Genomic DNA, 57,523 nt, shown 5'->3' on the forward strand with positions numbered 1-57,523 from the left:
GCCGCCTGAAAACCGGTACGCCTCCACGCATTGATGCGCGAACCATCGATTTCAGCGTACTGGCACAGCAACACGGTGATAACCCAATGCCGGTCTTCTCGTTTATGGGCAATGCTGCGCAGCATCCGCAACAGGTGCCGTGCTACATCACGCATACCAACGAGAAAACCCATGACGTGATCCGCAATAACCTCGATCGCAGCCCAATGTATGCGGGTGTGATCGAAGGGATCGGCCCACGTTACTGCCCGTCGATCGAAGACAAAGTGATGCGCTTTGCCGATCGTAACCAGCACCAGATCTTCCTTGAGCCGGAAGGACTGACGTCTAATGAAATTTACCCGAACGGTATCTCCACCAGCCTGCCGTTTGATGTGCAGATGCAAATTGTTCGCTCAATGCAGGGTATGGAGAACGCGAAAATCGTTCGTCCTGGCTACGCTATTGAGTACGATTTCTTCGACCCACGTGACCTGAAGCCGACTCTGGAGAGCAAATTCATCCACGGTCTGTTCTTCGCGGGCCAGATTAACGGCACCACCGGCTACGAAGAAGCCGCAGCACAGGGACTGCTTGCAGGTCTGAATGCCGCACGCTTCTCCGCTGAGAAAGAGGGCTGGGCACCGGGTCGCTCTCAGGCCTATCTGGGCGTGCTGGTTGACGATCTCTGCACGCTGGGAACCAAAGAACCGTACCGCATGTTCACTTCACGTGCGGAATACCGCCTGATGCTGCGCGAAGACAACGCCGACCTGCGCCTGACCGAAAAGGGCCGCGAGCTGGGTCTGGTGGATGACGAACGCTGGGCGCGTTTCAACGAAAAGCTGGAACGCATTGAACAGGAACGTCAGCGCCTGAAAACAACGTGGGTGAACCCACAGGCGGAAACCGCTGCGGAAGTGAACGCTCACTTAACAGCGCCGCTTTCACGCGAAGCCAGTGGTGAAGATTTACTGCGTCGTCCTGAAGTGACCTATGAGAACCTGGTTAAACTGACCGCGTTTGCGCCGGGCCTTGAAGACGATGAAGCGGCTGAGCAGGTCGAAATTCAGGTGAAATACGAAGGTTACATTGCACGTCAGCAAGACGAGATCGAAAAACAGCAACGCAACGAAAATACATTGTTGCCGGAAATGCTGGACTATCGCCAGGTGACGGGCCTTTCTAACGAAGTGATCGCCAAGCTGAACGATCACAAGCCTGTGTCGATCGGCCAGGCTTCCCGTATCTCCGGCGTCACACCTGCCGCTATCTCAATTCTGCTGGTGTGGCTGAAAAAACAAGGCATGCTGCGCCGCAGCGCGTAGTGTTTGAAAATCGCCCGGTGGCGCTGTGCTTACCGGGCCTACTGAACTCCGTAGGGCGGGTAAGCGAAGCTCCACCCGCCATTAAGCGTCTCAACAGGTATTTACCGTGCTCAATAAACTCTCTCGTCTGCTGGAAGAAGCAGGTATTTCGCTCACCGATCACCAGAAAAACCAGCTGGTGGCGTATGTCGAAATGCTGCATAAATGGAACAAAGCGTACAATCTGACCTCCGTACGCGATCCCAACGAGATGCTGATTCGCCATATTCTCGATAGCATCGTGGTGGCACCTTATTTGAACGGCGAGCGCTTTATTGACGTCGGCACAGGCCCAGGCCTGCCGGGAATCCCTTTGTCGATTGTCCGCCCTGAAAGCCATTTCACGCTGCTGGATAGTCTCGGGAAACGTGTCCGCTTCTTACGCCAGGTGCAGCATGAACTGAAGCTGGAAAACATCACTCCCGTCCAGAGCAGGGTAGAGGCGTTCCCGGCAGAGCCGCCGTTTGATGGCGTCATTAGCCGCGCATTCGCCTCACTCAACGACATGGTGAGCTGGTGCAAGCACTTGCCGGCAGAAGATGGCCGTTTTTACGCCCTGAAAGGGCAGGTTCCTGAAGACGAAATTGAACAGTTACCGGAAGGTTTTTCCGTCGAATCTATTGAGAAATTACAGATTCCTCATCTCGACGGTGAGCGTCACCTGGTGATTATTAAGCCAAAAAATTTTTAAATAATTAATAAAAAATGTGGAATTTGTGCTGTTCTTGTTGTGTTAAAAATGAGCACACATGGAGAGATTTCACTGAAGCAAATTTAACCGGATTGTTACCAGGGGTTTTCTTACGGTTAACGTTACTAAAATTGTTCATCAGCAAGATAGTCAAGCACGGAAATATCAGTCTGCTAAATATAGAAACCTGCAACAAGAACGCAGTGTTAAATTTTTATTAAGAATGTCAATGAAAGGTTTTTGTTGTATACAGGGCTGTTTTGAAAATAGTTGCGATATTTTGTCTTTAATTTCATAAAGATGAAATTAATCGATTTACGTCTTTGATAAATACATCCTTATCGTAAATGTGTATTTTGTGATCTCGTGCACGCTTTATCGCCAACGTTTTCGCGTGGTTTGCAGTTTTGCCTGAAGGTGGACGCTTTCGACAAAAGTTAAAAAACAGCGACGGGGAAAAATATTTAAACATTTATTCACCTTTTCGCTACTTAATGTTTGAAATCACGGGTACGCACCGTATAATTTGACCGCTTTTTGATGCTTGACTCTGAGCCTTAAAGGACGTTTTATACGACACGCGGCATACCTCGAAGGGAGCAGGAGTAAAAACGTGATGTCTGTGTCGCTCTTGAGTGGAAACGTTGCTCGTAAACTTCTGTTCATTCAGTTTCTGGCCGTGATAGCAAGTGGACTGCTGTTTAGCCTCAAAGACCCCTTCTGGGGCATCTCCGCCGTATGCGGGGGTTTGGCGGTTGTTCTGCCAAACGTGTTGTTTATGATTTTTGCCTGGCGTCATCAGGCGCATACACCTGCTAAAGGCCGCGTGGCCTGGTCCTTCGCTCTTGGTGAAGTGTGTAAGGTGTTGCTGACCTTTGCTCTACTGGTGATGGCGCTGGCGGTTTTGAAAGTGGTCTTTATGCCACTGATAGCAACGTGGGTTTTGGTGCTGGTGGTACAAGTTCTGGCTCCAGCTGTAATCAATAACAAAGGGTAAAAGGCATCATGGCTTCAGAAAATATGACGCCGCAGGATTACATAGGTCACCATCTGAATAACCTTCAGTTGGACCTGCGTACATTCTCGCTGGTGGATCCACATAACCCCCCGGCCACCTTCTGGACGATCAACATCGACTCCATGTTCTTCTCGGTGGTTTTGGGTCTTCTGTTCCTGGCCATGTTCCGCGGTGTTGCTAAAAGGGCGACCAGCGGTGTTCCAGGGAAATTCCAGACGTTCGTCGAAATGATCATCGGTTTCGTACATGGCAGCGTTAAGGACATGTACCATGGCAAGAGCAAGCTGATTGCTCCGCTGGCCCTGACCGTGTTCGTTTGGGTCTTCCTGATGAACCTGATGGACCTGCTGCCAATTGACCTGCTGCCGTTCATCGGCGAGCACATCTTCGGCCTGCCAGCACTGCGTGTTGTACCGTCTGCGGACGTGAACATCACCCTGTCGATGGCGCTGGGCGTGTTTATCCTGATTCTTTTCTACAGCATCAAAATGAAAGGCGTAAGCGGCTTTGTGAAAGAGCTTACCTTGCAGCCGTTCAACCACTGGGCGTTTATTCCGGTCAACCTGATCCTGGAAGGCGTGAGCCTGCTGTCCAAACCTGTTTCACTGGGTCTGCGACTGTTCGGCAACATGTATGCGGGTGAGCTGATTTTCATTCTGATCGCGGGTCTTCTGCCGTGGTGGTCACAGTGGATTCTGAATGTGCCATGGGCCATTTTCCACATCCTGATCATTACGCTGCAAGCCTTTATCTTCATGGTTCTGACGATCGTCTATCTGTCGATGGCGTCTGAAGAGCACTGATTTTTTACCAACACTACTACGTTTTAATTGAAACAAACTGGAGACTGTCATGGAAAACCTGAATATGGATCTGCTGTACATGGCTGCCGCTGTGATGATGGGTCTGGCGGCTATCGGTGCTGCGATCGGTATCGGCATCCTCGGAGGTAAATTCCTGGAAGGCGCAGCGCGTCAACCGGATCTGATTCCTCTGCTGCGTACTCAGTTCTTTATCGTTATGGGTCTGGTGGATGCAATCCCAATGATCGCTGTAGGTCTGGGTCTGTACGTGATGTTTGCTGTCGCGTAGTAGTAGTTTTAAAACCCTAAGCCACAGATATTTAAGAGGTATTGTGCTGTGAACATGAACGCAACAATCCTCGGCCAGGCCATCGCGTTTATTCTCTTTGTCTGGTTCTGCATGAAGTATGTATGGCCGCCTTTAATGGCTGCCATCGAAAAACGTCAGAAAGAAATTGCTGACGGTCTGGCTTCTGCAGAACGCGCTAAGAAAGATTTGGACCTTGCACAGGCCAACGCGACAGACCAGCTGAAAAAAGCGAAAGCGGAAGCTCAGGTAATCATTGAACAGGCTAACAAACGCCGTTCTCAGATCCTGGACGAAGCCAAAGCTGAAGCAGAACAGGAACGTACTAAGATCGTGACACAGGCTCAGGCTGAAATTGAAGCTGAGCGTAAACGTGCTCGTGAAGAACTGCGTAAGCAGGTTGCGATTCTGGCTGTTGCTGGCGCCGAGAAGATCATCGAACGTTCCGTGGATGAAGCTGCTAACAGCGACATCGTGGACAAACTTGTCGCTGAACTGTAAGGAGGGAGGGGCTGATGTCTGAATTTGTTACGGTAGCTCGCCCCTACGCCAAAGCAGCTTTTGACTTTGCTGTCGAACACCAAAATGTCGATCGCTGGCAGAATATGCTGGCGTTTGCCGCTGAGGTGACGAAAAACGAACAAATGGCCGAGTTGCTTTCCGGTGCGTTAGCACCTGAAACCCTCGCCGCGTCGTTTATCGCCGTGTGCGGAGAGCAACTGGATGCCAACGGCCAGAACCTGATTAAGGTGATGGCAGAAAATGGTCGTCTCCGTGTGCTCCCGGATGTTCTCGAGCAGTTTGAGCACTTACGTGCCCTCAGTGAAGCTACTGCCGAAGTCGAAGTGACTTCCGCAACTGAACTGAGTGAAGAACAGCTTGCGAAAATCACCGCCGCGATGGAAAAACGTCTGTCACGCAAAGTTAAGCTGAATTGCAAAATCGATAAGTCTGTAATGGCAGGCGTAATCATCCGCTCGGGTGATATGGTCATTGATGGCAGCGTACGCGGCCGTCTTGAGCGCCTTGCAGACGTCTTGCAGTCTTAAGGGGACTGGAGCATGCAACTGAATTCCACCGAAATCAGCGAACTGATCAAGCAGCGCATTGCTCAGTTCAATGTTGTGAGTGAAGCTCACAACGAAGGTACTATTGTTTCTGTAAGTGACGGTGTTATCCGCATTCACGGCCTGGCCGATTGTATGCAGGGTGAGATGATTTCCCTGCCGGGTAACCGTTACGCCATCGCACTGAACCTGGAGCGCGACTCCGTGGGTGCCGTTGTGATGGGTCCATACGCTGACCTCGCCGAAGGCATGAAGGTTAAGTGTACTGGCCGTATTCTGGAAGTGCCGGTTGGCCGTGGCCTGCTGGGTCGCGTTGTTAACACCCTGGGTGCGCCAATCGACGGTAAAGGTCCGGTTGAGCACGATGGCTTCTCCCCAATCGAAGTTATCGCACCAGGCGTTATCGACCGTCAGTCCGTAGATCAGCCTGTTCAGACAGGTTATAAGTCCGTTGATGCCATGATCCCAATCGGTCGTGGTCAGCGTGAACTGATCATCGGTGACCGTCAGACCGGTAAAACCGCGATGGCAATCGACGCCATCATCAACCAGCGTGACTCCGGCATCAAATGTGTGTACGTGGCTATCGGCCAGAAAGCGTCCACCATTTCTAACGTGGTTCGTAAACTGGAAGAGCACGGCGCGCTGTCTAACACCATCGTTGTGGTGGCGACTGCGTCTGAATCTGCTGCACTGCAATACCTGGCACCATACGCCGGTTGCGCAATGGGCGAATACTTCCGTGACCGCGGTGAAGATGCACTGATCGTATACGATGACCTGTCTAAACAGGCTGTTGCTTATCGTCAGGTTTCCCTGCTGCTCCGTCGTCCACCTGGACGTGAAGCGTTCCCTGGCGACGTATTCTACCTCCACTCTCGTCTGCTGGAGCGTGCTTCCCGCGTTAACGCGGAATACGTCGAGAACTTCACCAAAGGTGAAGTGAAGGGTAAAACGGGCTCTCTGACGGCTCTGCCGATCATTGAAACCCAGGCGGGTGACGTTTCTGCGTTCGTTCCGACCAACGTAATTTCCATTACCGATGGTCAGATCTTCCTGGAAACCAACCTGTTTAACTCCGGTATTCGTCCGGCAGTTAACCCTGGTATCTCCGTATCCCGTGTGGGTGGTGCTGCTCAGACCAAGATCATCAAGAAACTGTCCGGTGGTATCCGTACCGCGCTGGCACAGTATCGTGAACTGGCTGCGTTCTCTCAGTTCGCATCCGATCTGGACGAAGCAACCCGTAAACAGCTGAGCCACGGTCAGAAAGTGACCGAGCTGCTGAAGCAGAAACAGTACGCTCCAATGACTGTTGCTCAGCAGGGTCTGGTGCTGTTCGCGGCTGAACGCGGTTACCTCGAAGATGTGGAACTGGCGAAAATCGGTAGCTTCGAAGCCGCTCTGCTGGCTTACGTCGACCGTGATCACGCTCCGCTGATGCAAGAGATCAACCAGACCGGTGGCTATAACGACGAAATCGAAGGCAAGCTGAAAGCTATCCTCGATTCCTTCAAAGCAACCCAATCCTGGTAATCGTCCGGCGGCTTGTCTCAGGACAGGCCGCCAGGCATTGAGGAGAAGCTCATGGCCGGCGCAAAAGAGATACGTAGTAAGATCGCAAGCGTCCAGAACACGCAGAAGATCACTAAAGCGATGGAGATGGTCGCCGCTTCCAAAATGCGTAAATCGCAGGATCGCATGGCGGCCAGCCGTCCTTATGCAGATACCATGCGCAAAGTGATTGGTCACCTTGCAAACGGTAATCTGGAATATAAGCACCCTTACCTGGAAGAACGCGACGTTAAGCGCGTGGGCTACCTGGTGGTGTCGACCGACCGTGGTCTGTGTGGCGGCTTGAACATTAACCTGTTCAAAAAACTGCTGACGGATATGAAAGCATGGTCCGAAAAAGGCGTTCAGTGCGATCTGGCACTGATTGGCTCTAAGGGCGTTTCTTTCTTTAACTCCGTGGGTGGCAACATTGTCGCTCAGGTGACCGGTATGGGTGATAACCCGTCCCTGTCCGAACTGATCGGCCCGGTTAAAGTGATGTTGCAGGCCTATGATGAAGGCCGTCTGGACAGACTGTACGTTGTCAGCAACAAATTTATTAACACCATGTCTCAGGTCCCAACGCTCACTCAACTGCTGCCTTTACCGGCATCAGAAGATGAAGAGCTGAAGCAAAAAGCCTGGGATTACCTGTATGAACCCGATCCGAAACCGCTGTTGGATACTCTGCTGCGTCGTTATGTCGAATCTCAGGTTTATCAGGGCGTTGTAGAAAACCTGGCCAGCGAGCAAGCCGCACGAATGGTGGCGATGAAAGCCGCGACTGATAATGGCGGCAGCCTGATTAAAGAGCTGCAGTTGGTATACAACAAAGCTCGTCAGGCCAGCATTACTCAGGAACTCACCGAGATCGTCTCGGGGGCCGCCGCGGTTTAACCAGGTTTACGAATTACGTAGAGGATTCAAGATGGCTACTGGAAAGATTGTCCAGGTAATCGGCGCCGTGGTGGACGTCGAGTTCCCTCAGGACGCCGTACCACGCGTGTACGACGCGCTTGAGGTACAGAATGGTAACGAGAGCCTGGTGCTGGAAGTACAGCAGCAGCTCGGCGGCGGTATCGTGCGTACCATCGCCATGGGTTCTTCCGACGGTCTGCGTCGTGGTCTGGAAGTGAAAGACCTCGAGCACCCGATCGAAGTGCCTGTAGGTAAAGCAACACTGGGTCGTATCATGAACGTATTGGGTCAACCAATCGACATGAAAGGCGACATCGGTGAAGAAGAGCGTTGGGCTATCCACCGCGCAGCACCGTCCTACGAAGAGCTGTCCAGCTCTCAGGAACTGCTGGAAACCGGGATCAAAGTTATCGACCTGATGTGTCCGTTTGCGAAGGGCGGTAAAGTTGGTCTGTTCGGTGGTGCGGGTGTAGGTAAAACCGTAAACATGATGGAGCTGATCCGTAACATCGCGATCGAGCACTCCGGTTACTCCGTGTTTGCGGGCGTAGGTGAACGTACTCGTGAGGGTAACGACTTCTACCACGAAATGACCGACTCCAACGTTCTGGACAAAGTATCCCTGGTTTACGGCCAGATGAACGAGCCACCAGGAAACCGTCTGCGCGTGGCGCTGACTGGCCTGACGATGGCTGAGAAGTTCCGTGACGAAGGCCGTGACGTTCTGCTGTTCGTTGATAACATCTACCGTTACACCCTGGCCGGTACGGAAGTATCTGCGCTGCTGGGTCGTATGCCTTCAGCGGTAGGTTATCAGCCTACGCTGGCGGAAGAGATGGGTGTTCTTCAGGAACGTATCACCTCAACCAAAACCGGTTCTATCACCTCCGTTCAGGCGGTATACGTACCTGCGGATGACTTGACTGACCCATCACCAGCCACCACCTTTGCTCACTTAGATGCAACCGTGGTACTGAGCCGTCAGATCGCGTCTCTGGGTATCTACCCGGCCGTTGACCCGCTGGACTCCACCAGCCGTCAGCTGGACCCACTGGTTGTTGGTCAGGAACACTACGACACCGCGCGTGGCGTACAGTCCCTGTTGCAGCGTTACCAGGAACTGAAAGACATCATCGCCATCCTGGGTATGGATGAACTGTCTGAAGAAGATAAACTGGTGGTAGCACGTGCGCGTAAGATCCAGCGCTTCCTGTCCCAGCCGTTCTTCGTTGCGGAAGTATTCACCGGTTCTCCGGGTAAATACGTTTCCCTGAAAGACACCATCCGTGGCTTTAAAGGCATCATGGAAGGCGAATACGATCACCTGCCAGAGCAGGCGTTCTACATGGTTGGTTCCATCGAAGAAGCCGTGGAAAAAGCCAAAAAACTTTAACGCCTTAATCGGAGGGTGATATGGCAATGACTTACCACCTGGACGTCGTCAGTGCAGAGCAACAAATGTTCTCTGGTCTGGTCGAGAAAATCCAGGTAACGGGTAGTGAAGGTGAACTGGGTATCTTCCCTGGTCACGCGCCGCTGCTCACCGCCATTAAGCCTGGTATGATCCGCATCGTTAAACAGTTCGGTCATGAAGAGTTTATCTATCTGTCCGGCGGCATTCTCGAAGTGCAGCCAGGCAGTGTGACCGTTCTGGCCGATACCGCTATTCGTGGCCAGGATCTCGACGAAGCGCGAGCCCTGGAATCGAAGCGTAAGGCTGAAGAGCACATTAACAGCTCTCATGGTGACGTGGATTACGCTCAGGCGTCTGCGGAACTGGCCAAAGCGATCGCCAAACTGCGCGTTATCGAGTTGACCAAAAAAGCGATGTAACACCGGCTTGAAAAGCATAAAGCCAGTCTGGTTTCAGACTGGCTTTTTTTATGGTTTCGTTTCATGAAAAATGAAACTGAAAAGCTGTTTTATTATTTTGTGATTTTCATCACAAAAATATTGATCGGTTAAAAAATGAGGCGTAGACTCTTTTTTGTGAAGTGTGTCACAAAATAAACCTCAATAAATCAGGATGCCATCATGAAACTGGTCAATAAAATCATCGCTCTCTTCAGCAACATGAACGTCTCTTTCGGTACGTTCAACCACTAATCCGCTGAATACTGCGTGGCGCTGAGCTTACCGTTGTGAGATAAGCGAAGCGCCATCTGGCAGTATCTCCCCGCTGTCGTTCACGCTTTTCCCTTTCACGATAAAATAGTTCGACTCATCAATATTCCCCGTTACGGCATCGTCATACTTTCCGGGGGTTGTGCGCACCGATTTATTACCGGTAAATACACCTTGTGTGGTTGTTTCACCATACGGGCTGGGCCGGAAGATAAAGTTAAAGCGCAGGTTATCTATCGCGATATTATTCGCCACCACCAGCGCGCCTGGGTTGAAGTTATCGGTAAAACCATCCAGATGATTGCCGATTGCTTTACTGTTGCGGATTTCATGTGCGACAGGCTGGCCCTCCCCGCCGAGTTTGAAACCGTTGCTGGTATTGTTACGGGCAATTGAATTCTCGATCACCACAACGCCATTAGCACCGTCCTCAATCTTGTTGAACAGGTCAAAGCCATCATCGATGTTGTCATGGGAATAGCAATTTTCCAGGCGATTGCCCTCGCCGACGCGCATTTTGACCGCAAAGCCGTCGGCATTTATTTTGCCCGGATCTTCATTGGCATACGATTCAGAGTTGATTACCCGGTTGTCGCGGGCCCACAGTGGTCGGCCAATATTATCCGGGGAGGAGATCTGGATGCCAGTATCGTCGTTGCGATAAGCGGTGACGTTCTCAATAACGTTATGGCTCCCCTGTACGCGCAGACTTTTATCTGTTACCTCAATATCTTTGAGATGCCAGTAATTTGCATCCACCAGCAAACCGTGGATTACCGCTTTGCCTTCAGCCTGTAACGTCGTCATTTTTCCCGCACTGCCGCTGGCCGTCAGAGGAATTTCGCTCCGTGGATAATCACCCGCACTCAGGATAATCTTTCCGTCCGGCGCAACCAGACCGATCGCGGTGGCTAAATCCACAGGAGATTCTTGCGTACCTCTTCCATCCGCTTTACCCACCGGTGAAACGTGAAGCGTTGTTGTATCAATACCGTTCACCTTATCGACGGTAAACGTCTGATGAACGGCTTCACCGCTGGTGGGGGTGAATGTCAGACTAAACGCATTACTCTCCGTTAGCGTCGCGGGAACGACGTACATTTCTCCCGCTTTGACCGGTTTATCACTCCCGATCACCACTTCGTTTTGCCGAACGCTGAATACCCCGTCGTAGTTCGCTCGGGCCTGAACCAGATAGTGGTCAGTCAGGCTTTTGCTCGCAGAAGCAAGTTGAACAACAACGGGAACAGGTTTTGCCTGCCAGGGTTGAGACACCACGGTGTTCGCTGCTGAAGTGGTCAGCATCGCGTCGGATACGGTGATTTTGGCATTACGCGAGGCGAAAAAGCCCACGTAGTAATGATCTTTGTTCTGTACAGAAATGAGATCGGCGCGTGGCACACTTTTACTCACCCATGCGTCACTGCCTGCGGGAGCCCACGCGGTGATAAACCCATCGTTGGTGCGTTCCAGCTTTAAACGAAACGCTGGCGTCTTGCTAATATCCACCTCTTCCTGGTAGCTCTGCTTTTTAATTGCCGCCCCGGCATCACCCCACGGATGAGAAATCCCTTCGCGGGTTATGGCCTGCAGTTTTATCCGATGATGGTCTTTTTTATCCTGCGTCATAATGGCATTCATCACCAGATTCGATGCCGCCGGGAACTCCTCATAACCCTCTTTCAACGGCTGCTGGCGTGGTACGCCGAGGATGTCGCGCACCAACAGACCAGCCCCTTCCTGGGCGGCGGGTTTCGCCCCGTTTTCCGGGCCAAATTGATCTACCCGAACAGTGGCCTGTAAAACGAAGTTCTCCTTTGCTGGTAGCTCGGTATAGAAAAACGTTAACCCGTCATGTGAGTTGGCGATCTTACCGCCACGACTTTCAAGGGTGACGGGTTTAGACAGGTTGGCTGTATCCTGTGCAGAGAGTTTTTTCCCGTCGATAGTGACATCGTTAACGCCGATTTTTTCCGGCAGTACGTTCGACGAAAAATTCAGATCGGTTGACTGTCCAAAAGCAATGGCTTTCCAGACTGGCTGATCCGCAGCTGTTGCAGTAAAGGCGCTACACACCATTAAGGACAGAGGTATTTTATAGTTCATCTTATTCTCCTGATTGATAATTGAGCGCCATTATCATCAAGATGAAACGCTGTTTCTTTTTCAAACGTCACACTATTGAAGAATTAAAACAGTGTTTTGCTTTAAAGGGATCTTTATTCATGATCCAAAAAAATAGCTAACCTATTGTGTGGGTTAGCGACTTACCACAAGAATGCTATTTTCCAGAGAAAAAGTGATTTACTCTGCCCCTGAAACTAGCCTCAAATAGCCGTTAACGGCAGATGTTGAACGTTTTCGCACCACTCCATTTTATGGCGCAAAATATGTAGAATTTTCAACGTCAAAGGGTTTTACTTCTCACTCAAATTACAGTCAGGACGCGTATGTTGAACAATACGATGAGCGTGGTCATTCTTGCCGCAGGCAAAGGCACCCGCATGTATTCCGATCTTCCGAAGGTGCTGCACACCCTGGCGGGAAAGCCAATGGTGCAGCATGTCATTGATGCAGCGAATGAACTGGGTGCACGCCAGGTACACCTGGTCTACGGCCACGGCGGCGATCTGCTGAAACAAACGCTGAGCGATGACAAGCTCAACTGGGTGCTTCAGGCTGAACAGTTGGGCACCGGCCATGCGATGCAGCAGGCCGCTCCGTATTTTGCGGATGACGAAGATATCCTGATGCTCTACGGCGATGTCCCGCTGATCTCCGTTGAAACACTGACTCGCCTGCGTGAAGCCAAACCGCAGGGCGGCATCGGTTTGTTAACCGTGGTGCTGGACGACCCGAGCGGCTATGGCCGTATCACCCGTGAAAACGGTAACGTCACGGGGATTGTCGAGCACAAAGATGCGAGCGAAGAACAGCGCCTGATTCAGGAGATCAACACCGGTATCCTGATTGCCAACGGTGCAGATATGAAACGCTGGTTGTCGAAGCTCAACAATAACAATGCACAGGGTGAATACTACATCACCGATATCATTGCGATGGCGTATCAGGAAGGGCGTGAAATTGCTGCCGTTCATCCGGCACGCATTAGCGAAACGGATGGTGTGAATAACCGCCTGCAGCTTTCTCGCCTTGAGCGTATTTACCAGGCTGAGCAGGCTGAAAAACTGCTGCTGGCAGGTGTGATGCTGCGCGATCCGGCGCGCTTTGATCTGCGCGGAACGTTGTCCCACGGGCGCGACGTCGAAATTGATACTAACGTTATCCTTGAAGGTAACGTCACGTTAGGTAACCGCGTCAAAATTGGCGCTGGCTGTGTAATTAAAAACAGCGTCATCGGTGACGACTGCGAAATCAGCCCATACAGCGTGGTGGAAGATGCCCGTCTGGACACGGCATGTACTATTGGCCCGTTTGCGCGGCTGCGTCCGGGGGCTGAGCTGCTGGAAGGCTCACATGTTGGTAACTTCGTAGAGATGAAAAAAGCGCGTCTGGGGAAAGGTTCCAAAGCCGGTCATTTGACCTACCTGGGCGATGCGGAAATTGGCGACAATGTAAATATCGGTGCAGGCACTATCACCTGCAACTATGACGGGGCCAATAAATTCAAAACCATTATCGGCGATGACGTGTTTGTCGGTTCCGATACGCAGCTGGTGGCACCTGTGACCATCGGCAACGGTGTGACCATTGCCGCCGGGACAACCGTGACGCGCGATGTGGCGGACAACGAACTGGTATTAAGCCGTGTGCCACAGGTTCACAAGCAGGGCTGGAAACGCCCGGTGAAGAAGAAGTAACAACAATAGTCACCCCTCACCCTGACCCTCTTCCCCCAGGGGAGAGGGGAACTGAACGGTGCGGTGTTTTTCTCCCTCGCCCCTTTGGGGAGAGGGCCGGGGTGAGGGGATAATATAATCCTCCCCCCACAAGCAGTACCCATAAAAATAACCCCACTCTCTACAAGGCTCGGGGGGCCCGGAAAGGGCAAATACAGGTCAGCGACAACGCATGGCATAACGCCATAATCAGGAAATCTAACTATGTGTGGAATTGTTGGCGCAGTTGCGCAGCGTGATATTGCTGAAATCCTTCTCGAAGGCTTACGTCGTCTGGAATACCGTGGTTACGACTCTGCCGGTCTGGCTGTCGTGGATGCAGAAGGTCATATGACCCGTCTGCGCCGTCTCGGTAAAGTGCAAATGCTGGCTCAGGCCGCGGAAGAACATCCGCTGCATGGTGGCACTGGTATTGCGCATACCCGCTGGGCGACCCACGGCGAACCGTCTGAAGGCAATGCGCACCCGCATGTGTCTGAACACATTGTGGTGGTGCATAACGGCATTATCGAAAACCACGAACCACTGCGCGAAGAGCTGAAAGCGCAAGGCTATACCTTCGTCTCTGAAACTGACACCGAAGTGATTGCTCACCTGGTGCACCGGGAGCTGGAGCAGGGCGGCACGCTGCGTGACGCGGTGCTGCGTGCTATTCCTCAGCTGCGCGGTGCCTATGGTACGGTGATCATGGATTCCCGCGACCCGTCCACGCTGCTGGCCGCGCGTTCCGGTAGCCCGATGGTTATCGGCCTGGGCATGGGGGAAAACTTTATCGCCTCCGATCAGCTGGCGCTGCTGCCGGTCACCCGCCGCTTTATCTTCCTGGAAGAGGGCGATATTGCGGAAGTGACGCGTCGCAGCGTGACGGTGTTCAACACCAAAGGCGAGCAGGTGAAGCGCCAGGAGATCGAATCTAACCTGCAGTACGACGCGGGTGACAAAGGCGCTTACCGTCACTACATGCAGAAAGAGATTTACGAGCAGCCGAATGCCATCAAAAACACCCTGACCGGGCGTATCAGCCACGGTGAAGTTGATTTGAGCGAACTGGGCGCAAACGCGAACGAACTGCTGGGCAAGGTTGAGCACATTCAGATCGTGGCCTGTGGCACCTCTTACAACTCCGGTATGGTTTCTCGCTACTGGTTTGAATCCCTGGCAGGTGTGCCGTGTGATGTCGAAATCGCCTCTGAATTCCGCTACCGCAAATCCGCGGTGCGTCGTAACAGCCTGATGATTACCCTTTCTCAGTCAGGCGAAACGGCGGATACCCTGGCGGCACTGCGTCTCTCTAAAGAGCTGGGTTACCTGGGTTCGCTGGCGATTTGTAACGTGCCGGGCTCCTCGCTGGTACGTGAGTCCGATCTGGCGCTGATGACCAATGCGGGCACTGAAATCGGCGTAGCATCGACCAAAGCGTTCACCACGCAGCTGACCGTTCTGCTGATGCTGGTGGCGAAGCTGGCGCGCCTGAAAGGTGAAGATGCTTCCGTTGAGCACGACATCGTTCATGGTCTGCAGGCGCTGCCGAGCCGCATTGAGCAGATGCTGTCTCAGGACAAACGCATTGAAGCGCTGGCAGAAGATTTCTCTGACAAACATCACGCGCTGTTCCTGGGCCGTGGCGATCAGTATCCGATCGCGCTGGAAGGCGCGCTAAAGCTGAAAGAGATCTCTTACATTCACGCTGAAGCCTACGCGGCAGGCGAGCTGAAACACGGCCCGCTGGCGCTGATTGATGCGGATATGCCGGTTATCGTTGTGGCACCAAACAACGAACTGCTGGAAAAACTGAAATCCAACATCGAAGAAGTGCGCGCCCGCGGCGGTGTACTGTACGTCTTTGCGGATAAAGATGCCGGTTTCGCCAGCAGCGATAACATGCACATCATTGAGATGCCGCATGTGGAAGAGATGATTGCACCTATCTTCTACACCGTTCCGCTGCAGTTACTGGCTTACCACGTTGCGCTGATCAAAGGCACCGACGTTGACCAGCCGCGTAACCTGGCGAAATCCGTAACCGTCGAATAATCTCTCCAGGCTCCACCTTCTGGTGGAGCTTTTTACCCTGCCTGGTTTGTTTTTAATCAATTCTTTCTCGTTTTTATTTATGACAATCTGTCATCTTCAGCTACTTTTTTCAGTGTCACATAAAGAAAATATAACTGAAAACGTACTGTCATGTTTGCGGCTAACATAATGATAATTAAGAATAGTTTTGCTGATTTTTAAGTGAAACTTTCATTGTCATAAAACTGTCATAATTCGTACATTTATCTGTCACCTGTTTGTCCTATTTTGCTCATCGTAGCCACTAAACAACGATTTACGAAATCCTTGCAGGAGACATTATGAAAGTTATGCGTACCACTGTCGCAACTGTTGTCGCCGCGACCTTATCTCTGAGCGCTTTCTCTGTATTCGCAGCAGCAAGCCTGACTGGCGCTGGTGCAACCTTCCCTGCGCCGGTGTATGCCAAATGGGCAGATACCTACCAGAAAGAAACCGGTAACAAGGTTAACTATCAGGGTATCGGCTCCTCCGGTGGCGTAAAACAAATTACCGCTAACACCGTTGATTTCGGCGCATCAGATGCACCTCTGTCTGATGACAAACTGGCTCAGGAAGGCCTGTTCCAGTTCCCGACCGTTATCGGTGGTGTCGTTCTGGCGATCAACCTGCCTGGCGTGAAGTCGGGTGAGCTGGTGCTGGACGGCAAAACCCTGGGTGATATCTACCTGGGTAAAATCAAAAAATGGGATGACGAAGCGATCGCGAAACTCAACCCAGGCCTGAAGCTGCCTTCTCAGAACATCGCTGTGGTTCGTCGCGCTGACGGTTCTGGCACCTCCTTCGTCTTCACCAGCTACCTGGCGAAAGTGAACGAAGAGTGGAAATCTAAAGTCGGCTCTGGCTCTACCGTTAACTGGCCAACCGGTCTGGGCGGTAAAGGGAATGACGGTATCGCCGCGTTTGTACAGCGTCTGCCAGGCTCTATCGGTTACGTAGAATACGCTTACGCCAAACAGAACAACCTGGCTTACACGAAGCTGGTTTCTGCTGACGGCAAACCGGTTAGCCCGACCGAAGAGAACTTTGCTAACGCCGCGAAAGGCGCTGACTGGAGCAAATCCTTCGCTCAGGATCTGACTAACCAGAAAGGCGACGACGCCTGGCCAATCACCTCTACCACCTTCATTCTGGTTCACAAAGATCAGAAGAAACCTGAGCAGGGTGCTGAAGTGCTGAAGTTCTTCGACTGGGCATACAAAAATGGTGGCAAACAGGCTAATGACCTGGATTACGCCAGCCTGCCAGACAGCGTGGTTGAGCAGATTCGTGCTGCATGGAAAACCAACGTGAAAGACAGCAGCGGTAAGGCATTGTATTAATTTAGCATTCTGACGAAAATGGCGGGTGGCGCTTGCGCTTCCCGCCCTACGGTTCCGACTGTAGGCCGGGTAAGCGCAAGCGCCACCCGGCGATTTCGTAAACGCGTTTAACAGAAGAGTAATTTATGGCTGCAACCAAGCCTGCATTTAACCCTCCGGGTAAAAAAGGTGACATGATTTTCAGCGCACTGGTCAAACTGGCTGCGCTGATTGTGCTATTGCTGCTCGGCGGCATTATCGTGTCTCTGATTTTCTCCTCCTGGCCGAGCATCCAGAAATTCGGTTTCTCCTTCCTGTGGACCAAAGAGTGGGATGCACCGAACGATATCTACGGTGCGCTGGTGCCGATTTACGGCACGCTGGTCACCTCGTTCATCGCCCTGCTGATTGCGGTTCCGGTGAGCTTTGGTATCGCCCTGTTCCTGACGGAGCTGGCACCAGGCTGGCTGCGACGTCCGCTCGGTATCGCCATTGAACTGCTGGCGGCCATTCCAAGTATCGTTTACGGCATGTGGGGCCTGTTTATCTTTGCGCCGCTGTTTGCGACGTACTTCCAGGAGCCGGTGGGTAATGTTCTCTCCGCCATTCCGTTTGTGGGGGCACTCTTTTCTGGCCCGGCATTTGGTATTGGTATCCTGGCGGCAGGCGTGATCCTCGCCATTATGATCATTCCGTACATTGCGGCGGTTATGCGCGATGTCTTCGAACAAACCCCGGTGATGATGAAAGAGTCGGCCTACGGTATCGGCTGCACCACCTGGGAAGTTATCTGGCGCATCGTGCTCCCGTTCACCAAAAATGGGGTTATCGGGGGCATCATGCTGGGCTTAGGTCGCGCGCTGGGTGAAACCATGGCGGTGACCTTTATCATCGGTAACACCTACCAGCTCGACAGCGCCTCGCTCTACATGCCGGGTAACAGTATTACGTCCGCGCTGGCGAACGAATTCGCTGAAGCGGAATCCGGGCTGCACGTTGCGGCACTGATGGAACTGGGCCTGATCCTGTTTGTTATCACCTTCATTGTACTGGCGATTTCCAAGCTGATGATTATGCGCCTCGCTAAAAATGAGGGGGCACGCTAATGGCGACTCTCGAAATGCAAAATACAGCCCAGCTGGCGGAATCCCGTCGCAAAATGCAGGCGAAGCGCCGCACGAAAAACCGTATCGCACTGACGCTCTCAATGGCGACGATGGCGTTCGGTCTGTTCTGGCTGGTCTGGATACTCTTCTCCACCATTGTGCGCGGTGTCGATGGCATGTCCCTTGCGCTGTTCACCGAAATGACGCCGCCACCAAACACCGCGGGTGGCGGTCTGGCGAATGCCCTGGCCGGCAGCGGGCTGCTGATCCTGTGGGCGACGGTATTCGGTACACCGCTTGGCATCATGGCGGGTATCTACCTGGCGGAATACGGGCGTAAATCCTGGCTGGCGGAAGTGATTCGCTTTATTAACGACATCTTGCTTTCCGCACCGTCAATCGTGGTGGGTCTCTTTGTTTACACCGTCGTGGTGGCGCAAATGGAGCACTTCTCCGGCTGGGCAGGTGTGATTGCACTGGCGCTGCTGCAGGTACCAATCGTCATTCGAACCACCGAGAACATGCTGAAACTGGTGCCGGATAGCCTGCGTGAAGCGGCTTACGCGCTGGGAACGCCAAAATGGAAAATGATCTCCGCGATTACGCTGAAAGCGTCCGTCTCCGGGATCATGACCGGTATCCTGCTGGCGGTTGCGCGTATTGCCGGTGAGACGGCACCGCTGCTGTTTACGTCCCTCTCCAACCAGTTCTGGAGCACGGACATGATGCAGCCGATCGCCAACCTGCCGGTAACGATCTTTAAATTTGCGATGAGCCCATTCGCGGAATGGCAGCAACTGGCCTGGGCCGGGGTGCTGATCATTACCCTTTGCGTACTGTTGCTGAACATTCTGGCGCGCGTCATTTTCGCGAAGCAGAAACACGGTTAATTTTTACGGCGCGGCACATCGCGGCGTCGAATGAGGAAATAAGTCAATGAGTATGGTTGATACTGCCCCAGGTAAGATTCAGGTTCGTGATTTGAACTTCTACTACGGCAAATTCCATGCCCTGAAGAATATCAACCTGGATATCGCGAAGAACCAGGTTACGGCATTCATTGGTCCGTCTGGCTGTGGTAAATCCACGCTGCTGCGTACCTTTAACAAAATGTATTCGCTCTATCCGGAACAGCGTGCAGAAGGCGAGATCCTGCTGGATGGCGACAACATCCTGACCAATACCCAGGATATCGCCCTGCTGCGTGCGAAAGTCGGCATGGTGTTCCAGAAACCGACGCCGTTCCCGATGTCGATTTACGACAACATCGCGTTTGGCGTGCGCCTGTTCGAGAAGCTCTCCCGCGCGGATATGGACGAGCGCGTGCAGTGGGCCTTGACCAAAGCCGCATTATGGAACGAAACCAAAGATAAGTTGCACCAGAGCGGGTACTCTCTCTCCGGTGGTCAGCAGCAGCGTCTGTGTATTGCGCGTGGTATCGCCATTCGCCCGGAAGTATTGCTGCTGGATGAGCCCTGTTCAGCGCTGGACCCAATCTCAACCGGGCGTATCGAAGAGCTGATCACTGAGCTGAAGCAGGATTACACTGTGGTGATCGTGACCCACAACATGCAGCAGGCTGCGCGTTGTTCCGACCACACGGCGTTTATGTACCTGGGCGAGCTCATTGAGTTCAGTAACACGGACGATCTGTTCACTAAGCCCGCGAAGAAACAAACGGAAGATTACATCACCGGCCGTTACGGCTGATTAGGAGTGCGCTATGGATAATCTCAACCTTAATAAACATATTTCTGGACAGTTCAACGCTGAACTGGAAAGCATCCGCACTCAGGTGATGACCATGGGCGGTATGGTGGAGCAGCAGCTTTCTGATGCGATTACCGCCATGCATAACCAGGACAGCGAACTGGCGAAGCGCGTTATCGAAGGTGACAAAAACGTCAATATGATGGAAGTCGCTATCGACGAAGCCTGTGTGCGCATTATCGCGAAGCGTCAGCCGACGGCGAGCGACCTGCGTCTGGTGATGGCGATCATCAAAACTATCGCTGAACTGGAGCGTATTGGTGATGTTGCGGACAAAATTTGCCGTACTGCGCTGGAGAAATTCTCTCAGCAGCACCAGCCGCTACTGGTAAGCCTGGAGTCGCTGGGCCGCCACACCGTGCAGATGCTGCACGACGTGCTGGATGCCTTCGCGCGTATGGATCTGGACGAAGCCATTCGTATCTACCGTGAAGACAAGAAAGTCGACCAGGAGTACGAAGGCATTGTGCGTCAGCTGATGACCTACATGATGGAAGATTCACGAACCATTCCAAGCGTTCTGACCGCGCTGTTCTGCGCGCGCTCAATCGAGCGTATCGGTGACCGTTGCCAGAACATTTGCGAATACATCTTCTATTTCGTGAAGGGGCAGGATTTCCGTCACGTGGGCGGTGATGAGCTGGACAAGCTGCTGGCGGGGAAAGATCCGAAAGAGTGATCCGCGTAAATATGCCCGGTGGCGCTGCGCTTACCGGGCCTACGAGCCCTGTAGGCCGGATAAGCGTTAGCGCCATCCGGCTTTGTTTTTTTAACGAGTAATATTCCACCCGCGCGCCTTCCACAGCTCCGGCAACTGCGCCAGATCGGTAAAGGTCGTCACTTTTGGATGATCGATCGGCTTGTTGTGCGGATCGGCACAGAAGTAAAACACCTCCATGCCCGCATCAATTCCCGACTGCGCGCCCGCAGACGAGTCATCGACCAGAATACAATTCTCTACGTTGACGTTCATTGCCTTCGCCGCATGGAACATCAGGGCCGGATCGGGTTTCCAGCGCTGGATATCGTAGCCGCTGAACAGTTTTTCCGGGAAATGATGCAACATTTCCAGCTTACCCAGCGAATGCTGCATTTTGCTGACCGGGCCGTTAGAGACCACGCAGATTGGCACCGTCATCGCGTCCAGCAGCGCGTTAGCACCAGCGATAACTTCCAGTTCTGAGTCGAAAAGGCGTGCGACCTCGGCGCGGTACACCGGTTCCAGATCGGCTTTTGCCAGATCTACCCCGTGCTCTTCGTTAATGATGTCGATAATCTCGTAGAGTTTCACGCCCTTAAAGCGTTTGAACACCTCTTCGAGATCGAGCGTAATGCCAAATTCCTGGAACATGGCGACATACGCGCGGGAACAAATGACCTCACTGTCGACCAGCGTACCGTCGCAGTCGAAAAATACCGCTTCAATTTCGGACATGCCTTTCCCTTTTAACAAGTTTAACGTTTACGTACTGCAGTTTAACGAGACGCAATCGTTGCCGTATAAGCAAAATCAATGAAAAAAAGTATCTCGTAACCGCCCTTATTGTCGCATTTTGGTATAGGATAGCGACGAATTTTCCCTCCTTGTTCGGAAATTGATGATGAGTCAACAACACACTACCCAGACATCTGGTCAGGGTTTGCTTGAGCGCGTGTTCAAACTGCGCGAGCACGGCACCACGGCACGCACCGAAGTGATCGCCGGTTTCACCACCTTCCTGACGATGGTCTATATCGTTTTTGTTAACCCACAAATTCTGGGCGTGGCTGGCATGGATACCAGCGCCGTCTTCGTTACTACCTGTCTGATCGCGGCGCTTGGCAGCATTCTTATGGGTGTATTTGCCAACCTTCCGGTTGCGCTGGCTCCGGCAATGGGCCTGAATGCGTTCTTCGCGTTCGTGGTGGTTCAGGCGATGGGCCTGCCGTGGCAAGTCGGGATGGGGGCTATCTTCTGGGGCGCGATTGGCCTGCTGTTGCTGACCATTTTCCGCGTGCGTTACTGGATGATTGCCAATATCCCCGTAAGCCTGCGCGTGGGCATCACCAGCGGTATCGGTCTGTTCATTGGTATGATGGGCCTGAAAAACGCGGGTGTGATTGTTGCGAACCCGGAAACGCTGGTGAGTATCGGTAACCTGACTTCTCACAGCGTGCTGCTGGGGGTGCTGGGCTTCTTTATCATCGCGATTCTGGCTTCCCGTAATATTCACGCGGCAGTGCTGGTCTCTATTGTCGTGACCACCCTGCTGGGCTGGATGCTGGGCGATGTGCATTACAGCGGTATCGTCTCTGCACCACCGAGCGTTTCAAGCGTGATTGGCCACGTAGACCTGGCGGGTTCCCTGAACCTGGGCCTGGCGGGGGTGATTTTCTCCTTCATGCTGGTGAACCTGTTTGACTCGTCCGGTACGCTGATCGGCGTGACCGATAAAGCAGGCCTGGCGGATGAGAAAGGCAAATTCCCGCGTATGAAGCAGGCGCTGTTTGTTGACAGTGTTTCCTCTGTTACCGGCGCGTTTATCGGCACCTCTTCTGTTACCGCTTACATTGAATCTTCTTCCGGCGTGTCCGTGGGTGGTCGTACCGGCCTGACGGCGGTTGTCGTGGGTATCCTGTTCCTGCTGGTGATCTTCCTTTCGCCGCTGGCGGGCATGGTTCCACCGTATGCGGCAGCCGGTGCGCTGATTTATGTCGGTGTACTCATGACGTCGAGCCTGGCGCGTGTGAAGTGGGAAGATTTGACCGAAGCGGTTCCGGCGTTTATTACCGCGGTGATGATGCCGTTCAGCTTCTCGATCACCGAAGGTATCGCGCTGGGCTTTATCTCTTACTGCGTGATGAAAGTCGGGACCGGTCGCTTCCGCGAACTTAGCCCATGCGTGATTGTGGTGGCGCTGCTGTTTGTGCTGAAGATTGTGTTTATTGACGCGCACTAAGGTGCGGTTTGTGGTGTCAGGTGGCGCTTCGCTTACCTGACCTACTGACGAGTGTAGGCCCGGTAAGCGTTAGCGCCACCGGGCTTTTTTATCAGGCTTTCACCCGCTTAATGTAATCCCCAAACGCCGTCAACTGGCCAGACAGATGCTCACGCGTGCTCTGATCCACCACTTCACCCGTTTGCGGGTCGACCTTATTCTGAATCACACCGCCCATAAATTCCGGCTTGTTCATCACCATCGCATCCAGGAACACAAGGATCTGGCGCAGGTGATACTGACAGCGCGCGCCGCCAATCGCCCCCATCGAGCTGGTCTGGATCAACACGGGTTTACCCGATAGCGGCTGCTCCGGTAAACGGGATAACCAGTCGATGGCGTTCTTCAGGCCACCCGGAACCGAATAGTTGTATTCTGGCGTGACGATGACCACGCCATCGGCCTGACGGATTTGCTCCGCCAGCGCTTCAACGCTTTGCGGAAACCCTTCTTCCTGCTGCACATCCGCATCATAAAGCGGGATTTCACCAATGGAAGGCAGGGCGGCGATCTCCATGCCTGCTGGTGCCAGCTGTGGCAGCGTGCGGGCAACCATCCCGTTAAATGAACCTTTGCGCAGGCTTCCCAGTAACGTAACGACTTTCAACGTATCAGACATGATTACTCCTGTTTCATCATGATGACCCTGAACGGATCAGCTAAGGGTGAATGCTTTTTCTGCCGGTAAACTGGTTAATCGCATCAGGCGCGCGGCGGGTTCGTTGGCGCGCTCGGGCACATCAGGAAGGCTACGCCATCCACGTTTGCTGTCAAATTCCCAGATTTTCAGTCGCTCGATGGCGGGAGTGACGGCTACAGACCAGATCAATACGTCCTCTGCGTCGCTGAGTGCTTCCACCAGCGCTGCTTTAGCGGCGCGCAGGCGTCCGGAGCCAGGAAGCAGCTGTAACAGGCTGGCGTCGTCTGACGCGCAGCCACAGAGTTTGCGAATGCTTTGGCGCAGGGTGATGAGCTGGGCTCTGGCCTCAATGGGATCGTTCTGGTTGCGCACCCACAGTTTTTCATTGCTGGAGAGCGGGTAATCATCGTGCGGGTTTGCGCCGAGGAAACCATGCGTGGCGCGCTGAAGTTCCAGATCCAGCCCGCAGTCGCCTTCGGTGGTAAGCGCAACGCCAACAATATTGCCGGTATAGGCGATGGAAAAGCGTGGAAGCTCCGGGTCCGCAAAGACCGGGCGACCTTCCGGCTGGGTGATGATATCCGGCAATTCACTGGTGCCATAGAGCATAAACATCAGTTCTGCGAGGAGCGCTCGGGAAGCCAAAAACCGCGTCCTGCGATGTTCCGGCAGCTTGAGCGCTTCACTGTGACAGGCCGAAGACATTCTGGCCGATACGAGACGCCCTTCTGTCAGCATCCCTCGTGCAAAGTGCGTAGCCATTTGTCGCTCCTTGATAATGGTCGTTGTTAGTTAAACGGTTACATTATTATCGCTCAACTTAGCTCCTGTTTTAATCAGTAAATGGCCGTAAGAGAAGCCTGAGGACCGAACTTTACATTTTCTTAGGCAAAAACAGGACCTGAAGCAGCGTACAGCGCCTTAATCGTCTCGCGCAGCCAGACGATTTTAGGATTGTGGCTGTTCCGTTTATGCCAGATCAGCGTAAAGGGTACGGTCAGCTTCTCTGCCTGCGCTTCATCGATGGGAATGGGGAGGGTGATCAACTTCCGCTGGTGGAGTTGATTATAGTGATGGCAGTAGTGCGGTGCGGTAGCAATGTAATTATGGCCGGGCTGCGCTGCCATAAACATCGACTGCTCGAAACCAGGCAGGCTCATGGCAATATTTCGCTCACGCCCCATCTCTTTTAGCACCTCATCAAGCGCCCAGGTGTCGCTGCGCTCCCAGAAGATGCTGATATGCGGGTAGCGCAGAAACGTCTCCAGATCCCACTCCTCCTGAAGAGCCGGATGGTCTTCGCGCAGGTAGACGCACGGGCGGTCACTAAACAGGATTTCGTAGTCGATAAACCACGGCATCAGCTTCAGCAACTCGCGTGAGCGCGGGTGTGTTTCACGCCCGGTAAAGCCGAGATCCACTTCCCCGCGCGTAATGGCGTCCAGCGAGTCATAGTCCCAGTGGCGCATCTTCACCGTGGCCTGCGGGTAGCGCTGGTTTACCTTTTCCAGCAGATCGTTAAACCGGATCAGCATCAGCGGTGTTTCCGCTGCCAGCTCAAACTTTAGTCCGCCAGGTGAGTCGTGATGGAATTTATCGAGGATCTGGTTGCCAATCTGCATCCAGTCTGCCAGATCCTGCTCCAGGCTTACCGTCAGCGGCGTTGGCAATAACCCTAACGGCGTTTTCACAAACAGCGGGTCGTCGAACCAGTCACGCAGTTTGGCCAGCGATTTACTCACCGCAGACGGCGTCACGTTCATCCGTTTCGCGGCTTTGGTAACGCTGCGCTCCTGCAGCAAAAGCTGCAGGCAAAGCAAAAGGTTAAGATCGAGACTGCTGATGGGCTTCTTCATAATGCGCTGCGGGATGGATGACCATAAGTAAGGTGATGCAGACCATGCTACAGCCAATCAGTATCCCGATCAGCATATTCAGCGCGTTAAGGCCGATTACCGCTGCCAGCCAAATCCACAGCGACGAACCGCAGACCTGTGCGATGCCCAGTACCGAACTTGCCACGCCCGCGCGCAGCGAGAACGGACCAAGTGCCTGGCTCATTGCTACGCCAAACCCAACTGAGAACCCGGCGCAGATCAGCGTGATACCGACCAGCATAATCGCGTGTGAGCTGGCGGTTGCCAGAATCACACCCGCGGCCAGGAACAGCGCCTGCGAGGTGAGCATCAGCGTGCGCTGGCGAAAGATATTCAGTGCAAACGGTGTTGAGAAAGAGACGGCCATACTGACCATTGCGGTTAACGCCATCACCGTCGAATACTCACCGCGATCAAAACCCATCGTTTCCATCAGCAGAACTGGGGAAACGTTTACATAGGTCAGGATCACCGCCACGCTCAACGTGGTGACAGCCAGACGGCTGAGGAAAAAGCGGTTCAGGAGCTTTTCTGTCGGGTGAATCGTTGCGGTATGTCCCGTTTTCTGTGCGCCGGGATGGGTCTCTTTCAACACCGAAATCGACAGGATAAAGACCAGTGCGCCCATGGCCGCCATGGTCCAGAAAAGGCTTTGCCACGGGAATTTCAACATGATCAGGTAACCGATAACCGGTGCCAGCACCGGAATAATGCAGGTGATACCGTTCAGCATGGAGAGCACTTTAGCGCGGCGCTGGGCGCTTAAGGTGTCGCGCAGAATCGCGAAGGCGACGACGTAACAGCCACCGGCACCAATACCCTGGATAAAACGCCCCGCCAGGAACAGGGTGCTGTCCTGTGCCTGCGAGCACAGTACAGAAGCCAGCGCAAAGATAATGGCACCGGTAATGGCGACGGGCTGACGACCGGCTTTGTCGGCGACTTTCCCGGCAAAGACCATCGACGATGCCATCCCCGCGAGGTAGGCCGAAAACGCGATATGCAGCTGCGCTTCGCTGGCACCCAGATCGCGGGCGATGTGCGGTAATCCCACCAGATACATATCAATGCCCGACGGATAAAGCAGAACCAGCGCAAAACTACAAAACAGAAAACGAGCCATAAACCCCCCATAGATGCAGGCATGCAGAATAGGGGGATAAAAGGGATTAAGCGAGTTGCCGTTTGGACAATGGTGATTTCCTGGGAGGAAATCACCACGGGTTAGCGAGGGTTACTTACCAATACAGAAGCTCGAGAAAATCCGTCCCAGCAGATCGTCCGACGTAAACTCCCCGGTGATCTCGCTCAGATTCTGCTGCGCCAGGCGCAATTCTTCCGCCAGCAGTTCCCCCGCCCACGCGCCAATCAGCTGTGCTTTACCCTGGTCGAGATGGCGAGCCGCTTCTTCCAGCGCCTGCAAATGGCGACGACGCGCCAGGAAGCCACCTTCCATGCTGGTATCAAAGCCCATGCTCTGCTTCAGATGGTTACGCAGATCGTCCACGCCTTCACCGGTACGCGCCGACAGGCGAATGAGTGAGTGACCATTCACATCGCTGATGCCCAGCGTTTCGCCGGTAACGTCCGCTTTGTTACGCACCACGGTAATCGGCAATTTGGCGGGCAGACGGGCGATAAAGTCCGGCCAGATCTCTGCCGGGTCAACGGCATTAGTCGTGGTGCCGTCCACCATAAACAGCACGCGGTCAGCCTGCTCGATCTCCTGCCAGGCACGTTCGATACCGATGCGTTCCACTTCGTCGCTGGCATCGCGCAGGCCAGCGGTGTCGATGATGTGCAGCGGCATCCCGTCGATATGAATATGTTCGCGCAATACATCGCGGGTGGTTCCGGCTATATCAGTCACGATCGCCGCTTCACGTCCCGCCAGGGCGTTCAGCAGGCTCGATTTCCCGGCATTAGGACGTCCGGCAATGACTACCTTCATCCCTTCACGCAGCAGGCTGCCCTGACGCGCTTCGGCGCGAACGGCGTCGAGATCGTTCATCACCTGGTTGAGCTGAGCTTCGATTTTGCCGTCAGAGAGGAAATCGATCTCCTCATCCGGGAAGTCGATAGCGGCTTCCACGTAGATGCGCAGGTGAGTGAGTGCTTCCACAAGATGATTCACGCGCGCGGAAAATGCCCCCTGCAGCGAGTTCAGCGCAGAGCGGGCCGCCTGTTCAGAACTGGCGTCGATCAGGTCAGCAATCGCCTCGGCTTGCGCCAGGTCGAGCTTATCGTTCAGAAATGCACGCTCGGAGAATTCACCCGGCTTTGCTATACGCAGGCCAGGTAATGTCAGAATACGTTTTAACAGCAGGTCGAGGATAACCGGCCCGCCGTGGCCCTGAAGTTCCAGCACATCTTCACCAGTAAAGGAGTTCGGGCCGGGGAACCACAGCGCAATGCCCTGGTCCAGCGGGGTGCCGTCGGCATCTTTAAACGGCAGGTAATCAGCGTAGCGCGGCTTTGGCAGTTTACCCAGCACCGCTTCAGCCACCTCGCGCGCCTTCAGGCCGGAAATACGCAGAATGCCTACACCACCGCGTCCCGGTGGGGTTGCCTGGGCGACGATAGTGTCGTTATGGCTCATGGTTGCTCTCGTTCAATACAAATAAAAAAGGCGGTCAATCGACCGCCCTTATTTTAGCGTTAACTTACCGAATCAGGACTTTTTCTTTTCGCGGCTATGCAGGCCACGTTTTTCCAGACCACGGTAAATCAGCTGCTGCTGGATGATGGTCACCAGGTTGCTGACGATATAGTACAGCACCAGACCTGACGGGAACCACAGGAAGAACACGGTGAAGATGACCGGCATAAAGGTCATGATCTTCTGCTGCATCGGGTCGGTCACGGTGGTCGGAGACATCTTCTGGATGAAGAACATCGTCACGCCCATCAGGATCGGCAGGATGTAGTACGGGTCCTGTGCAGACAAGTCATGGATCCACAGCGCGAACGGCGCATGGCGCAGCTCAACGGAGCCCATCAGCATGTAGTACAGCGCAAGGAAGATTGGCATCTGGATAATCAGAGGGAAGCAACCGCCCAGTGGGTTCACTTTCTCTGCTTTATACAGGGCCATCATCTCCTGGCTCTGACGCTGCTTGTCATCGCCCAGACGCTCACGCATTGCCGCAATCTTCGGCTGCAGCATACGCATCTTCGCCATGGAGGTGTACTGCGCTTTAGTCAGCGGGTACATGATGCCACGAACGATAAAGGTGATAACGATGATGGAGAAGCCCCAGTTACCCAGGAAGCTGTGGATGAACTTCAGCAGCTTAAACAGCGGCTGAGAGATGAACCACAACCAGCCGTAATCTACGGTCAGGTCCAGGTGTGGTGCCACGGCAGCCATTTTGTCCTGGATTTCCGGGCCGACCCACAGGGTGCTTGCCAGCTTACCGGTTTCACCCGGCTGAACCAGAACCGGCTGAGATTTGTAGCCGATGGCTGCAATACCGTTGCCCAGGTTCGCGGTGTAGAAGTTATTTGTTCCGTCGTTATTCGGCACCCATGCCGTCGCGAAATACTGTTGCAGCATCGCCACCCAACCGCCTTTAGCGCTGACGTTCAGGTTTTCGTTATCGGCAATGGTGTCGAATTTGTATTTCTCGTATTTCGCATCAGGCGTGGAGTACGCCGCGCCACGGAAGGTATGCAGCGCAAAGTTGCTGCTTCCGGTGTCACGGTGAGACGGCAGGTTGATGGACTGCTTAAGCTGACCGAAGGTCGACACTTCCAGCGGTTTCGCACCGGCGTTTTGTACGCTGTAGCCCACGTTCACCGCATACTCACCGCGCTTCAGGGTGAAGGTTTTGGTGAAGGTGTTGCCCGCGGCGTCAGTGTAGGTCATCGGGATCGCGAGTTCGTTCTGGCCATCAGCCAGTACAAAGGTATCGCTCTCGACGTTATACAGTGGACGCGCACCGTTAGCCGGGTTATCCGGGCCATCACGACCGGTCAGGCCGCTCTGCGCCTGGTAGATAAACTCAGGCGTGGTTTCCAGTAACTGGAACGGTTCGGTAGACTTCAGCTCTTTCGGGTAGGTCAACAGCAGCGCCTGCTCAACATCACCACCACGGGTGTTGATAGTCAGCTCAAGCACATCGGTCTTAACCGTAATCTGTTTCCCCTGGCCACTGGCCGGTACGCCCTGGTCGGCGGCGCTACCCGCTGCGGTGGTCGTGGTCTGCGTGGTCTGCTGCTGGGGTTGAGGATTTTTATCCTGTTCCCATGCCTGCCAGATCATGAAAGACACGAACAACAAAGCGATGATAAGAAGATTGCGTTGCGAATCCATCGTTAGTGTTCTCTGGTATCAAAGGGTCCGGGGGGGACGGGATCGTCTCCACCTGGGTGTAAAGGGTGGCATTTTAATACGCGTTTCACCGTCAACCAACTGCCTTTTATCACTCCAAACCTGCGCAATGCCTCAATTCCGTAGCTTGAGCACGTTGGCGTGAAACGGCAATGTGGCCCGAGTAGCGGACTAATCAGGCGTTGATAGACCCTGATAAGGGCTATCAGGACCCGCGAGCCAGGCGACAGTGGCGGCGCCATAATTTTTCCAACGCTTCCGAGAGAGCACGGTTATCGAGGTCGGCAACCCCTTTTTTAGCCACCACCACGAAATCCATTGAAGGCAGTTCGTGCTGACGTAAACGGAAACTTTCACGCGTCAGACGTTTAATCCGGTTGCGTTCATGCGCACGCTTAACGTTTTTCTTGGCGACTGTGAGACCGATGCGGGGATGCCCCAGCGAATTCAGGCGGCCGAGGATGGTGATTTGCGGCGTGCCAGCCCGTTGTGGCTGCTGGAAGACGAAAGTGAAATGAGTGGGAGTTAACAAACGTAACTCCCTGGGAAATGCGAGCTTAACCACTCAGGGGTTAGCTTTATTACTTGGAAACGGTCAGACGAGCGCGGCCTTTAGCACGACGACGTGCCAGAACCTGACGACCATTTTTAGTAGCCATACGAGCACGGAAGCCGTGAGAACGGTTGCGCTTCAGTACAGACGGTTGAAAAGTGCGTTTCATGGCGATTTCTACCTAAACTTGAAAAAATTCATGACTTTTGCGGATGCCCGACCGAGTTTCGAATGACGGACGCCGAAGCCGTGGGTGATTAAAGAGGCCGGATTGTAATAATTGTACACTCCGGAGTCAATTCTCTTTCCTTAAATCCCTGCGTATTTCCGCACGTTTTCGCGTGAAAAATGAGCAACGGACGACGCAGGAAGATGAGCATCACGCGCCGGGTCGAGGATTATACGGCCTCCCCTACAAAGCGCAAGGATCGTCCCGGATCTTCGTTAGATCATTTAAGCAAAAAATTGTCTGTGCTCATTAATTTTTCCAATATGCGGCCTAAATCGTGGGGCACTTGCGCCAGGATCGTTTACACTTACCCGGTTTCGGATCTTCCTGTGGATAAATCGGGAAGAATCTGTGAGAAACAGAAGATCTCTGGCTCAGTTTAGGCTATGATCCGCGGTCCCGATCGGGATCTCAGGAACCTGGTCAGGATAAAATTGCAGATAGCAATTCGCACGTCACCCTTTTGCACAGGGTCATGTCGATGTGCGCCAACAATCATGAATATTCAATAGTTTTCTTTTATTGTTCGAGTGGAGTCCGCCGTGTCACTTTCGCTTTGGCAGCAGTGTCTTGCCCGATTGCAGGATGAGTTACCAGCCACAGAATTCAGTATGTGGATCCGCCCGTTGCAGGCGGAACTGAGCGATAACACGCTGGCTTTGTATGCGCCAAACCGTTTTGTGCTCGATTGGGTAAGGGACAAGTACCTTAATAATATCAATGGACTGCTGAACGATTTCTGCGGGACGGATGCCCCGCAACTGCGCTTTGAAGTGGGAACAAAGCCGGTCACCCAAACTGTTCGTGAAACCGTGAATGTGGCGACGCCTGCTCAGGCGGCACCCGCTCCGGCCCCTCGCGTCGCACCTGCCCGTCAGGGCTGGGATAACGTTCCTGCACCCGCCGAGCCAACCTACCGCTCTAACGTTAACGTTAAACACACGTTCGATAACTTCGTTGAAGGTAAATCGAACCAGCTGGCGCGCGCGGCGGCTCGCCAGGTTGCCGATAACCCCGGTGGTGCTTATAACCCGCTGTTCCTGTATGGCGGCACGGGTCTCGGTAAAACGCACCTGCTGCACGCAGTGGGTAACGGCATTATGGCGCGCAAGCCCAATGCGAAAGTGGTGTATATGCACTCCGAGCGCTTCGTTCAGGACATGGTAAAAGCCCTGCAAAACAATGCGATCGAAGAGTTTAAACGCTACTATCGTTCCGTTGACGCGCTGCTGATCGATGACATTCAGTTCTTCGCCAACAAAGAACGATCGCAGGAAGAGTTTTTCCACACCTTCAACGCCCTGCTGGAAGGTAATCAGCAGATCATTTTGACCTCGGATCGTTATCCAAAAGAGATCAACGGTGTTGAAGATCGTCTGAAATCCCGCTTCGGCTGGGGCCTGACCGTGGCGATCGAGCCACCGGAGCTGGAAACCCGCGTCGCGATCCTGATGAAAAAAGCCGATGAGAACGACATTCGCCTGCCGGGTGAAGTGGCGTTCTTTATCGCCAAACGCCTGCGTTCTAACGTCCGTGAGCTGGAAGGGGCGCTGAACCGCGTTATCGCCAATGCCAACTTCACCGGTCGCGCCATCACCATCGATTTTGTGCGTGAAGCGCTGCGTGATTTGTTGGCATTGCAGGAAAAACTGGTCACTATCGACAATATTCAGAAGACCGTGGCCGAGTATTACAAAATCAAAGTGGCAGATTTACTGTCTAAACGTCGTTCCCGCTCGGTGGCGCGTCCGCGTCAGATGGCGATGGCGCTGGCAAAGGAGTTAACCAACCACAGTCTGCCGGAAATCGGCGATGCGTTTGGTGGCCGTGACCATACGACCGTGCTGCACGCTTGTCGTAAGATTGAGCAGTTACGCGAAGAAAGCCACGACATAAAAGAAGATTTTTCCAATTTAATCAGAACATTATCATCGTGACGCTATGAAATTTACCGTTGAACGTGAACATTTATTAAAACCGCTGCAACAGGTGAGTGGCCCATTAGGTGGCCGCCCAACGCTGCCTATTCTCGGAAACCTGCTGCTTCAGGTCGCGGACGGTACGCTGTCGCTGACCGGCACAGACCTGGAAATGGAAATGATCGCGCGCGTTACGCTGACTCAGCCGCACGACGCAGGCGCGACCACGGTTCCGGCACGTAAATTCTTTGATATCTGCCGCGGCTTGCCGGAAGGCGCTGAAATTGCGGTGCAGCTGGAGGGCGACCGTATGCTGGTACGCTCTGGCCGCAGCCGTTTCTCGCTCTCCACGTTACCTGCTGCAGATTTCCCGAACCTGGACGACTGGCAGAGCGAAGTTGAATTCACCCTGCCGCAGGCAACGATGAAGCGTCTGATTGAAGCCACGCAGTTCTCCATGGCGCACCAGGACGTTCGTTACTACTTAAACGGCATGCTGTTCGAAACCGAAGGTGAAGAGCTGCGTACCGTAGCGACCGACGGCCACCGTCTGGCGGTCTGCTCCATGCCGATTGGCGATTCATTGCCAAACCATTCGGTGATCGTGCCGCGTAAAGGCGTCATTGAGCTGATGCGTATGCTCGACGGTGGCGATACGCCGCTGCGCGTGCAGATCGGCAGCAATAACATCCGCGCACACGTTGGCGATTTTGTTTTCACCTCCAAGCTCGTTGATGGACGTTTCCCGGATTATCGCCGCGTATTGCCGAAGAACCCGGACAAAACGCTGGAAGCGGGCTGCGATATCCTCAAGCAGGCATTTGCCCGTGCGGCTATTCTCTCTAACGAGAAATTCCGCGGTGTGCGTCTGTATGTGAGTGAAAACCAGATCAAAATCACCGCCAATAACCCGGAGCAGGAAGAGGCAGAAGAGATTCTGGACGTCACCTACGCCGGGGCTGAGATGGAAATCGGCTTCAACGTCAGCTACGTGCTGGATGTGCTGAATGCACTGAAATGCGAGAACGTTCGCATTCTGCTGACCGACTCCGTTTCGAGCGTACAGATTGAAGATGCCGCATCACAGTCGGCTGCTTATGTTGTCATGCCAATGAGACTGTAATGTCGCTCACCCGTCTGTTGATCCGCGACTTTCGCAACATTGAAAGCGCGGATCTCGCTTTATCCCCTGGCTTTAATTTCCTGGTTGGCGCGAACGGCAGCGGCAAAACCAGCGTGCTGGAAGCCATCTATACGCTCGGCCACGGTCGGGCGTTTCGCAGTTTGCAGATTGGTCGCGTCATTCGCCATGAGCAGGAATCTTTTGTTCTGCACGGGCGTTTACAGGGTGAAGAGCGGGAAACCGCCATCGGCCTGACCAAAGACAAGCAGGGCGACAGCAAGGTGCGCATCGACGGCACCGACGGTCACAAAGTGGCGGAGCTGGCGCTGTTGATGCCGATGCAGCTGATTACGCCTGAGGGGTTTACTTTACTCAACGGCGGCCCCAAATACAGAAGAGCGTTCCTCGACTGGGGATGCTTTCACAACGAAGCCGGTTTCTTTAACGCCTGGAGTAACCTGAAGCGTCTGCTCAAGCAGCGTAACGCCGCGTTGCGCCAGGTCACGCGTTACGCCCAGTTACGTCCGTGGGACAAGGAATTAATTCCCCTCGCGGAACAAATCAGCCGCTGGCGTGCCGAATACAGCGCAGGTATCGCCGAAGATATGGCCGACACCTGCAAACAGTTTTTACCCGAGTTTTCTCTTACCTTCTCCTTCCAGCGCGGCTGGGAGAAAGAGACAGATTATGCCGACGTGCTGGAGAGAAATTTCGAGCGCGACCGCATGTTGACCTACACCGCGCACGGCCCGCACAAGGCGGATTTCCGCATTCGTGCAGACGGCGCGCCGGTCGAAGATACGCTATCACGTGGGCAGCTCAAGCTGCTGATGTGCGCGCTGCGCCTGGCGCAGGGGGAGTTTTTAACCCGCGAGAGCGGGCGACGCTGCCTGTATCTGATAGATGATTTTGCCTCGGAACTTGATGATGCGCGGCGCGGGCTGCTTGCCAGCCGCTTAAAAGCTACGCAGTCGCAGGTTTTCGTCAGCGCCATTAGCGCTGAACACGTTATAGACATGTCGGACGAAAATTCGAAGATGTTTACCGTGGAAAAGGGTAAAATAACGGATTAACCCAAGTTGAAATGAGCGAGAAACGTTGATGTCGAATTCTTATGACTCCTCCAGTATCAAAGTCCTGAAAGGGCTGGATGCGGTGCGTAAGCGCCCTGGTATGTATATCGGCGATACGGATGACGGCACCGGTCTGCACCACATGGTATTCGAGGTGGTAGATAACGCTATCGACGAAGCGCTCGCAGGTCACTGTAAAGATATCGTGGTGACGATTCACGCGGATAACTCCGTGTCCGTTACCGATGATGGTCGTGGCATCCCAACCGGTATTCACCCGGAAGAGGGCGTATCGGCTGCGGAAGTGATCATGACTGTTCTGCACGCAGGCGGTAAGTTCGACGATAACTCCTATAAAGTTTCCGGCGGTCTGCACGGCGTAGGCGTGTCCGTGGTTAACGCCCTGTCGCAGAAGCTGGAGCTTGTTATCCAGCGCGAAGGCAAAATTCACCGTCAGCTTTACACCCACGGCGTGCCGCAGGCCCCGCTGGCTGTCACGGGCGATACCGATAAAACCGGTACGATGGTGCGTTTCTGGCCGAGCCTCGAAACCTTTACCAACGTCACCGAATTCGAGTACGACATCCTGGCGAAACGCCTGCGTGAACTGTCGTTCCTGAACTCCGGCGTCTCAATTCGTCTGCGTGACAAACGCGACAACAAAGAAGACCACTTCCACTATGAAGGTGGTATCAAGGCGTTCGTTGAGTATCTGAACAAGAACAAAACGCCAATTCACCCGAATATCTTCTACTTCTCCACCGAAAAAGACGGTATCGGCGTGGAAGTGGCGCTGCAGTGGAACGACGGTTTCCAGGAAAACATCTACTGCTTCACCAACAACATTCCACAGCGTGACGGTGGTACTCACCTTGCGGGCTTCCGCGCGGCGATGACCCGTACTCTGAACGCCTATATGGACAAAGAAGGCTACAGCAAAAAAGCGAAAGTCAGCGCCACCGGTGATGATGCCCGTGAAGGCCTGATTGCTGTTGTCTCCGTGAAGGTGCCCGATCCGAAGTTCTCCTCTCAGACCAAAGACAAGCTGGTCTCTTCTGAGGTGAAATCGGCGGTGGAACAGCAGATGAACGAACTGCTGAGCGAATACCTGCTGGAAAACCCATCCGACGCGAAAATCGTGGTCGGTAAAATTATCGACGCGGCACGTGCCCGTGAAGCGGCGCGTAAAGCCCGTGAAATGACCCGTCGTAAAGGCGCGCTGGACTTAGCCGGTCTGCCGGGCAAACTGGCTGACTGTCAGGAACGCGACCCGGCGCTCTCTGAACTGTACCTGGTGGAAGGGGACTCCGCGGGCGGTTCTGCGAAGCAGGGCCGTAACCGTAAAAACCAGGCTATCCTGCCGCTGAAGGGTAAAATCCTCAACGTTGAGAAGGCGCGCTTCGATAAGATGCTCTCTTCTCAGGAAGTGGCGACGCTCATTACGGCACTCGGCTGCGGTATCGGCCGTGACGAGTACAACCCGGATAAACTGCGTTATCACAGCATCATCATCATGACCGATGCGGACGTCGACGGCTCGCACATCCGAACGCTGCTGTTGACCTTCTTCTACCGTCAGATGCCGGAAATCGTTGAGCGTGGTCACGTCTACATTGCCCAGCCGCCGCTGTACAAAGTGAAGAAAGGCAAACAGGAACAGTACATCAAAGATGACGACGCGATGGATCAATACCAGATCGCGATTGCCCTTGATGGCGCGACCCTGCACGCGAACTCCAGCGCACCAGCACTGGCAGGCGAGCCGCTGGAGCGTCTGGTGTCTGAGTTTAACGCCACGCAGAAGATGATTGGCCGTATGGAGCGTCGTTATCCAAAAGCGCTGTTGAAAGAGCTGATTTATCAGCCAACTCTGACAGAAGCCGATCTGAGCAACGAACAGACCGTTACCCGCTGGGTGAACACCCTGGTGAGCGAGCTGAACGAGAAAGAACAGCACGGCAGCCAGTGGAAATTCGATGTTCAGCAGAACGCTGAGCAGCAGTTCGAGCCGATCGTTCGCGTGCGTACTCACGGCGTCGATACCGACTACCCGCTGGAGCACGAGTTTGTGACCGGCCCGGAATACCGTCGTATCTGTACGCTTGGCGAGAAGCTGCGTGGCCTTATCGAAGACGATGCGTTTATCGAACGTGGCGAGCGTCGTCAGCCGGTTGCCAGCTTTGAGCAGGCGCTGGAATGGCTGGTGAAAGAGTCCCGTCGTGGTCTCTCCATTCAGCGTTATAAAGGTCTGGGCGAAATGAACCCGGATCAGCTGTGGGAAACCACCATGGACCCGGAAAGCCGTCGCATGCTGCGCGTGACCGTTAAAGACGCGATCGCTGCGGACCAGCTGTTCACTACCCTGATGGGCGATGCGGTTGAACCTCGCCGTGCCTTCATCGAAGAGAATGCCCTGAAAGCGGCGAATATCGATATCTAAATCGTTGTCTTTGTAGGTTCAACAGGCCCGGTAAGCGTTAGCGCCACCGGGCTTTTCTTTAGGTGGAAAAGGGGAATCCCCTCTCCAGGCTCATCCTCCTTTCTTACCGTGTTTTTTGAGCGGAATCGCGTTAGCATGAGTACAGACTCATTCAAACCGGGGATCTCATGGCCATCAAACTCATTGCAATCGATATGGACGGCACACTGTTGCTGCCAGACCACACTATCTCTCCTGCCGTTAAAAACGCGATTGCGGCTGCGCGTGAAAAAGGGGTGAACGTAGTGCTGACTACCGGTCGTCCGTATGCTGGCGTGCACAGCTACCTGAAAGAGCTGCACATGAATCAGCCGGGTGATTACTGCATCACTTACAACGGTGCGCTGGTGCAGAAGGCCGCAGATGGCAGCACGGTGGCACAAACCGCGCTGAACTATGACGATTACCTGTTCCTGGAAAAACTGTCCCGCGACGTTGGTTCCCACTTCCACGCGCTCGATCGCAATACGCTCTATACCGCCAACCGCGATATCAGCTACTACACCGTGCATGAATCCTTTGTTGCCACCATTCCGCTGGTGTTCTGCGAAGCAGAGAAGATGGACCCGAGCACCCAGTTCCTGAAAGTGATGATGATCGATGAGCCTGAAATCCTGGACAAGGCCATCGCGCGCATCCCGGCGGAGGTAAAAGAGAAATACACCGTGCTGAAAAGTGCGCCGTACTTCCTGGAAATCCTCGATAAACGCGTCAATAAAGGCACAGGTGTGAAATCGCTTGCTGATGCGTTAGGGATTAAACCGGAAGAGATCATGGCGCTGGGTGACCAGGAAAATGACATCGCGATGATTGAATACGCGGGTATGGGTGTGGCGATGGATAACGCGATCCCGTCGGTGAAAGAAGTGGCTAATTTCGTCACCAAATCCAACCTGGAAGACGGTGTTGCCTGGGCGATCGAGAAATTTGTGCTTCAGTAACAGCGGCTCTAAAACATCAGCCTCGGTTATCAACCGGGGCTTTTTTTGGCTCTGAATTTATCGAATTGTTCTTTTTGTGATCTGGATTGTAGTACAACATTAATTGATTGTACTACATTACAACCACAGCAATGACGAATAGCATCACGTTTGTACTGCAAAAGTGAGGCGAAATTCAGCGGTCGAGGTAAAGTAGTGATGGACTTACAGAGCACAAGGACTCTCCATGACGCTTAACAAAACCGATCGCATTGTGATCACGCTGGGAACCCAAATTGTGGGTGGCAAATACGTTCCCGGTTCGCCGCTACCTGCAGAGGCTGAACTGTGCGAAGAGTTTGAAACCTCGCGCAACATTATCCGGGAAGTCTTTCGCTCGCTGATGGCGAAGCGGCTGATTGAAATGAAGCGTTATCGCGGCGCGTTTGTTGCGCCGCGCAACCAGTGGAACTACCTCGATACCGATGTATTGCAGTGGGTGCTGGAAAACGACTACGACCCACGGCTGATTGGCGCGATGAGCGAGGTGCGAAACCTGGTGGAACCGGCAATCGCCCGCTGGGCGGCAGAACGCGCAACCTCTGGCGACCTGGCGCAGATAGAGTCGGCTTTAAACGACATGATCGCCAATAACCAGAATCGTGATGCGTTCAACGAGGCGGATATTCGCTACCACGAAGCGGTGCTGCAGTCGGTGCATAACCCGGTATTACAGCAGCTTAGCGTGGCGATCAGCTCGCTACAGCGAGCAGTATTTGAACGTACCTGGATGGGCGATGAGGCCAACATGCCGAAAACGCTCCAGGAACATAAAGCGCTGTTCGATGCGATACGGCATCAGGACGGCGATGCGGCAGAGCAGGCGGCGCTCACCATGATCGCCAGCTCGACACGAAGGTTGAAGGAAATCACATGACATCTCGCTACATCGCAATTGACTGGGGATCAACCAACCTGCGCGCCTGGCTTTATCAGGGTGAGCAGTGCCTGGAGAGCAGGCAATCAGAAGCAGGCGTGACGCGCCTGAAAGGTAAATCCCCTGAGGCGGTGTTAGCAGAGGTGACGCAAAACTGGCGCGATAGCGCCACGCCAGTGGTGATGGCAGGAATGGTTGGCAGCAACGTGGGCTGGAAGGTTGCACCTTATCTGCCCGTTCCTGCCCATTTCTCCGCCATTGGCGAACAGTTGACGTCCGTTGGCGACAATATCTGGATTATTCCAGGCTTGTGCGTCTCGCGAGACGATAACCACAACGTGATGCGCGGTGAAGAGACACAACTGCTCGGCGCACGCATGCTTTCTCCTTCTTCTGTCTACGTCATGCCCGGAACGCATTGCAAATGGGTACAGGCTGATACAGAGCAAATCCACGATTTTCGTACCGTGATGACCGGCGAATTACACCATTTACTACTTAATCATTCGCTGGTGGGTACGGGGTTACCGGAACAGATTGTTTCGCCAGAGGCGTTTAACGCCGGGCTTGAGCGCGGGATCGCATCCCCTGTCGTTTTGCCGCAGCTTTTCGAGGTTCGCGCCTCGCACGTGCTGGGAACGCTTCCCCGCGAGCAGGTCAGCGAGTTTCTTTCCGGCCTGCTGATTGGCGCTGAAGTCGCCAGCATGCGTGATTTCGTCGCGCAGGGGCAGGTCATCACGATTGTCGCAGGTGCATCGCTGACGTCGCGCTATGAGCAGGCGTTTCGCGCCATTGGGCGTGACGTTTCAACGGTGTCCGGCGATACGGCATTTCAGGCAGGAATAAGGAGCATCGCTCATGCAGTGGCAAACTAATCTTCCCCTTATCGCGATTTTGCGCGGTATCACGCCCGATGAGGCGTTAGCCCACGTCGGCGCGGTGATCGACGCCGGGTTCGACGCGGTGGAAATCCCGCTCAACTCCCCGGAGTGGGAAAAAAGCATTCCGGCGGTGGTGGATGCGTATGGCGATAAAGCGCTGATTGGCGCGGGAACCGTGTTGCAGCCGGAGCAGGTGGACCAGCTTGCAAAAATGGGCTGCAAACTCATTGTGACGCCAAATATTAAGCCAGAGGTGATCCGCCGTGCGGTGGGTTACGGCATGACCGTCTGCCCTGGTTGCGCCACGGCAACAGAAGCCTTTACCGCCCTTGATGCCGGTGCGCAGTCGCTCAAAATTTTCCCGTCATCGGCTTTTGGTCCGGACTACATCAAAGCCCTGAAGGCGGTATTGCCCGCCAGCGTGCCGGTCTTTGCCGTGGGCGGTGTAACGCCAGAAAACCTGGACCAGTGGATAAACGCAGGTTGTGTCGGCGCGGGGCTGGGCAGCGATCTGTATCGCGCCGGACAGTCCGTAGAACGTACCGCACAGCAGGCGGCTGCATTTGTTAAAGCGTATCGAGAGGCAGTGAAATGAAAATAACCAAACTCACCACGTACCGTTTACCGCCGCGTTGGATGTTCCTGAAAATCGAAACCGACGAAGGCGTGGTTGGCTGGGGCGAGCCGGTGATTGAAGGGCGTGCGCGCACCGTTGAAGCCGCAGTGCACGAGTTAGAGGAATACCTGATTGGTCAGGACCCGGCGCGCATCAACGACCTCTGGCAGGTGATGTACCGTGCAGGATTCTACCGTGGTGGTCCGATCCTGATGAGCGCCATCGCGGGTATCGACCAGGCGCTGTGGGATATCAAAGGCAAAGTGCTGAATGCCCCTGTCTGGCAGCTTATGGGCGGCCTGGTGCGTGACAAAATCAAAGCCTACAGCTGGGTTGGCGGGGACCGTCCTGCGGAAGTGATCGACGGTATCACGCAGTTGCGCAGCATTGGCTTTGACACCTTCAAACTCAACGGCTGTGAAGAGATGGGGGTTATCGACAACTCGCGTGCGGTAGACCGTGCGGTAAATACCGTGGCGCAAATCCGCGAGGCGTTCGGCAACGAGATTGAGTTTGGCCTGGATTTCCACGGACGCGTCAGCGCGCCGATGGCCAAAGTATTGATTAAAGAGCTGGAGCCGTATCGTCCGCTGTTTATCGAAGAGCCGGTGCTGGCCGAGCAGGCCGAGTATTACCCGAAACTGGCTGAACAGACGCACATTCCCATCGCGGCGGGGGAGCGTATGTTCTCGCGCTTCGAGTTCAAGCGTGTTCTGGAAGCGGGCGGCATTGCGATCCTGCAGCCGGACCTCTCTCACGCGGGCGGCATCACCGAATGCTACAAAATTGCCGGAATGGCCGAAGCCTACGATGTGGCGCTGGCTCCGCACTGCCCGCTCGGACCGATTGCGCTGGCGGCCTGTCTGCACGTCGACTTCGTCTCGCGCAACGCCGTGTTCCAGGAACAGAGCATGGGCATTCACTATAACAAGGGCGCGGAACTGCTCGACTTTGTGAAAAACAAAGAAGACTTCAGCATGGAAGGCGGTTTCTTCAAACCATTAATGAAGCCGGGCCTTGGCGTGGAAATTGACGAAGCCAAAGTCATTGAGCTGAGTAAAAATGCGCCGGACTGGCGTAACCCACTCTGGCGTCATGAAGACGGTTCCGTAGCCGAGTGGTAAATGCGCGTCATACTTCGCGCTGGTGATGCGTTGGCTGCGTTTTCTTACCCCGGTCACATACTTTTGTATGCTCCCGGTGATGCGAAAACTTGCCGCCTTCCCCCGGCACGAATTATTTAGCGCATTCCGTTTACGTTTTTAATTAAAAAAATCAAATACACCCTCTGTAAATTACAGGGCATGGTGAGCGGCTTCGCTATGCCCAAAATCTGGAGACAGATTGCGATGGATATTCCAGTTACTGCTGCAAAAACCGGGCGTCGCCGTTACCTGACGCTGATTATGATCTTTATTACCGTGGTCATCTGCTATGTTGACCGCGCCAACCTCGCCGTGGCCTCGGCCCATATTCAGGAAGAGTTTGGCATTACCAAAGCGGAAATGGGCTACGTCTTCTCGGCGTTTGCCTGGCTCTATACGCTATGCCAGATCCCCGGCGGCTGGTTCCTCGACCGCGTTGGCTCGCGTCTGACCTACTTTATCGCCATTTTCGGCTGGTCCGTGGCCACGTTGTTCCAGGGCTTTGCTACCGGATTAATGTCGCTGATTGGCCTGCGTGCCATCACCGGGATATTCGAAGCGCCGGCGTTCCCGACCAACAACCGCATGGTAACCAGCTGGTTCCCGGAACATGAGCGCGCCTCTGCCGTGGGCTTCTACACCTCCGGGCAGTTTGTCGGCCTTGCGTTCCTGACGCCGCTGCTGATCTGGATACAGGAGCTGCTGAGCTGGCACTGGGTATTCATTGTCACTGGCGGCATTGGCATCATCTGGTCGCTGATCTGGTTTAAGGTCTACCAGCCACCGCGCCTGACCAAAAGCATCAGCAAAGCTGAACTGGACTACATTCGCGACGGTGGCGGTCTGGTAGACGGTGATGCGCCAGTGAAAAAAGAGGCGCGTCAGCCACTGACCAAAGCGGACTGGAAGCTGGTCTTCCACCGTAAGCTGGTGGGCGTGTATCTGGGCCAGTTTGCCGTCACTTCCACGCTGTGGTTCTTCCTGACCTGGTTCCCGAACTACCTGACCCAGGAAAAGGGGATCACCGCGCTGAAGGCGGGCTTCATGACCACTGTACCGTTCCTCGCAGCGTTCTTTGGCGTACTGCTCTCCGGCTGGCTGGCGGATAAGCTGGTGAAAAAAGGCTTCTCGCTGGGCGTGGCGCGCAAAACACCCATTATCTGCGGGCTGCTGATCTCCACTTGTATCATGGGTGCGAACTACACCAACGATCCAGTGTGGATCATGACGTTAATGGCGGTGGCGTTCTTCGGTAACGGTTTTGCCTCTATTACTTGGTCACTGGTGTCGTCTCTGGCACCGATGCGCCTGATTGGCCTGACCGGTGGCGTGTTTAACTTCGTCGGTGGGTTGGGCGGTATTACCGTGCCGCTGGTGATTGGCTACCTGGCGCAGGATTATGGCTTCGGTCCGGCGCTGGTTTACATCTCCGCCGTGGCGCTGATCGGCGCGCTCTCCTACATCCTGCTGGTCGGCGATGTGAAACGAGTAGGCTAATTCCCCCGGATGTTTTACCCTGATGCGATAACTGCGCATCAGGGTATCTTCATGAAACAAATCACCTTCGCTTCCCGAAACCACCAGCTCACCAATATCAACACCTGGACGCCAGACAGCCAGTGGCTTGTCTATGATGTGCGTCCGTCCGGCGCGTCGTTTACCGGTGAAACCATTGAGCGGGTCAATATCAGTACGGGTGAGGTGGAGGTGATTTATCGCGCCAGTCATGGCGCGCATGTCGGCGTGGTGACCGTTCATCCGACAGAGGATAAATATGTCTTTATCCACGGACCGGAAAACCCGGATGCCGACTGGCAGTACGACTTCCACCATCGTCAGGGTGTGATTGCGCACAACGGTCAGACGAGCAACCTGGATGCAATGGATATCACAGCGCCGTATACCGCGGGCGCGCTGCGCGGCGGCAGCCACGTACACGTCTTTAGCCCGAACGGGCAGTTCGTGAGCTTTACCTATAACGACCATGTACTGCACGCGCGCGATCCAAAGCTCGATTTGCGTAACGTCGGCGTGGCAGCGCCTTTCGGCCCGGTGACGCCGCAGGGAAATCACGCGCGGGAATATGCCGGAACCTTCTGGAGCGTGCTGGTCAGCCGCACAACGCCGAATCCGAAGCCGGGCAGCGATGAGATCAATCGTGCCTGTGAAGAGGGCTGGGTGGGCAATGGCAGGCTGGCGTTTATCGGTGATACGTTGTCTGAGAAGGGCGAGAAGGTGCCTGAACTGTTCATTGTCGATCTGCCAAAAGAGGCACAGGGCTGGAAACGCGCGGGCGATGCACCGCTCCAGGGAACGCCGGAGACCATGCCAGCACCGCCTGCGGGCGTAATGCAGCGCCGGTTAACCTTTACTCACCACAAGGCTTATCCTGGGCTGGTTAACGTGCCGCGCCACTGGGTGCGCAGCAATCCTCAGGGAACGCAGATTGCATTTCTGATGCGCGATGATAACGGTGTTGTTCAGCTCTGGCTTATCTCACCGGACGGCGGCGAGCCGCGCCAGTTGACTCACAACACGAGTGATATCCAGTCGGCGTTTAACTGGCACCCATCCGGGAACATGCTGGGATTCGTGCTCGAAAACAGAATCGCCTGCTGTGATGCTGAAACCGGAGAGATGACGTTTTTGACGTCCGATCACGGCAATCCGCCGTCTGCTGATGCGGTCGTGTTTTCCCCGGACGGGCGCTTTATTGCCTGGATGGAAGAGACGGGCGGTTTCCGTCAACTGTGGATAACGGAAACCGTACAGAACTAGCGCGGAGGCAGTGCCGCGGGCGGGATGACGGCATTGGTTGCCAGATTTTCCTGCTCGCTTTTTTCCACGCGCGAGCGCACGGAGCTGTCCGTGCGGAACAGATCCCACGGCAGCAGGAGCGTATCGGCAACCGCCGTAAATGGCATATCCAGGATGACCAGGGATTTGGTGCCCCAGTTAGTATCGTCGTCGGAGATCATCGCCGCGCTGGCTCGGGTTCCCGGATATGTTCCTTCTTTACCGCCGGTATGAGACATCATGCTCGAACACCCGCAAAGTAAAACAACCCCGCTGAACGTTGTCAGCTTTATCAGAACATTTTTCATCATCACTCAGTCATCGTTAATGGCACTGCATCGACCTGCAACTCAGGGTTATAGCGAGCCTTGTTCAAAATAAATAGCCCGGAATCCCCGCTCTGTGGCAGCCATCGCAATTTAACGCTTTGTGCTGTTGTCCCAGTCTATGCGAGTACCGGTAAAGTGCAAAAAAATCTCGTCTAAAAACGCTTGAAAAGCCCGTAACCAGACCCATTTTAAGATTGTGACCCGAGAACGAACACGCCTGCGGGGTGTTCGGGGTACAGAAGCCTGTCCATGGTGGAAGGCTGCAATCTCTCGCTGATTTCAGGAGTTTTTATTTATGCGTAATTTCGATCTTTCTCCGCTATACCGTTCTGCAATTGGTTTTGATCGTCTGTTTAACCATTTAGAAAATAACCAGAGCCAGAGCAATGGCTACCCTCCATACAACGTTGAGCTGGTTGACGAAAACCACTATCGCATCGCCATTGCCGTCGCCGGTTTCGCAGAAAGCGAGCTGGAAATCACCGCGCAGGACAACCTGCTGGTGGTGAAAGGTTCCCATACGGCCGAGCAGAAAGAACGCACCTACCTTTACCAGGGCATCGCCGAGCGCAACTTTGAACGTAAGTTCCAGTTAGCCGAGAACATTCACGTTAAAGGCGCGAACCTGGTCAATGGCCTGCTGTTTATCGATCTGGAACGCGTGATCCCGGAAGAGAAAAAACCGCGCCGTATCGAAATTAACTAATTACGCGGGTCGCAACAGCGGCCCACTCAGAAATGCTTGCCGTAACGGGAGCATATGCGAATCCATACGGATTTGCAGGAACAACTGCGCACAAAATTAAACTGTGCCGAACTCGCTTCTCAGAAGGAGATTTAGTATGCGTAACTACGATTTATCCCCCCTGCTGCGTCAGTGGATTGGTTTTGACAAACTGGCTAACGCCCTGCAAAGCACCACCGAGCAACAGTCATTTCCGCCGTACAACATCGAAAAAAGCGACGATAACCACTATCGCATCACGCTGGCGCTGGCCGGTTTCCGCCAGGAAGACCTCGATATTCAGCTTGAAGGCACGCGTTTGACCGTGAAAGGGACGCCGGAAAAACAAGAGACCGAAACCCAATGGCTGCATCAGGGGCTGGTGACTCAGCCGTTTAGCCTGAGCTTTACCCTGGCCGACCATATGGAAGTGTCCGGCGCGACGTTCACCAACGGGCTGCTGCACATCGACCTGACCCGCAACGTGCCGGAAGCCATCGCACCGCAGCGTATTGCCATTAGCGAGCGGCCAGCGTTAAACAGTTAATCGTGTGCGGGCTGGTGCCCTCACTCCGGCCCTCTCCCACAGGGAGAGGGTGAAAAGATAACGCCCTGCACCAGCAGGGCTTTTTTGTGCGCCATCGCCCATACAAACGCCACCCGCTCTGAGAGAATCCTTAGCATAACTAAGGTTATGCTAAGGAAGTGGATCATGAGTGATATCGCGTTAACCGTCAGCGTGATGGCCCTGGTCGCGGTGGTGGGGCTGTGGATCGGTAATATCAAAATCCGTGGCGTCGGATTTGGTATTGGTGGGGTGCTGTTTGGCGGCATTTTTGTCGGGCACTTTGCTGACCAGCTTGGGCTGGCGCTCAGTGCGGACATGCTGCACTTCATCCAGGAGTTCGGCCTGATCCTCTTTGTGTATACCATCGGTATTCAGGTGGGGCCGGGCTTTTTTGCCTCGCTGCGTGTCTCCGGATTGCGGCTGAACCTCTTTGCGCTCGGGATTGTGGTGATGGGCGGGCTGGTCACCGCTATTCTGCACAAACTCTTCGCTATCCCGCTTCCTGTGGTGCTGGGGATTTTCTCCGGTGCCGTCACCAACACGCCGGCGCTCGGGGCGGGCCAGCAAATTCTTCGCGATCTGGGTATTTCTCCGGATATCGTCGACCAGATGGGCATGAGCTACGCCATGGCTTATCCGTTTGGTATTTGCGGCATTCTGCTTTCGATGTGGCTGGTGCGCGTGCTGTTTCGGGTCAACGTCGAGCAAGAGGCGAAAGATCATGAAACCACGCTCACCAACGGCCATGCGCTGATTAAAACCATTAATATCCGCGTCGAAAATCCCAACCTGAACAATATGGCGATTCAGGACGTGCCGATCCTGAACAGCGCCAATATTATCTGTTCGCGCCTTAAACGCGACGAAATGCTGATGGTGCCCGCGCCCGGCACCGTTATTCAGCACGGCGACCTGCTGCACCTGGTTGGGCAACCGGCGGATTTAAACAACGCGCGGCTGGTGATTGGACAGGAAGTGGACACCTCGCTCTCCACCCGTGGAACCGATATGCGTGTCGAGCGCGTTGTCGTCACTAATGAGAAGGTTTTGGGTAAGAAAATACGCGAACTGCAGGTCAAAGAGCGTTATGACGTGGTGATCTCCCGCCTCAACCGTGCGGGCGTGGAACTGGTTGCCAGTCAGGAAGCCAGCCTGCAGTTTGGCGATATCCTTAACCTGGTCGGACGTCCGTCATCAATCGATGCCGTGGCGGATATGGTGGGCAACGCTCAGCAAAAACTGCAGCAGGTGCAGATGTTGCCGGTGTTTATCGGTATCGGGCTCGGCGTGCTGCTCGGCTCTGTTCCGCTGTACGTACCGGGCTTCCCTGTGGCGCTTAAGCTGGGGCTGGCGGGTGGGCCGCTGATAATGGCACTGATCCTCGGGCGTATCGGGTGTATTGGCAAGCTCTACTGGTTTATGCCGCCGAGCGCCAACCTGGCGCTGCGCGAACTGGGGATTGTGCTGTTCCTGGCGGTGGTCGGCCTGAAATCTGGCGGTGATTTTGTCGACACCCTGCTTCAGGGTGAAGGGATGAGCTGGGTAGGGTATGGCATTTTCATTACCGCGATCCCGCTGCTGACGATGGGAATACTGGCGCGGATGCTTGCTAAAATGAACTATCTGACGCTCTGCGGCATGCTGGCTGGCTCCATGACGGACCCGCCAGCGCTCGCTTTTGCCAATAACCTCCATGCCACCAGTGGTGCGGCTGCGCTGTCATACGCCACGGTGTACCCGCTGGTGATGTTCCTGCGCATCATCACGCCACAGCTGCTGGCCGTCTTGTTCTGGGGCATGAGCTAGTCTTTTGTCTTGCGAACGGCTGAAGGGGCATAACCGAACTTATTCTTGAACGCTTTACTGAAGTGGAACGAATCAAAAAAGTTCAGGATATCCGCCACCTTATTGACGGAATTCCCTTCCTGGCGCAGCAGCGACTGCGCCAGCTCCAGCCGTGCATCAAGATAATATTCCTTCGGGGTTTTCCCGGTGTAGCGCAGAAATAACCGTCGTAACCAGGGTTCGCTGCACTGCATGCGTTTTGCCATCTCTGCCACGCTCCAGCGTTTTTGCACGCTGGCATGCAGCTCAGCCAGCAAATTTTCAAGGCGAAGCAGCTCACGATCTTTTCGGCCATTTTCCGAAATAAGGCAAATCCACTGATAAATAATTTTCGTGAGAAACGCGACCGCAAGGTTATTTTTCACCGGAGAACGCAGGGCGATTAATTCCGCCACTTCGCAGAGTTCTTTATTAAACTGATCGCCGTTATAAATTATGCCGGTTTGTAATATGGGGATTTCCATAATGCTGGTAGGGATAAATTCCATCCAGTATTGTTCCCAGAGTAAGCCGTCACAATGGTACGAGGTTATATCGGTAGGTTTTAAGAATATAACGTTATTTCCATTCAGCGTAATTTCAGAATTATCTTTGAGCTGAATTTTACCGCAACCCTGCACCGTATAAACCGCCACCCAGGAGTTGGCGATAAGCGGTTTTTTCTTATCCTGAGGCCATATAACGCGGTAACTCTCATCGGCCAGGGTATGCCACAGGGAGATCAGCGAAATCCCGCTGGAGATCACACTTTCATCAAGAACTAACGGAATATTGTACGTTGTTTCGTTTTTTACATGCGAATTTTGTATTTTTCCATTCATTTTATTTTCCCGTCAGCAAATTATGCCTGCAACCTGAAGCGGAATTTATCAGAAAGTTTCCGTGAAGGGGAAATGAGTCTTGTATTTTAAGATATCGAATAGCCTGGACATAATCATAAATAAGGGCAACAAGATGAATATTCAACAAATTGTGAGCTTCATTGCCTTTACGCTGCTGGTCGCTGTCATCACCTGGTGGAAGTTGCGTAAAGCGGATACCGGTTCGCAGCAGGGCTACTTTCTGGCAGGGCGGTCGCTGAAAGCGCCGGTCATTGCCGCGTCGCTAATGCTTACTAACCTCTCTACTGAACAACTGGTGGGCTTAACCGGCCAGGCATACCGCAGCGGAATGTCAGTGATGGCGTGGGAGGTGATCTCCGCTATCCCGCTCATTTTTCTGGCGCTGATCTTTCTGCCGCGTTACCTGCAGCGCGGTATCGCCACCATTCCTGATTTTATTGAAGAGCGTTACGACAAAACCACCCGCATTATCGTGGACTGCTGTTTTCTGATCGCCACCGGCATCTGTTTTCTGCCCATCGTGCTCTACTCTGGTGCGCTGGCGTTTAACAGTATGTTCCACGTGACGGAAACCTTTGGTATTTCACAGCATACGGCCATTTGGGCGATGGCCGTGGTACTCGGCGTTTCCGGCATTCTGTATGCCGTGGTGGGCGGGATGCGCGCCATCGCCATTGCGGATGTCATTAACGGTATCGGGCTGGTGATTGGCGGGCTGATGGTGCCGCTGTTTGGCCTGATGGCTATGGGCGACGGCAGTGTGATGCGCGGCATTGACAGGCTCACCCGCGATCACAGCGAGATGCTCAACTCCATTGGCGGCAGCCACGATCCGGTGCCCATCGGTGCCGCGCTGACCGGGCTGATTCTGGTTAACACCTTTTACTGGTGTACTAACCAGGGCATCGTCCAGCGTACCCTGGCCTCGAAAAGCCTGGCCGAAGGGCAGAAAGGGGCGCTGCTGACGGCGGTCTTAAAGATGCTCGATCCGCTGATTCTGGTGCTGCCCGGCGTGATTGCTTTCCACCTTTTCCAGGATCTGCCGAAAGCGGATATGGCCTACCCGGCGCTGGTCAACAAAGTCATGCCGTTACCGCTGGTCGGCTTTTTCAGCGCCGTGCTGTTTGGTGCCATTATCAGCGCGTTTTGCGGGTTCCTGAACAGCGCCTGTACTCTCTTTAGCCTGGGCATTTACCGGCGCATCATCAATGAAAATGCCTCGTCGGAACAGCTGGTGCGCGTGGGGCGTCGCTTTGGCCTGATTGTCGCGGTTGTCTCTGTCCTGGTTGCACCGTGGATTGCCTTCGCGCCGCAGGGACTTTACTCGTGGATGAAACAGCTCAACGGTATTTATAACGTGCCGCTGGTAACCATCGTCATCATGGGGTTCTTCTTCCCGCGCATTCCTGCCGTGGCCGCCAAAACGGCGCTGTTCTTCGGCATCGTCAGCTATATCGTCATTAACTACCTGGTGAAGTTCGACTTCCACTTCCTCTACGTGCTGGCCTGTACTTTCTGCATCAACGTGGTGCTGATGCTGGTCATTGGTTACTTCTTCCCGCGGGAGACGCCGTTCAGGTTCCAGGATGCCTTTGCGGTAGACATGAAACCGTGGAAAAACGTCAAAATCGCCTCCATTGGCGTCCTGTTCGCGATGACTGGCGTCTATTCCGGGCTGGCGCAGTTTGGCGGTTATGCCAGCCGCTGGCTCACCATTTTCAGTTATCTGGTGGTCGCGGCGGTGGTCATTTACCTGATCATTGATGCCATCCGCCAGCGCCGTAACCCTTCGCTTATCTATGCTTCCGACGTTAAGGAAAAGCCATGAAACGCCCGAATTTTCTGTTCATCATGACCGATACCCAGGCCACCAATATGGTGGGTTGTTATAGCGGTAAGCCGCTGAATACCAATAATATTGACCAGCTTGCCGATGAAGGTATTCGCTTTAATGCGGCCTATACCTGCTCACCGGTCTGCACGCCTGCGCGGGCAGGGCTGTTCACCGGAATTTACGCTAATCAGTCCGGGCCGTGGACCAACAACGTTGCGCCTGGGAAGAATATCTCCACGATGGGACGCTACTTTAAGGATGCCGGTTACCAGACCTGCTACATCGGCAAATGGCACCTCGACGGCCATGACTATTTCGGTACAGGCGTCTGCCCGCCGGAGTGGAACGAAGAATACTGGTTTGACGGAGCCAATTACCTGGCGGAGCTTACCGAAGAGCAGATCAATCTGTGGCGTAACGGCCTCAACAGCGTTGAGGAGCTGCAGGCGAACAATATTGATGAAACCTTCACCTGGGCGTACCGCATCAGCAATCGCGCCGTAGATTTTCTACAGCGCACACAGCCAGAGGACGAACCGTTTTTAATGGTGGTCTCCTATGACGAGCCACACCATCCGTTCACCTGCCCTGTCGAATATCTCGAGAAATATCAGGATTTTTACTACGATTTAGGCGAAAAGGCGCAGGATACGCTGGCGGATAAACCGGTTCACCACCGCCTGTGGTCGCAGGCCATGCCGTCGCCAGTGGCGGAGGGGAGCCGCTATTACCATCACCCGCTCTATTTCGCCTGCAACGACTTTGTAGACGACCAGATTGGCCGCGTGATTAACGCCCTCACGCCCGAGCAGCGTGACAATACCTGGGTAATTTACACCTCCGATCACGGCGAGATGATGGGCGCGCACCGGCTGATCAGCAAAGGGGCGGCAATGTACGACGACATTACCCGCATTCCGCTGATCATGCGTCCGCCGCAGGGTGCGCCGAAGCAGGTCGATACGCCAGTCAGCCATATTGACCTGCTGCCAACGATGATGGCGCTGGCGGGGATACACCAGCCCGCTATTCTGCCTGGTGAAAATATCCTGGCGGCTGATGCGCAGCGTGGCGTGATGGTGGAATTTAACCGTTACGAGATAGAACATGACAGCTTTGGCGGCTTTATTCCGGTACGCTGCTGGGTAACGGATGCGTTTAAGCTGGTGCTGAATTTATTTACCACCGATGAACTGTACGACCGCCATAACGACCCGGACGAGATGCATAACCTGATCGACTCGCCACGCTATGCTGAGCACCGCAACCAGATGCACGATGCGCTGCTGGATTATATGGATAAAATCCGCGATCCGTTCCGCACGTACCAGTGGGCATGTCGCCCGTGGCGTCCTGACGCTGCACCGCGCTGGATGGGCGCTTTCCGTCCGCGCCCGGAGGATGGCTACTCGCCCGTTGTGCGCGATTACGACACCGGGCTGCCGACGCAGGGGGTAAAGGTGGAAGAGAAAAAGCAGAAGTTTTAAGGAGAACCCATGAAAATTTCCCACGTCGGCGAAGCGCCGGATTACCGTTTCTCGCTGGCGAATGAACGCACCTTCCTGGCGTGGGTCCGTACCGCGCTGGGTTTTCTGGCCGCAGGCGTTGGTCTTGACCAGCTCGCGCCGGATTTCGCCACGCCGTTGATCCGTGAAGTTCTGGCGCTGCTGCTGTGTCTGTTTGCGGGCGTGCTGGCGATTTATGGCTATCTGCGCTGGCTGCGTAACGAGAAAGCGATGCGTCTGAAAGAGGATCTGCCGTATACCCGCGGGCTGCTGGTGATCAGCACAATCCTGCTGGTGGTTGCCGTGGTGGTGATGGGGCTGGTGCTCTATGCCGGATAGCCGCAAAGCCCGCCGCCAGGCCGATCCCGGCCTGCAGCCGGAGCGAACTTCTCTGGCATGGCTGCGCACTTTACTGGGTTATGCCGCACTTATCGCGCTCGCCATTAAACATAACTGGCATCGCGCCGGGCTGCCGTTCTGGGTTTCACTGGTCGTGCTGGCGCTGGTGGCCATTATTTTGTGGCGCTACACCCGTAGCCGGAACCTGATGGACGTCGACCACGGTGATTTTGCCCAACCCAACGCCGTGCGTGACAAATTTTTGATCGCTCTCGCGGTTCTTTCCCTTGCATTACTGTTTGCTGTAACGCACTTACATCAAATCATCGTGTTTCTTAAGGACGTGTAATGACAGGATGTCATGTGATGGTCAAACCGGCCAGCTCCCGCTGTAACCTGAACTGCCGCTACTGTTTCTATCTCGATAAACCCGAACAGCCGCACATGGACGACGCCACGCTGGAGGCCCTCATTCGCCAGCAGATCGCTGCGCAGCCGGGCGACGACGTTCAGTTTGCCTGGCAGGGGGGCGAGCCGACGCTGTGCGGCGTTGATTTTTTCCGTCGTGCGGTGGCGCTGCAGCAACGCTACGGACAAGGCAAGCGTATCCATAATGCTTTCCAGACCAACGGCATATTACTGAATGACGAATGGTGTCGCTTTTTCCGTGAAAACGGCTGGCTGGTGGGCATTTCACTGGATGGCCCGGCCAAACTGCACGACGCGTACCGCGTTAACCGGCGCGGCAATCCCACCCATCACAAGGTTATCGCGGCCATTGAACGGCTGCGCGCGCACCAGGTCTCCTTTAATTTGCTGACGGTGGTCAATCAACAAAACAGCCAGCAGCCGGAGCAGGTATACCGCTACCTTCGCGCCCTCGGTACGCCCTTTTTACAGTTTATCCCCCTGGCAGAGCGCGAGAACCCTGAATCGGTCACTGACAGACAGTGGGGGACATTCCTGAAGACGGTTTTCGATATCTGGGTGCGGGAGGATATTGGCCGTGTTTTTGTGCAGCTCTTTGACTCAACGCTGGGCGTCTGGAGCGGTTATCCTTCGCAGATGTGTTCGCTGGCCGAGCGCTGCGGGCATGCCTTTGCGCTGGAGGCGAACGGCGATCTTTACCAGTGCGACCACTACGTCTACCCGGACTATCGCCTGGGAAATATTCACCACACGCCACTGCGAGCACTTAACTCAAGCGGCGCTGCGCGTGGGTTTGGTGAGCATAAACAGGCTTCGCTGACGGAAGAGTGCAGGCAATGTCCGGTGCGTCGCCTGTGCAACGGCGACTGCCCCAAACATCGCGTTAACGGCAAAAGTTTGCTCTGCGAAGGCTATCGGGATTTCTTCTGTTACAGCGCGCCACATATGCGGGTCATGCGAGATCTTATCCGGCTCCGCCGTTCCCCAGTTGAGCTGATGAGGATGCTGGACGCCAGCGCGTAACCGCCGGAAATTAACGCCTGCCTTTCGCCAGATACCTTGCCATCTCCGCTTCCGGCACCATGCCGCCGCCGGTTGCCCAGACCAGATGGGTCGTGTTCTCCGGGGTACCCGTCACACGCAACGGCCCGGCCATACCCGCCAGTGCCGACGGCTCCAGGCGAATCCCTTCCTCCTGCGCCAGCCAGCCGAGCATGTCATACATGCTTTGGTCGGAAAGCGTGTAGAAGCCGTCCAGCAGGCGCTCCATCGCGCGGCCCACGAAGCCGGACGCACGTCCTACCGCCAGCCCATCGGCTGCCGTAACGTTATCAATACCCAAATCCTGTACTGCAATCTCATCGTGCAGGCCGGTATAAACGCCCAGCAGCATGCAAGGGGAGTGGGTTGGTTCGGCGAAGAAGCAGTGAACGTGATCGCCAAACGCCAGTTTCAGGCCAAACGCCACACCGCCAGGGCCACCGCCTACGCCGCACGGCAGATAGACATACAGAGGGTGATCCGCATCAACCACGCGGCCCTGTTGGGCAAATTGCGCCTTCAGGCGTCCGCCTGCCACCGCATAGCCCAGGAACAGGGTGCGGGAGTTTTCATCGTCAATAAAGAAACAGTTCGGATCGCTTTCGGCCGCTTTACGTCCTTGCTCCACCGCCACGCCGTAATCCTGCTCATATTCAACGACAATCACGCCGTGGCTGCGCAGTTTAGCTTTCTTCCATTCACGAGCGTCGGCAGACATATGCACCGTCACCTTAAAGCCGAGGCGCGCGCTCATTATACCAATGGACATGCCGAGGTTGCCCGTCGAGCCCACGGCAATGCTGTACTGGCTGAAGAAATCTTTGAAGCGTGGTTCCAGCAGGACGCTATAATCGTCATTGACGTTGAGCAGCCCTGCGTTGAGCGCCAGTTTTTCTGCGTGGGTCAGCACTTCATAGATGCCGCCGCGCGCTTTGATTGAGCCGGAGACGGGCAGATGGCTGTCTTTTTTCAGCAGCAATGAGCCGGGGATTGTGGTGCCAAATTCTTGCTCCAGCCGTTTTTGCATCGCCGGGATAGCAACCAGCTCAGATTCGATAATACCGTGGGTGGCTGCCGTTTCGGGGAACGCTTTCGCCAGATACGGCGCGAAGCGGTTCAGGCGTGCGTGGGCGTCGTCCACATCGGACTGGATCAGCCCGACATACGGCAATCCTTCGGCAAGCGAAGTGGTGCGCGGGTTAAACCAGGTGATTTCTTTCAGGGCGATCAGCTCCTCAATCAGAGGAAACTGCGCGACAAGGGCGTGGGTGTGATCGGTTTTCATCATTCATCTCAGAATTTAGTTTATTCAGACTCTACACCAAATGTGAAAAAGCGTGCTAAATACAGGTTATTGCTTTTGATTTCTTGCAAGGTACTCCGTGTTTAAGCCCTTCATTGTCACCGCGTTATTGATTGCTTCCGGCTGGACCGTTGCCGCTGAGCCGCCGTTGACCGCCGCGCATTACGCGCAGCAGCTTGGCGTGGGTCTTGATGTCGACTGGGCGCGCACCGAGCGCGGTATCCGCGAGTTTGACCCGCTGGTGGTCCGCGATTTCCGCGCGAAAGGCATTACCCACGTGCGTATTCGGGTGGCAGCAGAACCGACCGAAGCGCGGCTGATTCATCTGCGTAAGCTGGTAGAAGCCTGCGAGCACTACGGCGTGATCCCCATCATCGCTTATCAGGCTGATGAATATAAAAATGACCCAAAGGCCGATACAGAAAAAGAGGTGATCAACTGGTGGATTGCCGTGGCGCACTATTTTGGTCAACAATCGCCGCTGCTCGGTTTCGACCTGATCTACGAGCCCGCTGATAAGCTCAACCATAACGTGGCTTCCCTTAACCGGGTGTATGAGAAAACGATTAAGGTCATTCATGACATTGATGCGAACCGCATGATCTTCATTGCCCCTCGGCTGCGTGCCGCGCCGGAAGATCTATCCAGCCTGAAACTGCCCGCACACAGCCAAAACTATGTGCTGGCGGAGTGGCATATTTTCCCGTGGGGGCCGCTGAAAAGTAACGGTAAATACCCGTGGACGTCGGGCACAGCGGCGGAGAAAGCGGCAATCCGAAACCGCATCAATACGGCACTTCACTGGCAGCAAAAAACCGGACATACCAGTTGGGTTGGGGGCTGGGGCGTGGGTGAGTCCAGCCGACTGACGCCAACCGCGTCGCAAATGGCATTCGCCACGTTTATGGCCTGCGAGCTGCAAAAGGCGAAAATCCCGTATGCGATTAATGCCGATATCCAGTTTTACGACGGGGAAGAGGGGGCTTGGCGGTCTGCGCCGGAGCCGCTTTTGCAGGCAATGATCGCGCCTGATTGTGAAAAGCCCGGCGCTAAGCCGGGCCATCATGCGGTTAAACAGGCTGTTCGTGATGCGGAACACGCGACGCCAGCGGCAGCCAGCACAGTAAAATCAGCAACCCCATCAGGGTCATCAGTAAACCCAGACTAGCCTGCCCGGTTTGCGGCATCATGGCGGAAAGCCAGGCCAGCACGCCGGAACCGATATTCTGCAAACCGCCGACCAGCGCCCCCGCCGTGCCAGCGAGGAACGGGAACGGCTCCATTGCGCCGCTGGTGGCGAGCGGGAACAGCATCCCCGCGCCGAAGAAGAACAGTGCCGCCGGGATCAGCAGCGTCCAGACGGTCATCACGCCGAACAGACCCGGAAGCCACATCATTACACCCGCCAGCAGACAACTTATTACAGACTGCCACATCAGCGTGGTGAAACGCTTGTTCGGACGTCCGGCAAACCATGCGCCGAAGAACGCCGCCGGGATCGGCAAAATAAACAGAATGCTCACCACCATGCTGCTCAGCCCAAGCCCTGCGCCTAACAGCACACCGGAACAGGCTTCGAACACGGCAATGCCCGCCAGACCGCCAATCAGCATCAGCAGATAGCAGGTAAACGCGCCATTGCCGAACAACGTTTTGTAGCTGGCGATGAGTCTGGTGCGCGGCGCATCCTGTGGACGCGTTTCCGGCATCCAGCGCGCCATGCTGAACGTCACAATCATGCACAACACCAGCAGGAAAGCGTAGCAGGCGCGCCAGGACCACAGTGTATCCAGCAGTCCACCAATCAGCGGAGCGAGAAGCGGGCTGACCAGAATGCCCATATTAAGCAAACTGTTAGCATGGCGAAGCTGAGTGCCCTGATACATATCGCGCGGTAACGTGCGTGCCATCACCCCGCCGACACCCGTTCCGACACCCTGTAGCGCGCTGGCGGCAATCAGGACGGTGAGGCTATGGGTGGTGATAGCAATCACCGTCGCCACCATGAAAATACTCATGCCCACTAAAATGACCGGGCGACGCCCGACGCGATCGGAAAGCGGGCCGTAGAACAGCTGCGAGACGCCGTAGGTCAACAGGTAGGCTGCCATCACGCTTTGCACCGCGCCTTCGCGGACGTTAAGTTCCTTTGCCATGTCGGCAATCGCCGGAATGTAGATGGTTTGCGCCATCTGACCGACGGCCACCAGTAACACCAGCATCAACAATAAGTTAACGTTCCTTTGTTTTTTCATGTCGCTGAATACTTTTGCCAAAAGAGAGAAATAAAGAATAAGTGACTACGCATTCCCATAAATGCGCGAGGA

54 protein-coding genes and 1 other annotated feature are annotated in these 57,523 nt (G+C 54.5%); of the genes, 39 read left to right on the top strand and 15 right to left on the bottom strand.

Annotated elements, in window-relative coordinates; genetic code table 11:
* The 11 genes from mnmG to ABGB15_RS00055 form a co-directional block, all read left to right on the top strand.
* The coding region (gene mnmG, locus ABGB15_RS00005; RefSeq protein ID WP_369064090.1) for a tRNA uridine-5-carboxymethylaminomethyl(34) synthesis enzyme MnmG at nt 1-1,307 on the top strand (1,307 nt) is incomplete at its 5' end.
* Nucleotides 1,308-1,413: 106 nt separating this feature from the next.
* Nucleotides 1,414-2,037, top strand: a complete 624-nt coding sequence (gene rsmG / locus ABGB15_RS00010) for a 16S rRNA (guanine(527)-N(7))-methyltransferase RsmG (RefSeq protein WP_215723895.1) — start codon at nt 1,414-1,416, stop codon at nt 2,035-2,037.
* 616 nt (nt 2,038-2,653) lie between these two features.
* Complete coding sequence (gene atpI, locus ABGB15_RS00015; protein WP_152082831.1) at nt 2,654-3,034, top strand: F0F1 ATP synthase subunit I; 381 nt, start codon at nt 2,654-2,656, stop codon at nt 3,032-3,034.
* 8 nt (nt 3,035-3,042) lie between these two features.
* Nucleotides 3,043-3,858: a F0F1 ATP synthase subunit A gene (atpB, locus tag ABGB15_RS00020; protein ID WP_100167517.1), complete on the top strand. Its 816-nt coding sequence runs from the start codon at nt 3,043-3,045 to the stop codon at nt 3,856-3,858.
* A 49-nt stretch (nt 3,859-3,907) separates the two neighbouring features.
* On the top strand, nt 3,908-4,147 hold the full coding sequence (atpE, locus tag ABGB15_RS00025) for a F0F1 ATP synthase subunit C (protein WP_000429386.1): 240 nt from the start codon (nt 3,908-3,910) through the stop codon (nt 4,145-4,147).
* A gap of 48 nt (nt 4,148-4,195) precedes the next feature.
* Nucleotides 4,196-4,666, top strand: a complete 471-nt coding sequence (gene atpF, locus ABGB15_RS00030) for a F0F1 ATP synthase subunit B (protein ID WP_003862370.1) — start codon at nt 4,196-4,198, stop codon at nt 4,664-4,666.
* Between the two features lie 14 nt (nt 4,667-4,680).
* Nucleotides 4,681-5,214 (top strand): F0F1 ATP synthase subunit delta, encoded by a 534-nt coding sequence (gene atpH / locus ABGB15_RS00035; protein ID WP_152082830.1) that lies wholly within the window; start codon nt 4,681-4,683, stop codon nt 5,212-5,214.
* Between the two features lie 12 nt (nt 5,215-5,226).
* The gene (atpA, locus tag ABGB15_RS00040) at nt 5,227-6,768 is read left to right on the top strand and encodes a F0F1 ATP synthase subunit alpha (RefSeq protein ID WP_152082829.1); all 1,542 of its coding nucleotides are present in this window, start codon (nt 5,227-5,229) and stop codon (nt 6,766-6,768) included.
* A gap of 51 nt (nt 6,769-6,819) precedes the next feature.
* Nucleotides 6,820-7,683, top strand: a complete 864-nt coding sequence (gene atpG, locus ABGB15_RS00045; protein WP_152082828.1) for a F0F1 ATP synthase subunit gamma — start codon at nt 6,820-6,822, stop codon at nt 7,681-7,683.
* A 31-nt stretch (nt 7,684-7,714) separates the two neighbouring features.
* On the top strand, nt 7,715-9,097 hold the full coding sequence (atpD, locus tag ABGB15_RS00050) for a F0F1 ATP synthase subunit beta (protein WP_003862362.1): 1,383 nt from the start codon (nt 7,715-7,717) through the stop codon (nt 9,095-9,097).
* 20 nt (nt 9,098-9,117) lie between these two features.
* Nucleotides 9,118-9,537 (top strand): F0F1 ATP synthase subunit epsilon, encoded by a 420-nt coding sequence (locus ABGB15_RS00055; protein ID WP_003862360.1) that lies wholly within the window; start codon nt 9,118-9,120, stop codon nt 9,535-9,537.
* A 300-nt stretch (nt 9,538-9,837) separates the two neighbouring features.
* On the opposite strand, the gene ABGB15_RS00060 is transcribed toward ABGB15_RS00055, so the two are convergent.
* Nucleotides 9,838-11,934 (bottom strand): right-handed parallel beta-helix repeat-containing protein, encoded by a 2,097-nt coding sequence (locus ABGB15_RS00060; RefSeq protein ID WP_215723896.1) that lies wholly within the window; start codon nt 11,932-11,934, stop codon nt 9,838-9,840.
* Nucleotides 11,935-12,278: 344 nt separating this feature from the next.
* On the opposite strand from ABGB15_RS00060, the gene glmU reads away from it, so the two are divergent.
* From glmU to phoU, 7 genes are all read left to right on the top strand, one after another.
* Entirely contained in the window at nt 12,279-13,649 is a 1,371-nt protein-coding gene (glmU, locus tag ABGB15_RS00065; protein WP_152082826.1) for a bifunctional UDP-N-acetylglucosamine diphosphorylase/glucosamine-1-phosphate N-acetyltransferase GlmU, read from the top strand.
* A gap of 243 nt (nt 13,650-13,892) precedes the next feature.
* Complete coding sequence (gene glmS, locus ABGB15_RS00070) at nt 13,893-15,722, top strand: glutamine--fructose-6-phosphate transaminase (isomerizing) (RefSeq protein ID WP_215723897.1); 1,830 nt, start codon at nt 13,893-13,895, stop codon at nt 15,720-15,722.
* Nucleotides 15,723-16,042: 320 nt separating this feature from the next.
* Nucleotides 16,043-17,083, top strand: a complete 1,041-nt coding sequence (gene pstS / locus ABGB15_RS00075; protein WP_152082824.1) for a phosphate ABC transporter substrate-binding protein PstS — start codon at nt 16,043-16,045, stop codon at nt 17,081-17,083.
* A 125-nt stretch (nt 17,084-17,208) separates the two neighbouring features.
* Nucleotides 17,209-18,168, top strand: a complete 960-nt coding sequence (gene pstC / locus ABGB15_RS00080) for a phosphate ABC transporter permease PstC (RefSeq protein ID WP_152082823.1) — start codon at nt 17,209-17,211, stop codon at nt 18,166-18,168.
* Nucleotides 18,168-19,058 carry a phosphate ABC transporter permease PstA gene (gene pstA, locus ABGB15_RS00085; RefSeq protein ID WP_152082822.1) on the top strand — a complete coding sequence of 297 codons (891 nt, stop codon included), beginning with the start codon at nt 18,168-18,170 and terminating at the stop codon, nt 19,056-19,058. Before pstC ends, pstA begins: the two co-directional genes overlap by 1 nt.
* A 46-nt stretch (nt 19,059-19,104) precedes the next feature.
* Nucleotides 19,105-19,878, top strand: a complete 774-nt coding sequence (gene pstB / locus ABGB15_RS00090; RefSeq protein WP_015961095.1) for a phosphate ABC transporter ATP-binding protein PstB — start codon at nt 19,105-19,107, stop codon at nt 19,876-19,878.
* Nucleotides 19,879-19,891: 13 nt separating this feature from the next.
* On the top strand, nt 19,892-20,617 hold the full coding sequence (phoU, locus tag ABGB15_RS00095; protein WP_152082821.1) for a phosphate signaling complex protein PhoU: 726 nt from the start codon (nt 19,892-19,894) through the stop codon (nt 20,615-20,617).
* A 90-nt stretch (nt 20,618-20,707) separates the two neighbouring features.
* Here the strand turns inward: phoU and yieH are convergent, their stop codons facing one another.
* Nucleotides 20,708-21,373 carry a 6-phosphogluconate phosphatase gene (yieH, locus tag ABGB15_RS00100; RefSeq protein WP_152082820.1) on the bottom strand — a complete coding sequence of 222 codons (666 nt, stop codon included), beginning with the start codon at nt 21,371-21,373 and terminating at the stop codon, nt 20,708-20,710.
* Nucleotides 21,374-21,539: 166 nt separating this feature from the next.
* Between yieH and adeP the strand changes: the two genes are divergently transcribed.
* A complete protein-coding gene (gene adeP, locus ABGB15_RS00105) occupies nt 21,540-22,877 on the top strand; it encodes an adenine permease AdeP (RefSeq protein WP_152082819.1) in 1,338 nt (445 codons plus the stop codon).
* Nucleotides 22,878-22,968: 91 nt separating this feature from the next.
* Here adeP and ABGB15_RS00110 read toward each other — a convergent pair whose 3' ends face one another.
* From ABGB15_RS00110 to rpmH, 9 genes are all read right to left on the bottom strand, one after another.
* Nucleotides 22,969-23,535, bottom strand: coding sequence for an NADPH-dependent FMN reductase (locus tag ABGB15_RS00110; protein WP_215723141.1), 567 nt, complete (start codon nt 23,533-23,535; stop codon nt 22,969-22,971).
* Between the two features lie 36 nt (nt 23,536-23,571).
* Entirely contained in the window at nt 23,572-24,318 is a 747-nt protein-coding gene (locus ABGB15_RS00115; RefSeq protein ID WP_152082817.1) for a 4'-phosphopantetheinyl transferase superfamily protein, read from the bottom strand.
* Between the two features lie 122 nt (nt 24,319-24,440).
* On the bottom strand, nt 24,441-25,412 hold the full coding sequence (yidZ, locus tag ABGB15_RS00120; RefSeq protein ID WP_152082816.1) for an HTH-type transcriptional regulator YidZ: 972 nt from the start codon (nt 25,410-25,412) through the stop codon (nt 24,441-24,443).
* Nucleotides 25,381-26,556 (bottom strand): MFS transporter, encoded by a 1,176-nt coding sequence (locus tag ABGB15_RS00125; RefSeq protein WP_215723140.1) that lies wholly within the window; start codon nt 26,554-26,556, stop codon nt 25,381-25,383. Before ABGB15_RS00125 ends, yidZ begins: the two co-directional genes overlap by 32 nt.
* Before the next feature lie 111 nt (nt 26,557-26,667).
* Entirely contained in the window at nt 26,668-28,032 is a 1,365-nt protein-coding gene (gene mnmE, locus ABGB15_RS00130) for a tRNA uridine-5-carboxymethylaminomethyl(34) synthesis GTPase MnmE (protein WP_215723139.1), read from the bottom strand.
* A gap of 72 nt (nt 28,033-28,104) precedes the next feature.
* Nucleotides 28,105-29,748 (bottom strand): membrane protein insertase YidC, encoded by a 1,644-nt coding sequence (yidC, locus tag ABGB15_RS00135; RefSeq protein ID WP_152082813.1) that lies wholly within the window; start codon nt 29,746-29,748, stop codon nt 28,105-28,107.
* 2 nt (nt 29,749-29,750) lie between these two features.
* A complete protein-coding gene (gene yidD / locus ABGB15_RS00140; RefSeq protein WP_001307474.1) occupies nt 29,751-30,008 on the bottom strand; it encodes a membrane protein insertion efficiency factor YidD in 258 nt (85 codons plus the stop codon).
* Nucleotides 29,972-30,331 carry a ribonuclease P protein component gene (rnpA, locus tag ABGB15_RS00145; protein WP_014172301.1) on the bottom strand — a complete coding sequence of 120 codons (360 nt, stop codon included), beginning with the start codon at nt 30,329-30,331 and terminating at the stop codon, nt 29,972-29,974. The genes yidD and rnpA overlap by 37 nt, the downstream gene beginning before the upstream one ends.
* A gap of 16 nt (nt 30,332-30,347) precedes the next feature.
* The gene (gene rpmH, locus ABGB15_RS00150; RefSeq protein WP_000831330.1) at nt 30,348-30,488 is read right to left on the bottom strand and encodes a 50S ribosomal protein L34; all 141 of its coding nucleotides are present in this window, start codon (nt 30,486-30,488) and stop codon (nt 30,348-30,350) included.
* 602 nt (nt 30,489-31,090) lie between these two features.
* Here rpmH and dnaA point away from each other — a divergent pair.
* The 11 genes from dnaA (at nt 31,091) to ABGB15_RS00205 (ending at nt 44,419) form a co-directional block, all read left to right on the top strand.
* Nucleotides 31,091-32,485, top strand: a complete 1,395-nt coding sequence (gene dnaA, locus ABGB15_RS00155; protein WP_152082812.1) for a chromosomal replication initiator protein DnaA — start codon at nt 31,091-31,093, stop codon at nt 32,483-32,485.
* 4 nt (nt 32,486-32,489) lie between these two features.
* On the top strand, nt 32,490-33,590 hold the full coding sequence (dnaN, locus tag ABGB15_RS00160; RefSeq protein ID WP_003861122.1) for a DNA polymerase III subunit beta: 1,101 nt from the start codon (nt 32,490-32,492) through the stop codon (nt 33,588-33,590).
* Complete coding sequence (recF, locus tag ABGB15_RS00165; protein ID WP_152082810.1) at nt 33,590-34,663, top strand: DNA replication/repair protein RecF; 1,074 nt, start codon at nt 33,590-33,592, stop codon at nt 34,661-34,663. The genes dnaN and recF overlap by 1 nt, the downstream gene beginning before the upstream one ends.
* Nucleotides 34,664-34,691: 28 nt before the next feature.
* Nucleotides 34,692-37,103: a DNA topoisomerase (ATP-hydrolyzing) subunit B gene (gyrB, locus tag ABGB15_RS00170; RefSeq protein ID WP_152082809.1), complete on the top strand. Its 2,412-nt coding sequence runs from the start codon at nt 34,692-34,694 to the stop codon at nt 37,101-37,103.
* 167 nt (nt 37,104-37,270) lie between these two features.
* Nucleotides 37,271-38,083: a sugar-phosphatase gene (gene yidA / locus ABGB15_RS00175; RefSeq protein ID WP_152082808.1), complete on the top strand. Its 813-nt coding sequence runs from the start codon at nt 37,271-37,273 to the stop codon at nt 38,081-38,083.
* 226 nt (nt 38,084-38,309) lie between these two features.
* Entirely contained in the window at nt 38,310-38,999 is a 690-nt protein-coding gene (dgoR, locus tag ABGB15_RS00180) for a D-galactonate utilization transcriptional regulator DgoR (protein ID WP_006177594.1), read from the top strand.
* Nucleotides 38,996-39,874: a 2-dehydro-3-deoxygalactonokinase gene (locus ABGB15_RS00185; RefSeq protein WP_215723138.1), complete on the top strand. Its 879-nt coding sequence runs from the start codon at nt 38,996-38,998 to the stop codon at nt 39,872-39,874. The genes dgoR and ABGB15_RS00185 overlap by 4 nt, the downstream gene beginning before the upstream one ends.
* Nucleotides 39,858-40,475, top strand: a complete 618-nt coding sequence (locus ABGB15_RS00190) for a 2-dehydro-3-deoxy-6-phosphogalactonate aldolase (protein ID WP_215723137.1) — start codon at nt 39,858-39,860, stop codon at nt 40,473-40,475. The genes ABGB15_RS00185 and ABGB15_RS00190 overlap by 17 nt, the downstream gene beginning before the upstream one ends.
* On the top strand, nt 40,472-41,620 hold the full coding sequence (gene dgoD / locus ABGB15_RS00195; RefSeq protein WP_215723136.1) for a galactonate dehydratase: 1,149 nt from the start codon (nt 40,472-40,474) through the stop codon (nt 41,618-41,620). The genes ABGB15_RS00190 and dgoD overlap by 4 nt, the downstream gene beginning before the upstream one ends.
* Nucleotides 41,621-41,800: 180 nt before the next feature.
* Nucleotides 41,801-43,138, top strand: coding sequence for an MFS transporter (locus tag ABGB15_RS00200; protein ID WP_152082804.1), 1,338 nt, complete (start codon nt 41,801-41,803; stop codon nt 43,136-43,138).
* A gap of 51 nt (nt 43,139-43,189) precedes the next feature.
* The gene (locus ABGB15_RS00205) at nt 43,190-44,419 is read left to right on the top strand and encodes a DUF3748 domain-containing protein (protein WP_215723135.1); all 1,230 of its coding nucleotides are present in this window, start codon (nt 43,190-43,192) and stop codon (nt 44,417-44,419) included.
* Here the strand turns inward: ABGB15_RS00205 and ABGB15_RS00210 are convergent.
* The gene (locus ABGB15_RS00210) at nt 44,416-44,748 is read right to left on the bottom strand and encodes a YceK/YidQ family lipoprotein (protein ID WP_152082802.1); all 333 of its coding nucleotides are present in this window, start codon (nt 44,746-44,748) and stop codon (nt 44,416-44,418) included. The genes ABGB15_RS00205 and ABGB15_RS00210 overlap by 4 nt on opposite strands.
* A gap of 246 nt (nt 44,749-44,994) precedes the next feature.
* Nucleotides 44,995-45,068, top strand: a sequence feature (ROSE (Repression Of Heat Shock gene Expression) occurs in the 5'-region of heat shock genes and acts as an RNA thermometer to modulate expression.).
* Between ABGB15_RS00210 and ibpA the strand changes: the two genes are divergently transcribed.
* The 3 genes from ibpA to ABGB15_RS00225 all read left to right on the top strand — a co-directional run bounded on the left by ibpA (nt 45,062) and on the right by ABGB15_RS00225 (nt 47,864).
* Complete coding sequence (gene ibpA / locus ABGB15_RS00215; RefSeq protein ID WP_152082801.1) at nt 45,062-45,472, top strand: small heat shock chaperone IbpA; 411 nt, start codon at nt 45,062-45,064, stop codon at nt 45,470-45,472. (Overlaps the previous feature by 7 nt.)
* A 136-nt stretch (nt 45,473-45,608) precedes the next feature.
* Complete coding sequence (gene ibpB / locus ABGB15_RS00220; protein WP_152082800.1) at nt 45,609-46,037, top strand: small heat shock chaperone IbpB; 429 nt, start codon at nt 45,609-45,611, stop codon at nt 46,035-46,037.
* Nucleotides 46,038-46,202: 165 nt separating this feature from the next.
* A complete protein-coding gene (locus ABGB15_RS00225) occupies nt 46,203-47,864 on the top strand; it encodes a putative transporter (protein ID WP_313326953.1) in 1,662 nt (553 codons plus the stop codon).
* Here ABGB15_RS00225 and ABGB15_RS00230 read toward each other — a convergent pair.
* Nucleotides 47,861-48,724, bottom strand: a complete 864-nt coding sequence (locus ABGB15_RS00230) for a helix-turn-helix transcriptional regulator (RefSeq protein ID WP_152082798.1) — start codon at nt 48,722-48,724, stop codon at nt 47,861-47,863. The genes ABGB15_RS00225 and ABGB15_RS00230 overlap by 4 nt on opposite strands.
* Before the next feature lie 133 nt (nt 48,725-48,857).
* Between ABGB15_RS00230 and ABGB15_RS00235 the strand changes: the two genes are divergently transcribed.
* From ABGB15_RS00235 to ABGB15_RS00255, 5 genes are read left to right on the top strand one after another with little or no spacing between them, the layout of a single operon-like run.
* Nucleotides 48,858-50,573 (top strand): solute:sodium symporter family transporter, encoded by a 1,716-nt coding sequence (locus ABGB15_RS00235; RefSeq protein WP_215723133.1) that lies wholly within the window; start codon nt 48,858-48,860, stop codon nt 50,571-50,573.
* Nucleotides 50,570-52,066: a sulfatase-like hydrolase/transferase gene (locus ABGB15_RS00240; protein WP_215723132.1), complete on the top strand. Its 1,497-nt coding sequence runs from the start codon at nt 50,570-50,572 to the stop codon at nt 52,064-52,066. The genes ABGB15_RS00235 and ABGB15_RS00240 overlap by 4 nt, the downstream gene beginning before the upstream one ends.
* Nucleotides 52,067-52,075: 9 nt before the next feature.
* A complete protein-coding gene (locus tag ABGB15_RS00245) occupies nt 52,076-52,423 on the top strand; it encodes a YidH family protein (RefSeq protein WP_152082795.1) in 348 nt (115 codons plus the stop codon).
* On the top strand, nt 52,413-52,772 hold the full coding sequence (locus ABGB15_RS00250) for a DUF202 domain-containing protein (protein WP_152082794.1): 360 nt from the start codon (nt 52,413-52,415) through the stop codon (nt 52,770-52,772). The genes ABGB15_RS00245 and ABGB15_RS00250 overlap by 11 nt, the downstream gene beginning before the upstream one ends.
* Nucleotides 52,772-53,875, top strand: a complete 1,104-nt coding sequence (locus tag ABGB15_RS00255; protein ID WP_215723131.1) for an anaerobic sulfatase maturase — start codon at nt 52,772-52,774, stop codon at nt 53,873-53,875. Before ABGB15_RS00250 ends, ABGB15_RS00255 begins: the two co-directional genes overlap by 1 nt.
* Nucleotides 53,876-53,885: 10 nt before the next feature.
* On the opposite strand, the gene dsdA is transcribed toward ABGB15_RS00255, so the two are convergent.
* Entirely contained in the window at nt 53,886-55,178 is a 1,293-nt protein-coding gene (gene dsdA, locus ABGB15_RS00260; RefSeq protein WP_215723142.1) for a D-serine ammonia-lyase, read from the bottom strand.
* Between the two features lie 97 nt (nt 55,179-55,275).
* On the opposite strand from dsdA, the gene ABGB15_RS00265 reads away from it, so the two are divergent.
* Nucleotides 55,276-56,364 carry a cellulase family glycosylhydrolase gene (locus ABGB15_RS00265; protein ID WP_215723130.1) on the top strand — a complete coding sequence of 363 codons (1,089 nt, stop codon included), beginning with the start codon at nt 55,276-55,278 and terminating at the stop codon, nt 56,362-56,364.
* Here ABGB15_RS00265 and emrD read toward each other — a convergent pair.
* Nucleotides 56,267-57,451: a multidrug efflux MFS transporter EmrD gene (emrD, locus tag ABGB15_RS00270; protein WP_152082792.1), complete on the bottom strand. Its 1,185-nt coding sequence runs from the start codon at nt 57,449-57,451 to the stop codon at nt 56,267-56,269. The genes ABGB15_RS00265 and emrD overlap by 98 nt on opposite strands.
* Between the last annotated feature and the right edge of the window lie 72 nt (nt 57,452-57,523).

The sequence above is a fragment of the Enterobacter sp. MALB-1 genome (assembly GCF_041021625.1).
GTDB classification, from domain to species: Bacteria; Pseudomonadota; Gammaproteobacteria; order Enterobacterales; family Enterobacteriaceae; genus Enterobacter; species Enterobacter oligotrophicus.

What these genes read in the sequence shown, in the direction of transcription:
- atpI (WP_152082831.1), top strand. Translation starts at nt 2,654, where the DNA reads ATGTCTGTGTCGCTCTTGAGTGGAAACGTTGCTCGTAAACTTCTGTTC.
- atpB (WP_100167517.1), top strand. Translation starts at nt 3,043, where the DNA reads ATGGCTTCAGAAAATATGACGCCGCAGGATTACATAGGTCACCATCTG.
- atpE (WP_000429386.1), top strand. Translation starts at nt 3,908, where the DNA reads ATGGAAAACCTGAATATGGATCTGCTGTACATGGCTGCCGCTGTGATG.
- atpH (WP_152082830.1), top strand. Translation starts at nt 4,681, where the DNA reads ATGTCTGAATTTGTTACGGTAGCTCGCCCCTACGCCAAAGCAGCTTTT.
- atpA (WP_152082829.1), top strand. Translation starts at nt 5,227, where the DNA reads ATGCAACTGAATTCCACCGAAATCAGCGAACTGATCAAGCAGCGCATT.
- atpG (WP_152082828.1), top strand. Translation starts at nt 6,820, where the DNA reads ATGGCCGGCGCAAAAGAGATACGTAGTAAGATCGCAAGCGTCCAGAAC.
- atpD (WP_003862362.1), top strand. Translation starts at nt 7,715, where the DNA reads ATGGCTACTGGAAAGATTGTCCAGGTAATCGGCGCCGTGGTGGACGTC.
- ABGB15_RS00055 (WP_003862360.1), top strand. Translation starts at nt 9,118, where the DNA reads ATGGCAATGACTTACCACCTGGACGTCGTCAGTGCAGAGCAACAAATG.
- ABGB15_RS00060 (WP_215723896.1), bottom strand. Translation starts at nt 11,934, where the DNA reads ATGAACTATAAAATACCTCTGTCCTTAATGGTGTGTAGCGCCTTTACT.
- glmU (WP_152082826.1), top strand. Translation starts at nt 12,279, where the DNA reads ATGTTGAACAATACGATGAGCGTGGTCATTCTTGCCGCAGGCAAAGGC.
- glmS (WP_215723897.1), top strand. Translation starts at nt 13,893, where the DNA reads ATGTGTGGAATTGTTGGCGCAGTTGCGCAGCGTGATATTGCTGAAATC.
- pstS (WP_152082824.1), top strand. Translation starts at nt 16,043, where the DNA reads ATGAAAGTTATGCGTACCACTGTCGCAACTGTTGTCGCCGCGACCTTA.
- pstC (WP_152082823.1), top strand. Translation starts at nt 17,209, where the DNA reads ATGGCTGCAACCAAGCCTGCATTTAACCCTCCGGGTAAAAAAGGTGAC.
- pstA (WP_152082822.1), top strand. Translation starts at nt 18,168, where the DNA reads ATGGCGACTCTCGAAATGCAAAATACAGCCCAGCTGGCGGAATCCCGT.
- pstB (WP_015961095.1), top strand. Translation starts at nt 19,105, where the DNA reads ATGAGTATGGTTGATACTGCCCCAGGTAAGATTCAGGTTCGTGATTTG.
- phoU (WP_152082821.1), top strand. Translation starts at nt 19,892, where the DNA reads ATGGATAATCTCAACCTTAATAAACATATTTCTGGACAGTTCAACGCT.
- yieH (WP_152082820.1), bottom strand. Translation starts at nt 21,373, where the DNA reads ATGTCCGAAATTGAAGCGGTATTTTTCGACTGCGACGGTACGCTGGTC.
- adeP (WP_152082819.1), top strand. Translation starts at nt 21,540, where the DNA reads ATGAGTCAACAACACACTACCCAGACATCTGGTCAGGGTTTGCTTGAG.
- ABGB15_RS00110 (WP_215723141.1), bottom strand. Translation starts at nt 23,535, where the DNA reads ATGTCTGATACGTTGAAAGTCGTTACGTTACTGGGAAGCCTGCGCAAA.
- ABGB15_RS00115 (WP_152082817.1), bottom strand. Translation starts at nt 24,318, where the DNA reads ATGGCTACGCACTTTGCACGAGGGATGCTGACAGAAGGGCGTCTCGTA.
- yidZ (WP_152082816.1), bottom strand. Translation starts at nt 25,412, where the DNA reads ATGAAGAAGCCCATCAGCAGTCTCGATCTTAACCTTTTGCTTTGCCTG.
- ABGB15_RS00125 (WP_215723140.1), bottom strand. Translation starts at nt 26,556, where the DNA reads ATGGCTCGTTTTCTGTTTTGTAGTTTTGCGCTGGTTCTGCTTTATCCG.
- mnmE (WP_215723139.1), bottom strand. Translation starts at nt 28,032, where the DNA reads ATGAGCCATAACGACACTATCGTCGCCCAGGCAACCCCACCGGGACGC.
- yidC (WP_152082813.1), bottom strand. Translation starts at nt 29,748, where the DNA reads ATGGATTCGCAACGCAATCTTCTTATCATCGCTTTGTTGTTCGTGTCT.
- yidD (WP_001307474.1), bottom strand. Translation starts at nt 30,008, where the DNA reads ATGGCGCCGCCACTGTCGCCTGGCTCGCGGGTCCTGATAGCCCTTATC.
- rpmH (WP_000831330.1), bottom strand. Translation starts at nt 30,488, where the DNA reads ATGAAACGCACTTTTCAACCGTCTGTACTGAAGCGCAACCGTTCTCAC.
- dnaN (WP_003861122.1), top strand. Translation starts at nt 32,490, where the DNA reads ATGAAATTTACCGTTGAACGTGAACATTTATTAAAACCGCTGCAACAG.
- recF (WP_152082810.1), top strand. Translation starts at nt 33,590, where the DNA reads ATGTCGCTCACCCGTCTGTTGATCCGCGACTTTCGCAACATTGAAAGC.
- gyrB (WP_152082809.1), top strand. Translation starts at nt 34,692, where the DNA reads ATGTCGAATTCTTATGACTCCTCCAGTATCAAAGTCCTGAAAGGGCTG.
- yidA (WP_152082808.1), top strand. Translation starts at nt 37,271, where the DNA reads ATGGCCATCAAACTCATTGCAATCGATATGGACGGCACACTGTTGCTG.
- dgoR (WP_006177594.1), top strand. Translation starts at nt 38,310, where the DNA reads ATGACGCTTAACAAAACCGATCGCATTGTGATCACGCTGGGAACCCAA.
- ABGB15_RS00185 (WP_215723138.1), top strand. Translation starts at nt 38,996, where the DNA reads ATGACATCTCGCTACATCGCAATTGACTGGGGATCAACCAACCTGCGC.
- ABGB15_RS00190 (WP_215723137.1), top strand. Translation starts at nt 39,858, where the DNA reads ATGCAGTGGCAAACTAATCTTCCCCTTATCGCGATTTTGCGCGGTATC.
- dgoD (WP_215723136.1), top strand. Translation starts at nt 40,472, where the DNA reads ATGAAAATAACCAAACTCACCACGTACCGTTTACCGCCGCGTTGGATG.
- ABGB15_RS00200 (WP_152082804.1), top strand. Translation starts at nt 41,801, where the DNA reads ATGGTGAGCGGCTTCGCTATGCCCAAAATCTGGAGACAGATTGCGATG.
- ABGB15_RS00205 (WP_215723135.1), top strand. Translation starts at nt 43,190, where the DNA reads ATGAAACAAATCACCTTCGCTTCCCGAAACCACCAGCTCACCAATATC.
- ABGB15_RS00210 (WP_152082802.1), bottom strand. Translation starts at nt 44,748, where the DNA reads ATGATGAAAAATGTTCTGATAAAGCTGACAACGTTCAGCGGGGTTGTT.
- ibpA (WP_152082801.1), top strand. Translation starts at nt 45,062, where the DNA reads ATGCGTAATTTCGATCTTTCTCCGCTATACCGTTCTGCAATTGGTTTT.
- ibpB (WP_152082800.1), top strand. Translation starts at nt 45,609, where the DNA reads ATGCGTAACTACGATTTATCCCCCCTGCTGCGTCAGTGGATTGGTTTT.
- ABGB15_RS00225 (WP_313326953.1), top strand. Translation starts at nt 46,203, where the DNA reads ATGAGTGATATCGCGTTAACCGTCAGCGTGATGGCCCTGGTCGCGGTG.
- ABGB15_RS00230 (WP_152082798.1), bottom strand. Translation starts at nt 48,724, where the DNA reads ATGAATGGAAAAATACAAAATTCGCATGTAAAAAACGAAACAACGTAC.
- ABGB15_RS00235 (WP_215723133.1), top strand. Translation starts at nt 48,858, where the DNA reads ATGAATATTCAACAAATTGTGAGCTTCATTGCCTTTACGCTGCTGGTC.
- ABGB15_RS00240 (WP_215723132.1), top strand. Translation starts at nt 50,570, where the DNA reads ATGAAACGCCCGAATTTTCTGTTCATCATGACCGATACCCAGGCCACC.
- ABGB15_RS00245 (WP_152082795.1), top strand. Translation starts at nt 52,076, where the DNA reads ATGAAAATTTCCCACGTCGGCGAAGCGCCGGATTACCGTTTCTCGCTG.
- ABGB15_RS00250 (WP_152082794.1), top strand. Translation starts at nt 52,413, where the DNA reads ATGCCGGATAGCCGCAAAGCCCGCCGCCAGGCCGATCCCGGCCTGCAG.
- ABGB15_RS00255 (WP_215723131.1), top strand. Translation starts at nt 52,772, where the DNA reads ATGACAGGATGTCATGTGATGGTCAAACCGGCCAGCTCCCGCTGTAAC.
- dsdA (WP_215723142.1), bottom strand. Translation starts at nt 55,178, where the DNA reads ATGAAAACCGATCACACCCACGCCCTTGTCGCGCAGTTTCCTCTGATT.
- emrD (WP_152082792.1), bottom strand. Translation starts at nt 57,451, where the DNA reads ATGAAAAAACAAAGGAACGTTAACTTATTGTTGATGCTGGTGTTACTG.